Source organism: Cobetia sp. MC34 (assembly GCF_018340035.1).
Classification (GTDB): Bacteria; Pseudomonadota; Gammaproteobacteria; order Pseudomonadales; family Halomonadaceae; genus Cobetia; species Cobetia amphilecti.
Genome location: NZ_JADPPY010000002.1, coordinates 1 through 57,671 on the forward strand (window position 1 = coordinate 1; position 57,671 = coordinate 57,671).

At 63.5% G+C, this 57,671-nt stretch carries 44 protein-coding genes (1 of these 44 running past the window's edge); 30 read left to right on the forward strand and 14 right to left on the reverse strand.

Annotation, left to right across the window (positions count from 1 at the left end; all coding sequences use genetic code 11):
• Both IZU87_RS01375 and IZU87_RS01380 read right to left on the reverse strand, forming a co-directional pair.
• Nucleotides 1–191 (reverse strand): transposase (locus IZU87_RS01375; RefSeq protein WP_213113455.1); only part of this gene is annotated, 191 nt, incomplete at its 3' end.
• A complete protein-coding gene (locus tag IZU87_RS01380; protein WP_213113456.1) occupies nucleotides 169–714 on the reverse strand; it encodes a hypothetical protein in 546 nt (181 codons plus the stop codon). The genes IZU87_RS01375 and IZU87_RS01380, both read right to left, overlap by 23 nt.
• Nucleotides 715–1,110: 396 nt before the next feature.
• Here IZU87_RS01380 and IZU87_RS01385 point away from each other — a divergent pair, with 396 nt between their 5' ends.
• A complete protein-coding gene (locus IZU87_RS01385) occupies nucleotides 1,111–1,545 on the forward strand; it encodes a hypothetical protein (RefSeq protein WP_043333725.1) in 435 nt (144 codons plus the stop codon).
• A 342-nt stretch (nucleotides 1,546–1,887) separates the two neighbouring features.
• Here the strand turns inward: IZU87_RS01385 and IZU87_RS01390 are convergent, their stop codons facing one another.
• Entirely contained in the window at nucleotides 1,888–3,483 is a 1,596-nt protein-coding gene (locus tag IZU87_RS01390) for a hypothetical protein (protein ID WP_213113457.1), read from the reverse strand.
• 1,096 nt (nucleotides 3,484–4,579) lie between these two features.
• Here IZU87_RS01390 and dbpA point away from each other — a divergent pair.
• The 3 genes from dbpA to IZU87_RS01405 all read left to right on the forward strand — a co-directional run bounded on the left by dbpA (nucleotide 4,580) and on the right by IZU87_RS01405 (nucleotide 7,111).
• The gene (gene dbpA / locus IZU87_RS01395; RefSeq protein ID WP_043333726.1) at nucleotides 4,580–5,980 is read left to right on the forward strand and encodes an ATP-dependent RNA helicase DbpA; all 1,401 of its coding nucleotides are present in this window, start codon (nucleotides 4,580–4,582) and stop codon (nucleotides 5,978–5,980) included.
• A gap of 251 nt (nucleotides 5,981–6,231) precedes the next feature.
• The gene (locus tag IZU87_RS01400) at nucleotides 6,232–6,804 is read left to right on the forward strand and encodes a GNAT family N-acetyltransferase (protein WP_054555319.1); all 573 of its coding nucleotides are present in this window, start codon (nucleotides 6,232–6,234) and stop codon (nucleotides 6,802–6,804) included.
• A 139-nt stretch (nucleotides 6,805–6,943) separates the two neighbouring features.
• Nucleotides 6,944–7,111 (forward strand): hypothetical protein, encoded by a 168-nt coding sequence (locus IZU87_RS01405; RefSeq protein WP_166019763.1) that lies wholly within the window; start codon nucleotides 6,944–6,946, stop codon nucleotides 7,109–7,111.
• An 84-nt stretch (nucleotides 7,112–7,195) separates the two neighbouring features.
• Here IZU87_RS01405 and IZU87_RS01410 read toward each other — a convergent pair whose 3' ends face one another.
• Complete coding sequence (locus tag IZU87_RS01410) at nucleotides 7,196–8,554, reverse strand: NarK family nitrate/nitrite MFS transporter (protein ID WP_043333727.1); 1,359 nt, start codon at nucleotides 8,552–8,554, stop codon at nucleotides 7,196–7,198.
• A 562-nt stretch (nucleotides 8,555–9,116) separates the two neighbouring features.
• On the opposite strand from IZU87_RS01410, the gene IZU87_RS01415 reads away from it, so the two are divergent.
• The 3 genes from IZU87_RS01415 to IZU87_RS01425 all read left to right on the forward strand — a co-directional run bounded on the left by IZU87_RS01415 (nucleotide 9,117) and on the right by IZU87_RS01425 (nucleotide 11,742).
• Nucleotides 9,117–9,692, forward strand: a complete 576-nt coding sequence (locus IZU87_RS01415) for an ANTAR domain-containing response regulator (protein WP_054555320.1) — start codon at nucleotides 9,117–9,119, stop codon at nucleotides 9,690–9,692.
• Nucleotides 9,693–9,742: 50 nt separating this feature from the next.
• Nucleotides 9,743–10,951, forward strand: coding sequence for a CmpA/NrtA family ABC transporter substrate-binding protein (locus tag IZU87_RS01420; protein ID WP_166019765.1), 1,209 nt, complete (start codon nucleotides 9,743–9,745; stop codon nucleotides 10,949–10,951).
• 170 nt (nucleotides 10,952–11,121) lie between these two features.
• Nucleotides 11,122–11,742, forward strand: a complete 621-nt coding sequence (locus tag IZU87_RS01425) for a TetR/AcrR family transcriptional regulator (RefSeq protein ID WP_043333730.1) — start codon at nucleotides 11,122–11,124, stop codon at nucleotides 11,740–11,742.
• 160 nt (nucleotides 11,743–11,902) lie between these two features.
• On the opposite strand, the gene preA is transcribed toward IZU87_RS01425, so the two are convergent.
• The 4 genes from preA to IZU87_RS01445 all read right to left on the reverse strand — a co-directional run bounded on the left by preA (nucleotide 11,903) and on the right by IZU87_RS01445 (nucleotide 17,303).
• Nucleotides 11,903–13,267 carry an NAD-dependent dihydropyrimidine dehydrogenase subunit PreA gene (gene preA / locus IZU87_RS01430; protein WP_213113458.1) on the reverse strand — a complete coding sequence of 455 codons (1,365 nt, stop codon included), beginning with the start codon at nucleotides 13,265–13,267 and terminating at the stop codon, nucleotides 11,903–11,905.
• Nucleotides 13,267–14,667 carry an NAD(P)-dependent oxidoreductase gene (locus IZU87_RS01435; protein WP_213113459.1) on the reverse strand — a complete coding sequence of 467 codons (1,401 nt, stop codon included), beginning with the start codon at nucleotides 14,665–14,667 and terminating at the stop codon, nucleotides 13,267–13,269. The genes preA and IZU87_RS01435 overlap by 1 nt, the downstream gene beginning before the upstream one ends.
• 206 nt (nucleotides 14,668–14,873) lie before the next feature.
• A complete protein-coding gene (hydA, locus tag IZU87_RS01440; protein WP_213113460.1) occupies nucleotides 14,874–16,316 on the reverse strand; it encodes a dihydropyrimidinase in 1,443 nt (480 codons plus the stop codon).
• A gap of 84 nt (nucleotides 16,317–16,400) precedes the next feature.
• Nucleotides 16,401–17,303: a nitrilase-related carbon-nitrogen hydrolase gene (locus IZU87_RS01445; RefSeq protein ID WP_213113461.1), complete on the reverse strand. Its 903-nt coding sequence runs from the start codon at nucleotides 17,301–17,303 to the stop codon at nucleotides 16,401–16,403.
• A gap of 487 nt (nucleotides 17,304–17,790) precedes the next feature.
• Between IZU87_RS01445 and IZU87_RS01450 the strand changes: the two genes are divergently transcribed.
• Both IZU87_RS01450 and IZU87_RS01455 read left to right on the forward strand, forming a co-directional pair.
• Complete coding sequence (locus IZU87_RS01450) at nucleotides 17,791–18,186, forward strand: hypothetical protein (RefSeq protein WP_213113462.1); 396 nt, start codon at nucleotides 17,791–17,793, stop codon at nucleotides 18,184–18,186.
• Complete coding sequence (locus IZU87_RS01455; RefSeq protein WP_213113463.1) at nucleotides 18,143–19,669, forward strand: NCS1 family nucleobase:cation symporter-1; 1,527 nt, start codon at nucleotides 18,143–18,145, stop codon at nucleotides 19,667–19,669. The genes IZU87_RS01450 and IZU87_RS01455 overlap by 44 nt, the downstream gene beginning before the upstream one ends.
• Before the next feature lie 136 nt (nucleotides 19,670–19,805).
• On the opposite strand, the gene IZU87_RS01460 is transcribed toward IZU87_RS01455, so the two are convergent.
• The gene (locus tag IZU87_RS01460) at nucleotides 19,806–20,699 is read right to left on the reverse strand and encodes a LysR family transcriptional regulator (RefSeq protein WP_213113464.1); all 894 of its coding nucleotides are present in this window, start codon (nucleotides 20,697–20,699) and stop codon (nucleotides 19,806–19,808) included.
• A gap of 286 nt (nucleotides 20,700–20,985) precedes the next feature.
• Here IZU87_RS01460 and IZU87_RS01465 point away from each other — a divergent pair, with 286 nt between their 5' ends.
• The 10 genes from IZU87_RS01465 to IZU87_RS01510 all read left to right on the forward strand — a co-directional run bounded on the left by IZU87_RS01465 (nucleotide 20,986) and on the right by IZU87_RS01510 (nucleotide 35,000).
• Nucleotides 20,986–22,095 (forward strand): S-(hydroxymethyl)glutathione dehydrogenase/class III alcohol dehydrogenase, encoded by a 1,110-nt coding sequence (locus tag IZU87_RS01465; RefSeq protein WP_213113465.1) that lies wholly within the window; start codon nucleotides 20,986–20,988, stop codon nucleotides 22,093–22,095.
• Nucleotides 22,096–22,216: 121 nt separating this feature from the next.
• A complete protein-coding gene (gene fghA, locus IZU87_RS01470) occupies nucleotides 22,217–23,080 on the forward strand; it encodes an S-formylglutathione hydrolase (protein WP_131431246.1) in 864 nt (287 codons plus the stop codon).
• Between the two features lie 741 nt (nucleotides 23,081–23,821).
• Nucleotides 23,822–25,003: a choline metabolism transcriptional regulator GbdR gene (gbdR, locus tag IZU87_RS01475; RefSeq protein WP_249330391.1), complete on the forward strand. Its 1,182-nt coding sequence runs from the start codon at nucleotides 23,822–23,824 to the stop codon at nucleotides 25,001–25,003.
• A gap of 285 nt (nucleotides 25,004–25,288) precedes the next feature.
• A complete protein-coding gene (gene mtgA / locus IZU87_RS01480; RefSeq protein ID WP_502711601.1) occupies nucleotides 25,289–26,050 on the forward strand; it encodes a monofunctional biosynthetic peptidoglycan transglycosylase in 762 nt (253 codons plus the stop codon).
• Nucleotides 26,051–26,298: 248 nt separating this feature from the next.
• Nucleotides 26,299–27,309: a dipeptidase gene (locus IZU87_RS01485; RefSeq protein ID WP_107335565.1), complete on the forward strand. Its 1,011-nt coding sequence runs from the start codon at nucleotides 26,299–26,301 to the stop codon at nucleotides 27,307–27,309.
• A 113-nt stretch (nucleotides 27,310–27,422) separates the two neighbouring features.
• Entirely contained in the window at nucleotides 27,423–27,959 is a 537-nt protein-coding gene (locus tag IZU87_RS01490; RefSeq protein ID WP_107335564.1) for a DUF5943 domain-containing protein, read from the forward strand.
• Nucleotides 27,960–28,231: 272 nt separating this feature from the next.
• Nucleotides 28,232–30,310, forward strand: coding sequence for a dimethylglycine demethylation protein DgcA (gene dgcA, locus IZU87_RS01495; RefSeq protein ID WP_213113467.1), 2,079 nt, complete (start codon nucleotides 28,232–28,234; stop codon nucleotides 30,308–30,310).
• Nucleotides 30,311–30,399: 89 nt separating this feature from the next.
• Nucleotides 30,400–32,589, forward strand: coding sequence for a (Fe-S)-binding protein (locus IZU87_RS01500; RefSeq protein WP_213113468.1), 2,190 nt, complete (start codon nucleotides 30,400–30,402; stop codon nucleotides 32,587–32,589).
• Nucleotides 32,586–34,058, forward strand: a complete 1,473-nt coding sequence (locus tag IZU87_RS01505; RefSeq protein ID WP_213113469.1) for an electron transfer flavoprotein subunit alpha/FixB family protein — start codon at nucleotides 32,586–32,588, stop codon at nucleotides 34,056–34,058. Before IZU87_RS01500 ends, IZU87_RS01505 begins: the two co-directional genes overlap by 4 nt.
• Nucleotides 34,059–34,091: 33 nt before the next feature.
• The gene (locus IZU87_RS01510; RefSeq protein WP_213113470.1) at nucleotides 34,092–35,000 is read left to right on the forward strand and encodes an electron transfer flavoprotein subunit beta; all 909 of its coding nucleotides are present in this window, start codon (nucleotides 34,092–34,094) and stop codon (nucleotides 34,998–35,000) included.
• A gap of 103 nt (nucleotides 35,001–35,103) precedes the next feature.
• On the opposite strand, the gene IZU87_RS01515 is transcribed toward IZU87_RS01510, so the two are convergent.
• Nucleotides 35,104–35,739, reverse strand: coding sequence for a DUF4174 domain-containing protein (locus tag IZU87_RS01515; protein ID WP_213113471.1), 636 nt, complete (start codon nucleotides 35,737–35,739; stop codon nucleotides 35,104–35,106).
• Between the two features lie 713 nt (nucleotides 35,740–36,452).
• Here IZU87_RS01515 and IZU87_RS01520 point away from each other — a divergent pair.
• Complete coding sequence (locus tag IZU87_RS01520; RefSeq protein WP_043333741.1) at nucleotides 36,453–36,845, forward strand: DUF4168 domain-containing protein; 393 nt, start codon at nucleotides 36,453–36,455, stop codon at nucleotides 36,843–36,845.
• 168 nt (nucleotides 36,846–37,013) lie between these two features.
• Here the strand turns inward: IZU87_RS01520 and IZU87_RS01525 are convergent, their stop codons facing one another.
• Nucleotides 37,014–38,603 (reverse strand): BCCT family transporter, encoded by a 1,590-nt coding sequence (locus IZU87_RS01525; protein ID WP_131431252.1) that lies wholly within the window; start codon nucleotides 38,601–38,603, stop codon nucleotides 37,014–37,016.
• Between the two features lie 422 nt (nucleotides 38,604–39,025).
• Between IZU87_RS01525 and IZU87_RS01530 the strand changes: the two genes are divergently transcribed.
• From IZU87_RS01530 to IZU87_RS01540, 3 genes are all read left to right on the forward strand, one after another.
• A complete protein-coding gene (locus IZU87_RS01530) occupies nucleotides 39,026–40,789 on the forward strand; it encodes an NADH-ubiquinone oxidoreductase-F iron-sulfur binding region domain-containing protein (RefSeq protein WP_213113472.1) in 1,764 nt (587 codons plus the stop codon).
• Nucleotides 40,786–43,812: a molybdopterin-dependent oxidoreductase gene (locus tag IZU87_RS01535; RefSeq protein ID WP_213113473.1), complete on the forward strand. Its 3,027-nt coding sequence runs from the start codon at nucleotides 40,786–40,788 to the stop codon at nucleotides 43,810–43,812. The genes IZU87_RS01530 and IZU87_RS01535 overlap by 4 nt, the downstream gene beginning before the upstream one ends.
• 261 nt (nucleotides 43,813–44,073) lie before the next feature.
• Nucleotides 44,074–44,313 (forward strand): hypothetical protein, encoded by a 240-nt coding sequence (locus tag IZU87_RS01540; RefSeq protein ID WP_043333148.1) that lies wholly within the window; start codon nucleotides 44,074–44,076, stop codon nucleotides 44,311–44,313.
• Between the two features lie 127 nt (nucleotides 44,314–44,440).
• Here the strand turns inward: IZU87_RS01540 and IZU87_RS01545 are convergent, their stop codons facing one another.
• Nucleotides 44,441–46,021: a BCCT family transporter gene (locus IZU87_RS01545; protein ID WP_043333147.1), complete on the reverse strand. Its 1,581-nt coding sequence runs from the start codon at nucleotides 46,019–46,021 to the stop codon at nucleotides 44,441–44,443.
• Nucleotides 46,022–46,253: 232 nt separating this feature from the next.
• A complete protein-coding gene (locus IZU87_RS01550) occupies nucleotides 46,254–46,883 on the reverse strand; it encodes a flavin reductase family protein (protein WP_213113474.1) in 630 nt (209 codons plus the stop codon).
• A gap of 1,507 nt (nucleotides 46,884–48,390) precedes the next feature.
• Here IZU87_RS01550 and cyoA point away from each other — a divergent pair.
• The 5 genes from cyoA to cyoE are packed head-to-tail and all read left to right on the forward strand — an operon-like array spanning nucleotide 48,391 to nucleotide 53,195.
• Entirely contained in the window at nucleotides 48,391–49,359 is a 969-nt protein-coding gene (gene cyoA, locus IZU87_RS01555) for a ubiquinol oxidase subunit II (protein WP_082388205.1), read from the forward strand.
• Between the two features lie 3 nt (nucleotides 49,360–49,362).
• The gene (cyoB, locus tag IZU87_RS01560) at nucleotides 49,363–51,372 is read left to right on the forward strand and encodes a cytochrome o ubiquinol oxidase subunit I (protein ID WP_052384476.1); all 2,010 of its coding nucleotides are present in this window, start codon (nucleotides 49,363–49,365) and stop codon (nucleotides 51,370–51,372) included.
• 17 nt (nucleotides 51,373–51,389) lie between these two features.
• Nucleotides 51,390–52,001, forward strand: a complete 612-nt coding sequence (gene cyoC, locus IZU87_RS01565; RefSeq protein WP_378080002.1) for a cytochrome o ubiquinol oxidase subunit III — start codon at nucleotides 51,390–51,392, stop codon at nucleotides 51,999–52,001.
• Entirely contained in the window at nucleotides 51,998–52,327 is a 330-nt protein-coding gene (cyoD, locus tag IZU87_RS01570; protein WP_043333144.1) for a cytochrome o ubiquinol oxidase subunit IV, read from the forward strand. The genes cyoC and cyoD overlap by 4 nt, the downstream gene beginning before the upstream one ends.
• A 13-nt stretch (nucleotides 52,328–52,340) precedes the next feature.
• A complete protein-coding gene (cyoE, locus tag IZU87_RS01575) occupies nucleotides 52,341–53,195 on the forward strand; it encodes a heme o synthase (protein WP_043333143.1) in 855 nt (284 codons plus the stop codon).
• A 147-nt stretch (nucleotides 53,196–53,342) separates the two neighbouring features.
• Here the strand turns inward: cyoE and gbca are convergent, their stop codons facing one another.
• Nucleotides 53,343–54,626 carry a glycine betaine monooxygenase oxygenase subunit gene (gbca, locus tag IZU87_RS01580; protein ID WP_043333142.1) on the reverse strand — a complete coding sequence of 428 codons (1,284 nt, stop codon included), beginning with the start codon at nucleotides 54,624–54,626 and terminating at the stop codon, nucleotides 53,343–53,345.
• 619 nt (nucleotides 54,627–55,245) lie between these two features.
• Here gbca and gbcB point away from each other — a divergent pair.
• Both gbcB and nhaC read left to right on the forward strand, forming a co-directional pair.
• The gene (gene gbcB, locus IZU87_RS01585; protein WP_213113475.1) at nucleotides 55,246–56,355 is read left to right on the forward strand and encodes a glycine betaine monooxygenase reductase subunit; all 1,110 of its coding nucleotides are present in this window, start codon (nucleotides 55,246–55,248) and stop codon (nucleotides 56,353–56,355) included.
• A 198-nt stretch (nucleotides 56,356–56,553) separates the two neighbouring features.
• A protein-coding gene (gene nhaC, locus IZU87_RS01590) for a Na+/H+ antiporter NhaC (protein ID WP_249330374.1) crosses the window boundary here: on the forward strand, nucleotides 56,554–57,671 show its 5' portion. It continues 415 nt past the right edge of the window; 1,118 of the gene's 1,533 nt are visible here — the first part of the coding sequence; its start codon is at nucleotides 56,554–56,556; the stop codon falls past the right edge of the window.

Genomic DNA, 57,671 nt, shown 5'->3' on the forward strand with positions numbered 1-57,671 from the left:
TGGCTGGTCCACTGGTCGGGCTGGGTGGAACGTGATGGCAAAACTTGTCCTCGCTCTCTGGCCTGTTTCCGCCAATTGTAGAGGGTTGTTGCAGTGATGCCTTCCTGTTTGGCCAATTCCGGGATGGTCATGCTCATAGGCGGCGCCATCTTCTTGAGGATGGCTTCCTTACGCTCTGTGGAATAACGCACGTTGATCACCTCTCAATCCGTTTAGGTGACAACTACGCTGGCAGATAGGGTGTATCTGCAACAGCTGCTCCAGCGCCAGATGCAGCCAGTCGAAAGTATCAAGGGGCCTCACGACCCGCGCTGGCACGCCACTTTGTGCAGCGGTGGCGGGGCTGTCAGGCGGAGTGTGCTCACCCAGCAGCTCCGCCAGGCTCTCGATCTGGATGCCTTCGCGTAATGCGAATGTCTCAAGCTCGCCACTGGCCAGCCAGATCTCCTGAATCACCGTCGGCACCGCACTCATGGCACAGGCGTAGTCGAGAATCTCGCCGCGCTCGCGTTCTGCTGCAATGCGCGCGGCATGCGCCAGCAGTTGGGCGCTCAAGACCGGAAAGCGCGCCTTGGCAATGCGTGGCGGCAGGTGCGAGTGGCCAGGTCCGGGCGCTCGCCAGCGGCGCAGCGCAGGAGAGAGCTGGGTGGAAGAGCCCGGCATTGAAGCGTCTGACGACGCACAAGCAGACGGGTGATCAGTCTTGGAGGCCATGTGGATAAACTCCAGCGCGAAGGGCGAACCGGCAGGCCGGTCGAGGGTCTAGGGTCTAGGGTCTAGGGACAAAGGTCAGGGCGAGGCAGCAAAGGCGCTAGCCACTGATGGATCAGACAGCGAGAAAGGCAGAGTGTTGGATGGCGGGAGAGTCAGCGCCTCTTGCGCGGCAGTCACTGCTGCTGTTTTGCCCAACAATGGCAGCTTGAGGGCGCTAAAACCTTCGATGCGGCAGGCGTTTGCGCCAAGGGACGCGAGGTGGGATTACGCTGCCAAGTGATTAATTTTGCGAGAAAAATCATCAATCGATGCAACCAGGCGGCCACTTCGTGCGTACACAGCAGTACGTGCCTGCTGCGTTGCAGCGCTGGCCCATTCCCCCTGGAGAGAATTGACATGACGAAGTACGCCGATCGAATCCGCATTTCCCTGTTGCTGCTGCGCCTCGGGGTCTTCCTCGTGATCACGATGTGGACACTGGACAAGTTCTTCAATCCTGGCCACGCCGCCGCCATCTTCGAGAAGTTCTATGCCATCGGTGGCATGGGTGAGGGCATCGTCATCGCGATTGCCGTCATCGAGATGGTGCTGTTGCTGCTGTTCGTCACCGGCGTGAAGAAGACCCTCACCTACGGTCTGGTGCTGTTGCTGCACGCCGGGTCTACCTTCTCTGCCTTCAAGCAGTATCTGGACCCGTTCGATCACCTGCTGTTCTTCGCCGCCTGGCCGATGCTGGCCGCCTGTGTCGCGCTGTTCATGCTGCGCGAGATCGACACCTGCTTCACCCTCGGTGGCAAGCAGGCGCGTCTTGAGGAAGAAGCGGCACGCTAAGTGACCGCGGCCGAGCTGGCTGCAAGGTTCGGCCAAAGCTCTTGCTGAGATGACACACAAAAGCGCCGCTCGGGACATGCCCGGGCGGCGCTTTTGTGTGGGGAGGTATCGCCATCGTGCGTCTGCGTGTGGCCTTTCTTGCTTGCGCCGGGGAGAGTTGGGGCTCCAGCGTCGTTATGTGTTATTTCTTGTTGTTCTTATCCAAAAGGCAATGATTTGGATTATTTACAGGTGGTAAGGCCCATGATGGCTTCTTCTGTGCTCCATAACCGGCATTACGTAATCATCTGATGGCAAGGCCCACAGGCAGCACTGTGCTTGCTCAGGTCACGCCATGCCTTGCTACGCCATGCGGGATTTCTGCTGCAGGCCCAGTGAGTCACTCAGCACCTTGAGGGCGCTGGAGAACTCCTCGGCTTCGCTCGCCTGTGCGAGACTCTCCGCGCTGGCTTTCTCACTGACGACACTGTTTGCGATGGTCTTTTCGCTGGTCATTCCACTGCCGCTGACGCTGGCCATGCCGCGATCGCTGGCGATCACCTGATCGACGGAGTGAGCAGTGTCGCTGCCGAGTGCGTCGTCACTGGCGTTGCGCGCGATGATGGCGTGGAGGGCCGGCAGGCTGGCGTGATTGTGGAACTGCCAGACGCCGTAGATGCGGCCATCGAAGGAGGCTTCACTGCCCAGCGTCGGGTCGACGGCAAGACCGGCGCCCAGCCCGAACATGTAGAGGCCTGCAAGACGCTGGCCGTGGATGTCGCAGGGGTTGCCGTTGGCATCGGAATCCAGCCCGCCATTCACTTCACGCAACGTGATGGGCTGATGATGGGCGTCGCTGATGATGGGCAGAATCGGCTGATAGCCGTTGCACTGCACCACGATGGGCGCGTCGGCGAGCACTTCGCTGGCCAGTTCCAGGCGTTGGGCACTGCCGGGGCCGGTCTGTACCAGCTGGATGTCCATCGCGCACTCTTCGATGCGGCCGGTGGCCAGAATTTCCTGGCCGATGGCCAGTGCCCGGTAGCGCAGCCCGCCGGAACGGTTGATGCGACCGCTGATCGGGCACACATCGCGCTCGGTATCGTAGTGATAGCCTGCGGCGCGCGCTTCTTCGGCGTTCTCGAAGAACAGCCGAATCGGCGAGCGATGCAGCAGGGTGATCTCCTTGACGCGGGTATTGCGCAGCGCGTCGGCCAGCACGTCGAGCATCGAGAAGGCGCTGTGCGAGCCACCCACCACGCAGACGCGACCACCACGGCGCAGGCGCGGCAGCAGCAGGCTGCGCAGCTGTCCCGGCGGCATGCGCAACAGCTCGTCGCCGCTGTAGATGCGTGCGCGCCGCGACGGTGTCAGTCCCTGACGGTGGAGGCTCTGGGTCAATCGCTCCGGGCACTGCTGGCCGCCCAGATTGAGCACCAGATTCTCGGTGCGCAGTCGCGACGTGCGCTGGGCCACTTCCGGTTCATGTGAGAGGGTCAGAATGCTGGTGCCGTCGAGGTACTGCAGCGTGTCCAGGCTGGTGCCGCACCACATCTCGACGCCCGGCAGGGCGGTGATGTGCGCCAATACCAGGGCACTGGCGGCTTCCAGCAGCTCGCCGATCTCATCGAGTCGCGGGGAGGAGTAGGGATCGGCCCGGATTCGCTCCAGGCAGGGTTCGCCTTCGAGCGGGGCCAGCACGTCGGCGAGCGCCGGGTCGCGCAGGCAGTCGAGGAACACATCGCCGACCGAGTTGGCGGTGATGCGATATTCGCCCAGCCGACCTGCGCCAAGCTTGCCGCTGGCGTGGGTGCCGCCGGCATCGAGAATCAACAGTCCGTGGCGGGCCAGTGTCGTGATCTGGCCTGTCTTGAGGGCATTGAACAGAAATCCCATGCCTGCCGGGCCGACACCGGCCACGATACATCCGTAGCCCGTGATTCTTGAGAGGTCCTTCATGTCGTCTTGCTCCCTGGGTCGTAGTGACATCTTGTGGCTGTTTCGGTAGAGAGGTGTGACCCCCTCTGACAGCTGGCGGCTTGAAGACTGCGCCGCTCTATTGCTGCTCCCCTGTTGTCGGGGCAGCGGTGACCGTGGTGTTGCGGGTGGCAAAGATCGCCTGTCCGTGCGATATCATTTGCTCTTTGACGTGCTATTACAGCAACTTGCATGCGCGTTATGCCGTGCATTGCGGCAATGAAGCTGCCGGATTCACGTCAATGCTGTTTCCATGGTGTTGCCGGTTCTGAGTGCCGGTTCTGAGTGCCGGCGACCTGTGCCTTGCGCCGGGCTTGATGACCGTTTTCATGACCAGCGTGATGACCGGCTTCGCACGAGCTGTCAGTACGCTTGCAACGATCCAATTCGGGAGACCACCCCGAGATTGAAAACGCCTGTGCGGCACGGACAGCATTTCGCTATCTGCAAGTCATTGATATTCATGACATCGATTCAGATGGAGCCTCTGGGCGCGCAGCGGCACCGCTGCGGTAGCCGAGCGGTATCCAGCAGCACATCACTGATGAGAGGTGGCATTCCTCATACCCGGTATGGGGGTGGGCCCATCTCGGTATGCGCCAATCCTGGTGTGTCATTGGCACTGATAGTCTGAGGCAGATAACAAGAACGTCTTGATGATTATCCCGTCACGAATGTCGGCGCCATTTTCGTGAAGTGCGCTGCAGGAAATGCACGGCGTGAAATATGCAGCGACTCAGCCACCGACTGAAATTGGATTTCGTGACATGCCAACTGACCGTTGGCCATTTTGTTTAATTAACGATAATTAATAAATGATATTTGGCGGGAATCGAATCCTGTCGTGACGAAAATCATGCTTTGAGTTGAGTCACATTCGAGCTGGCTCATACGGTGTGCTGAGAGGTGAGTCTGGCGGGCAAGAGAGGGCGTTGCTCAAAAAGGCTATCTCGCCTGGGGAGCCGGTATCAGGTGCTGGCATCCGTGGCAGGCGTTAGTGGCCACGCTCTGCTATGCTCTGCGCCCGCGCGTAAGCCCGTTCGGCTCGTGCCTGTTCATCGATTGAAGGAATGTCCCCGTGACTGACGCCACCGCCACCCCTGCCTTTGCCTCTCTGGCGCTGGCGCCCGAGCTGCTCGACAACCTCGCCACGCTCGAATATCACACCATGACGCCGATTCAGGCGCAGAGCCTGCCGCCGATGCTGCAAGGCCGCGATGTCATCGCCCAGGGCCAGACCGGCTCCGGCAAGACCGCTGCCTTCGGCCTGGGGCTGCTGTCACGCCTCAAGGTCTCGCGCTTCCGTGTGCAGTCACTGGTGCTGTGCCCGACGCGTGAGCTGGCCGATCAGGTCGCCGGCGAGATCCGTCGTCTGGCGCGCGGCCTGCACAACGTCAAGGTGCTGACTCTGTGCGGCGGCGCGCCCTTCGGCCCGCAGCTGGGCTCGCTGGAACACGGCGCGCATATCATCGTCGGCACGCCGGGGCGCGTGGATGAGCACCTGCGCAAGGGCAGCCTGAGCCTGGTCGAGCTCAATACCCTGGTGCTGGATGAAGCCGACCGCATGCTCGACATGGGCTTCGCCGAGGTGCTGGATGCCATCGTCGCCGAGACCCCGGAAGAGCGTCAGACGCTGCTGTTCAGCGCGACCTTCGCCGATGGCGTGCGTCCGATCGCCGAGCGCATGCTGCGTGATCCGGTCAGCATCGAGGTGGCCTCCACCCACGATGACAGCAGCATCCGTCAGCTGTTTCACCGTGTCGCCGATGACGAGGCGCGCTTCGAGGCGCTGCGTATCCTGCTGCTCAAGTACCGCCCGGAATCCAGCGTGGTGTTCTGCAACACCAAGCGCCAGGCGCAGGAAGTCAGCGACGCGCTCAATGAGCACGGCTTCAGTGCCATGGCGCTGCACGGTGATCTCGAACAGCGCGAGCGCGACCAGACACTGGTGATGTTCGCCAACAAGAGCACCTCGATTCTGGTGGCCACTGACGTCGCGGCGCGCGGGCTGGATATCGAAGCGCTGGACGCGGTGTTCAACTACGAGATCGCGCGTGATCTCGACGCTCACGTGCACCGTGTCGGGCGTACCGGCCGTGCCGGCAGCTCCGGCATCGCCTGCACGCTGTACACCGAGAAGGAAGACTATCGTCTGACCAAGCTGGGTGAATTCCTCGAGCAGACGCTGGAAGCCGAGCCGCTGCCCTCGAAAAGCATGCTGACGCGCGAGCCGTTCCATGCGCGCATGGCGACGCTGCAGATCGACGGCGGCAAGAAGGACAAGCTGCGTCCCGGCGACATCCTCGGCGCTCTGACCGGTGACGGCGGCCTGGAAGGCAGCAAGATCGGCAAGATCAAGGTACTGGCGCGGACCACCTTCCTCGCCGTGGAGCGTGATGTCGCCAAGTCGGCACTCACCCAGCTGATGAACGGCAAGCTCAAGGGGCGCTCCTTCCGCGCGCGTCGTCTCAAGAGCTGAGGCGGGCAGCGTCGGCGCGATGCTCGAGCAGTGTCCGCGACGTGTCTGACCGGTATCGGCGAGAACCCTGAGAGGGACTGAACCAGGGTTTTCATCTGCCATGCGACCTTGATATCACCCCAAGCGATGCCCGCCACCACGGCGGGCATCGTGCTTTTTGAGCAGCAGATTGACGCTCGCAGCCGCTGCGGGCGGTGGCTAAGCTTGAGGTAACGTCCCTGACCATCAGGGCGCTGATCCGGTACCTCGTGATGACTGCCAACGCCGTCGATAATCTTCGCATTCGTGAAGAACGTCTCATTGATCATGAGCGCATCTACCGCATTCATGAATCCGTCTTTGCCGGCCATCGTGAAGCGCGCCTGGGTGACAGATTGCGTCGAGGCAATCTGGCGCAGATCTCGCTGGTGGCCGAGCGTGTCACCGACCCGGAGACCGGCCGCCATCTCAGTGAAGGCGAGGGCGGCCTGCTGGGGCATGTGATGGTGTCGCGCGTGGAGCTTTCCGGCTACCCGGACCGCGTGCTGATGGCGCTGGCGCCGCTGGCGGTGCTGCCCCAGCATCAGCGTCACGGCATCGGCAAGCGACTGGTGATCTCGGCGGTCAAGCGCTGTCGGCTGCTCGGGGCGGGGGCCGTGGTGGCGGCAGGCCATGCGGATTTCTATACCCATCTGGGCTTTCATCCGGCGTGTCATTACGGGCTCTACTGCCATCATGACGACGTGCCGGGTTCCTTCGTCGCCTTCGAGCTGCTGCCGGACTATCTGGAGGGGCTGGGCGGTGAAGTGCAGTTTCCCGATACCTTCTCTGAGCTTGGTATTTGATCAGCAACAGGCAACTCGGCGTTGCGTGACCCTTGAAACGACAAGGCTCCCGCTCCATGTCATGGGTAACACCACGTGGCAGCCTGAGTGTGATGGCAGCTGTCGCGTCATTCCGACCGATGATTCAAGGAGAGACATCATGAAGCTCAAGACTCTGGGTAGTTCGCTGATGATTGCCATGCTCGGTCTCGGTGGCCTGTCGCTCGCCGGTTGCGAGGACGAAGGTCCGATGGAGAAGGCCGGTGAGAAGATGGACAACGCCGTCGAGGAAGCCGGTGATAGCGTCGAGAACGCCACCGATAGCTGAGGCTCGGCTGCCAGCGCTGCGATGAGTCGCCGCTGACCTGAGCTGTCGCCAGACACAAGAAGGCTAGGGGAGAAGGAAGTCCGCTTATGCCGAGGCAGGCTGTTGCTCGCTCTGCTGCTTGCGGTCCGCGACGGCGGCGTCGTAGGCGCGGCTTTCCTCGGCTTCGGTGGCGGCGCTGAAACGCACCAGCAGCGCGAACAGCGAGATCACGATCACGCCCATGCCCAGGTACATCAGGCCTTCCTGGTAGGTCAGCTCCTCACTGCGGAACAGGAAGCCCGCGGCGACCGCGCCTGCGTTGCCGCCCGCACCGACGATACCGGCGACCGCGCCGAGTGCCTTGCGATTGACGAAGGGCACGATACCGAAGGTCGCGCCTTCCGCCATCTGCACGAAGAGGCTGAAGACCAGCATGATGCCGATGGCCACCGCGAGGGTTTCCATCTGGGCGAAGCCGACCAGCGCCACGCCTTCACACAGCAGCGCGATGAACAGCCAGCGCACGCGGCCCTTGAGGCCGGACTGGCGGGCGAACAGGTCGGAGAACACGCCGCCCAGGGTGCGGGCGAACAGGTTCATCAGGCCGAACAGGCCCGCGATGAGACCGGCGGTGGCAAGATCGAGATCGAAGTGATCGAAGAAGTAGATGGCGGCGACGTTGTTGATGGTCAGCTCGACCCCGAAGCAGGCGCCATAGACGAGGAACAGGGCCCAGACACGGATGTCGCGTGCCGCCGCGCCGAAGGTGGCGCGCATGCTGTATTCCTTCTCGGCCTTGGGCAGCTCACCACGCTCACGCAGCTCGCTGAAGTTGCCGTCCGGCGCATCCTGGGTGAAGAAGTAGTAGGCGATACCGGTCAGGAACAGCACGATGCCCGGCACGACCATCGCCAGACGCCAGCCCAGGGTCTGCTCGACGCCCAGCATCAGCAGGCCGGCCATCACCAGCGGCATCAGCATCTGGGTGGTGCCGCCGCCCAGGTTGCCCCAGCCCGCGGTGGTGGCGTTGGCGGTGCCGACCACGTTGGGGCCGAACATCACGGAGGTGTGGTACTGGGTGATGACGAAGGAGGCGCCGATGGCACCGATGGCCAGGCGGGCCAGGAAGAAGGATTCGAAGCTGTCGGCGAAGCCGATGCACATCACCGGCAGCGAGCCGAGGCACAGCAGCCAGGTGTAGGCCTTGCGTGGCCCGATGCGATCACACAGCACGCCGATGGCGAGACGCACGATCACCGTGATGGCGACGGAGGCGATGATGGTGTTGCCGATCTGGGTCTTGGTCAGGCCGAGGTCGTCACGCACCACGGCCATCAGCGGCGCGATGCCGAACCAGCCGAAGAAGCAGACGTGGAAGGCGAACCACGACATGTGGAAGGCGCGCATTTGCGGGGTGTTGAAGCTGAACAGCCGGATGCGGCTGGCCTTGTTGCGGATATCCATGAGTGGGCTCCTGATTCAGCGTCGGTGCCGGGCACGAGGTCAGGTGTGCTCGGCGAGTGGTCGAACGGCTGTGAATGAACGACAGCAAGGGCGCCTCGTCATTGAGGGGCCTGGTTCGACGCACTCGTACTCCGAAGAGCCTGGTCCACGTCATGGATAGCGATGGCAGCAGTCGGTGATGCCATGGTTGCCGGCAGCAGAGCGTCTGTGCGGCAAGTGACAGGAACAAAGCAAGTAGCGCGCCAGTTGCGGGGGTGTGGGCGGGACAAGTCCCAGAAGATCAATGGCTTGGCGAGGGCGGTGGGTTGGCACGCGCAGGCCGTGTCCCAGGCTGGACGCGCGCTCGATGCGCGCTGGCGGTGCGTCAGCAAGGCGCGAGGTACCAGTCTGGCGCACGCAGATGGCGCTGGGAGGGTCGGCAAGGCGCGTGCCTCATTGCAGTGCAGCGACGCTTTCGGCTCGGCCGCTCTGAAGGCCTTTGGCCGCAGGGTTGCACCAGATTGCGGCACGAATCCTGCTTGGGTGTACGGCAAGTCTCATGCCCGACCCAAGGAAACCTGACATGCCCGTGACCGTGCTGATCGTCGATGTCCGCAGTGAGCGCTCCGCCGCGCTGGAGCAGGCGCTATTGAGCGCCGGCTTCGAGGTGGCGCTGCGCGTTGACGAGCACGAGGACCTGCACGCGCTGGTCGAGCAGCATCAACCCGATGCGGTGATCATCGACGCCGACCTGCCCAGCCGCGACACCCTGGAGCATCTCGGCCAGCTGGGGCGACGCTATCCCAAGCCGATGATCATGCTGGCCAGTGAAGATGCCCCGGACCTCGTGCGTGAGGCGGCCGGCGCCGGTGTCTCGGCCTATGTGGTGGACCACGTCATGCCAGCGATGGTGCGCAGCATGGTCGAGGTCGCCATCACCAGCTTCGAGGCGCACCGTGCGCTCAAGGGGGAGCTCAACCGTACCCAGACCACATTGGTGCAGCGGCGCAGCGTCGATCGCGCCAAGGCCGTGGTGATGGAGACGCGCGGGCTCAGTGAAGATGCCGCCTATCAATACCTGCGCAAGACCGCCATGAACCGGCGCCTGGCCCTGCATGAGCTGGCCGATGAGCTGCTCAAGGCCGCGCGTCGGCGCTGAGCCGGTCGCCGTACTGTCCTTCTCTCTCGATCGTTCAAGAGGTGTGCGTGATGCCCACAGATGTACCCCTGAATGGCCATCAGCTGACGCTGGGCCTGATGCCACTCAATGATGCCGCGCCCTTCGTGGTCGCTGAGCAGTTGGGGCTTTTCCGCGAGGAGGGGCTGGCGGTGACACTCAAGTGGCAACCCTCGTGGGCGGCGTTGCGTGATGACCTGCAGACCGGTGTGCTGCAGGGGGCGCAGATGCTGGCGCTGATGCCGCTGACCTCGACCCTGGGCCTGGATGGCCGCGCCACGCCGGTGATCAGTGCCATGACGCTCAACCTGGGCGGCAACTCCATCACGCTGTCGCGCGCGCTGATGGCCACCCTCGGCGAGGACGGCCACGACCTCTCCAGTCCGTTGCAGGTCGCGAAGGCGCTGGCGGCGCATGTGCGCGAGCGCAAGCAGCGTGGCGAGCCACTGCTCAAGCTGGCCAGCGTGCACCCGTTCTCCTCGCATCGTTATCTGTTGCGCTACTGGCTGGCGGCGGGCGGCATCAATCCGGACCGCGACGTCGAGATGCGCGCCGTGGCGCCGCCGCTGATGGCGGCGCAGCTGGCCAGCGGTGCGCTGGATGGCTTCTGTGTCGGTGAGCCCTGGAACAGCCTGGCGGCGGCGCAGGGCATGGGGCAGGTGGTGGCGGGCAGTCACGATATCTGGCGCTTCGGGCAGGAAAAGGTGCTGGGCGTGCGCGAGGACTGGGCGGAGCAGCATCCGCTGGCGCATCAGGCGCTGATTCGCGCGCTGCTCAATGCCTGCGCCTGGCTGGACCGCCCCGGCAATCGGGCGAAAGCCGCCGAGTGGCTGCACGACGAGGGCATGCCGGAGGTGCCGATGAGCGTGGTGACACGCGGGCTGGAGGATGTCGATGTCGAGCAGTCGGTGGAGGAGTTTCAGCAGCACAACCCCGGCTGGACCATCTTCCATCGCTACGCAGCCAACTTCCCGTGGCGTTCCCAGACGCGCTGGTACATCGCCCAGATGCAGCGCTGGGGGCATCTGCAGGGCTTCAATGACGAGGATCTCGAGGCGACGCTGACACGTTGTGTGCGCCCGGACCTCTACCGCACGGCGGCCCGCAAGCTGGGCATGGTGGTGCCGGTGGCGGATGAGCGCAGCGAAGGCACGCACCCGGCGCCCTGGTGGCTGAGCGGCGAGGCGGGCCAGGTGCCGATGCCGGCGGATGGCTTCATCGATGGCGCGGTCTTCGAGTGACGTCGCGGGCGCGGTCCTTGCCGGTCCGCGCTGGCGCGGGATTGCACGGCACTTGCAGAGAAGTCGCCATCTCCTTTGCCGGATGACAGGGCAAACCTGACGGCTCAGACATGTTGGCAGTGCGGTTGTGATATTCTCATCGCACTGCCAGCACCGCGTCAGGGGATCGCATGACCACTCGCAAGTCTCAGATTCGCAAGGATAATGTCGGCCGCATCCTGCTCGCCGCCGAAAAGATCTTCGCTCTCAAGGGCTATGTCGGCGCCAGCATGGTCGATATTGCCGCCGAGGTAGAGCTGCCCAAGTCCAATCTGCATTACTACTTCAGCACCAAGGAAGCGCTGTATCGCGCGGTGCTCGATGGCCTGCTGGCGCTGTGGAAGGAAGATGCGCTGTGCTTCGAGGCCTACGACGACCCGCAGCTGGTGCTCTCCACCTACATTCGCGCCAAGATGATGCACTCGCGCCAGCGCCCCTATGGCTCCAAGGTGTGGGCCAGCGAGATCATGCAGGGTGCGCCGGTGCTGGGCGAAGAGCTGACGGTGTGGCTCGACGAGTGGGCCGAGATGAAGAAGTCACGCCTGCGCCAGTGGATCGGCGAGGGCCGCATCGACAACGTCGATGCCTCCGCCTACCTGTACATGATCTGGGCCAGCACCCAGCACTACGCCGACTTCGATCATCAGATCGCGGTGCTCAATCAGGGCAAGGCGCTGAGTGATCGGGAATTCGAACAGGCGGTGCAGAACGTCACGCGGGTGCTGCTGAAGGGCGTCGGTTTGTCCGCCTGAGCCAGCAGGTGACTTCATGGTTTTGTTATCATGAAGCTAATCATGGTCATCATTGGTGGGTCATCAGGCCAATGAGGAAGGGGCTGCCATTGCTGGCAGCCCCTTTTTTGGTTCCCATCTATTGCTACCTGCGCCCCGCGATCAAAGGAGCACCAGACGATCAGGCCGCGCGATGCGGATTGCGTGGGTCCTCCATCCAGTTCATGTATGGCTTGCCGGTGTCCTGCACTTCCATGGTGATGCAGTCCTCGACCGGGCAGGTGATCTCGCACAGGTTGCAGCCCACGCAGTCGGCGTCCTTTACCTCATAGCGGGCGGTGCCGTTGTCCTTGGCCAGATGCATGATGGCCTGGTGCGAGGTGTCCTCGCAGGCGATGTAACAGCGTCCGCAGCCGATGCACTTGTCCTGGTCGATGCGGGCGATCACCTGATAGTTCATGTCCAGCTGCTTCCAGTCGGTGGTGTTGGGCACCGCCGCGCGCGAGAATTCATCGATACGCTGATAGCCCTTGCTGTCCATCCAACGCCCCAGGCCATCCTTCATCTCCTCGACGATACGGAAGCCGTGCAGCATCGCCGCCGTGCACACCTGCACGCTGCCCGCGCCGAGGGCGATGAATTCCGCGGCATCTTCCCAGTTGGAGATGCCGCCGATGCCGGAGATCGGCAGATTGGCGGTTTCCGGCGTGCGCGCTATCTCGGCCACCATGTTCAGCGCGATGGGCTTCACGGCGCTGCCGCAATAGCCGCCGTGGGTGCTGCGGTCACCGACGATGGGATGCGCGACCATGCGGTCGAGATCCAGATGGGTGATGGAGTTGATGGTGTTGATCAGCGAGACGGCATCGGCGCCACCCCGCCAGGCGGCCTTGGCTGGTTCACGCACGTCGGTGATGTTGGGGGTCAGTTTGACGATCACCGGCAGCGAGCTGTAGGTCTTGCACCAGCGCGTGACCTGCTCGACATACTCCGGCACCTGGCCCACCGCCGCGCCCATGCCGCGTTCCGGCATGCCGTGGGGGCAGCCGAAGTTGAGTTCGATGCCGTCACAGCCGGTGGCCTCGACCTGCGGCAGGATTGTCTTCCAGGCCTCCTCCTCACACGGCACCATCAGCGAGACGATCAGCGCGCGGTCCGGCCAGTCCTTCTTGACCTGGGTGATCTCGCGCAGGTTGATCTCCAGCGAGCGGTCGGTGATCAGTTCGATGTTGTTGAAACCGCTGACCTCGCCGTTCGGGCCATAGTGCGCCGAGTAGCGGGAGGAGACGTTCACCGCGGCCGGGTCTTCGCCGAGGGTCTTCCAGACCACGCCACCCCAGCCGGCCTCGAAGGCGCGTACCACGTTGTAGGCCTTGTCGGTGGGCGGGGCGCTGGCCAGCCAGAAGGGGTTGGGGGCGCGGATGCCGGCGAAGTTGACCGACAGATCGGCCTTGTAGCTGGCGACGTGATCGCCAGCCGCTGAAGAACTTGAACCAGCACCTGCCGGGCGGGCGTTGTCATCATTGAGCGGGGTATGAATGGTCATCAGGCGGCCTCCACCTTGAGCATCAGATCGTGATGGATGGCCTCGGCGGCCAGCTTGCCGTGGGCGACGGCTTGAACGGTCAGGTCCTGCCCGCGGGCGATGCAGTCACCGCCGGCATAGACGCCGGGCAGACTGGTGCGCAGCATCTCGTCCACCTCTATCCTGGCCCCCTCGCGGGCCAGCCCTGCGGCATGGACGTCGCTCAGGCTCGCGTCATCGAAGCCCTGACCGATGGCGGTGAAGACCCCATCGCAGGCCAGCGTGAAGGTCTCGCCGGTATCGACGAGGCGGCCATCCTCGACCCGCGTGCGCGCGAACTGCATCGCGCTGAGCGCGGCGTCATCACCTTCTTCGCTTCTACCACTATCGTTTGCCACATCGATCGCCAGCGGGCGCGCCCAGGTGTGGATCATCACGCCATTGGCGCGCGCGATTTCCTGCTCGTGATGGGTAGCGGACATCTGCTCCTCGCCACGCCGATAGACCAGGTCCACCGTCTGCGCGCCGAGGCGCTTGGCCTGCACCGCGATATCGATGGCGGTGTTGCCGGCACCGATCACCACGGCGTGTCTGGGCACCGCGAGGGCGTTCAATTCGCCACTCTGACGCAGCACCTTGATGAAGTCGGTGGCCGCCATCAGGCCGCTGGTATCCTCGCCGGTCAGGCCGAGGGCATGGCTGGTACCAAGCCCGAGGCCCAGGAAGACGCTGTCGAATTCGCGTGTCAGGGAGGCCAGTGCCAGGTTGTCGCCGAGGCGCTGACCGTGGCGGATCTCGATGCCGCCGATCTCGAGCAGGAATTCGACTTCGCGGGCGGCGAAGTCATCGGTCAGCTTGTAGCGGGCGATGCCGTATTCGTTGAGGCCGCCGGCCTTTTCCTCGGCCTCGAAGATCACCACGTCGTGGCCGAAACGTGCCAGGCGATGGGCGCAGGAAAGCCCAGCAGGCCCGGCGCCGACCACCGCGATACGCCGGCCGGTGGTGGCGCCACGCGTGAACGGATGGGCTTCGAACTGGGCGTTGTCCAGCGCATGTCGCTGCAGCAGGCCGATCAGCACCGGCTGGCACTCATCGCCCTGATTGCGCACGCAGGACTGCTCGCAGAGGATCTCGGTGGGGCAGACGCGGGCGCAGCTGCCACCGAGGATATTGGCATCGAGAATCTCGCTGGCGGCGCCTTCGAGATTGTCATCGTGGATACGGCGAATGAAGGTCGGGATGTCGATGCTGGTCGGGCAGGCCTTGATGCAGGGTGCATCGTAGCAGTACAGACAGCGCGAGCTCTCGATGAAGGCCTGGCGCTTGCTGAGCGCCGGATGCAGGTCTGTGAAACGCGCACTCAGCGCCTCTTCCGCGAGCCCGCTCGGGGCCCAGTGGGAAGGAGTGGAGGATGTGGTCACGGTGTGGCTCCTGCCCGCGCTCAGGCGCGGGGTCGTTGTTGTTGGTCTTGCAGGCGAGTCGGGTTGCGCTTCTTGGTTGGCAGCGGCTTGTTTGGCAGTGCCAAGGGACCGGCAGCGCGTCAGGTGCGCCGCCAGGCCGTCGTTCAGTCGTGCCGTACTGGTCTCAGCCGTGTCGTACTGGTCTCGGGTGGGCTGTTCGCCGACCGTCAGCTGCGATCCACGGCGCTGACGACGTTGCTCTCGGCGCGGGCCTTTAGCTGGTCGAACACGCTGGGGTAGGCCGGACGCTCGACATACTGGCCGTGGCCGCGCTTGGCATGCAGTTCGCCATCGCGCCATGCCCAGTCGCCGCGGCTGATGGTGTGGCGCGGAATGCCCTTGACGGTGCGGCCTTCGAAGATGTTGAAGTCGATGTTCTGGTGGTGGGTCTTGGCCGAGATGGTGCGTTTGGCATTGGGGTCCCAGACCACGATATCGGCGTCGCTGCCGACGCGGATCGCACCCTTGCGCGGATAGAGATTGAAGATCTTGGCGGCGTTGGTGGAGGTTAGGCCGACGAAGTCCTCGGCGGAGAAGCGCCCGGTATTGACGCCTTCGTGCCACAGCATCGCCATGCGGTCCTCGACCCCGGCGGTGCCGTTGGGAATCTTCGAGAAGTCGTCCTTGCCCATCTCCTTCTGCTCGGCGCAGAAGCAGCAGTGATCGGTGGCGGTGGTCTGCAGGTCTCCGGACTGGATGCCGCCCCACAGTGCCTGACGATGCTCCAGCGAACGGAACGGCGGGCTCATCACGTGGCCGGCCGCGAATTCCCAGCTCTTGTTCTGATAGACCTCTTCATCGATCAGCAGATGGCCTGCCAGCACCTCGCCGTAGACCGGCTGACCGTGCTCGCGGGCGTAGCGGATCTCCTCCAGCGCATCGGCGGTGGAGACGTGGACCAGATACACCGGCGTGCCCAGGGTGCCGGCGATGCGGATGGCGCGGCTGGCGGCCTCGCCCTCGACCTGCGGCGGGCGTGACAGCGGATGCGCCTCCGGGCCGGTGATGCCGTCGGCGAGCAGTTTCTGCTGCAGGTGGTAGACCAGCTCGCCGTTCTCGGCATGCACGGTGGGAATCGCGCCCAGTTCCAGACAGCGCGCGAAGCTCGAGACGAGGGTGTCGTCCGGCGCCATGATGGCGTTCTTGTAGGCCATGAAGTGCTTGAAGCTGTTGACGCCGTAATCGGCGACCAGCGTCGCCATGTCCTGACTGACACTCTCGTCCCACCAGGTGACGGCGACGTGGAAGCTGTAGTCGCAGCACGACTTCTCGGCCCATTCGCGCCAGGTGTGATAGGCCTCCATCAGCGGCTGCTGCGGGGAGGGAATCACGAAATCGATGATCATGGTGGTGCCGCCGGCCAGCGCCGCGGCGGTGCCGGTCTGGAAGTCCTCGCTGGCCACGGTGCCCATGAAGGGCAGCTGCATGTGGGTGTGCGGGTCGATGCCGCCGGGCATCACCAGACAGCCGCTGGCGTCGATCACCTCGCAGTCGTCCGGGACGTCCAGGTCGGTGCCGATGGCGGTGATGGTCTCGCCGTCACACAGCACATCGGCGGTGTAGCGCTCTTCGTGGGTCTGGATGCTGCCGCCCTTGATCAGGATTGCCATGAATCTCTCCCGGCCGCATCGCGCGGCCTTGTCCGGCATTGAGTGTCAGGTCGTCTTGTTGTTGTCGTGCTGGTTGTCTGTCCGTCACTCGCCGTCGGTGAGGCGGGTATAGGCGTCCGGGCGACGGTCGCGGAAGAACTGCCAGTTGTTGCGCACCTCGCGCACCATCGCCATGTCGAGGTCGTGGATCAGCAGCTCATCCTCGGTGGCGCTGGCCTGGGCTTCGATCTGGCCGCGTGGATTCACGAAGTAGGAGGAGCCGTAGAACTCGCCGATATCCCAGGGCTGTTCATGGCCGACGCGGTTGATGGCGGCGATGTAGCAGCCATTGGCGGCGGCGGAGGCGGGCTGCTCCAGCTCCCACAGGTATTGGGAGAGGCCCGCGACGGTGGCGGAGGGATTGAAGATGATCTCGGCGCCGTTGAGCGCCAATGCGCGCCAGCCTTCCGGGAAGTGGCGGTCGTAGCAGATGTAGACGCCGATGCGCCCGTAGGCGGTGTCGAAGACCGGCCAGTAGGATTTGCCCGGCTTGAAGAAGAATTTCTCCCAGAAGCCCGCCACCTGCGGGATGTGGGTCTTGTGATACTTGCCCAGATAGCTGCCGTCGGCATCGATGACGGCGGCGGTGTTGTAGTACACCCCTGGCTGCACTTCCTCGTAGATGGGCACGATGATCACCATCTGATGCTTCTTCGCGTACTGCTGCATCAGGGTGACGGTGGGGCCGTCGGGCACGCGCTCGGCGGCGGCATACCACTTGGCATCCTGGCTCGGGCAGAAATAGGGCTGATTGAAGACTTCCTGGAAGCACAGGATCTTGACGCCTGCCTCACCGGCCTGGTCGATCAGCGGCAGGTGGGCCTCGTTCATGGCATCGCGGATCTGCGCGGGCTCGAGGTCGGTGGAGACGTTGAGTCCCATCTGGATGACGGCGCAGCGCAGCTTGCCGGCATCCTCGGTATAGGAGATGCGGGAATCGTTCGACATGTCTTCCTCATCGGGCGCTTGGCGCCGGTTGTTGTTGTCTTCAATGAGTGCTGGTGGACTGAACGGGTGGGCAGGGATAGCGCGAAATGGCCCCAGGAAAAACACGCCGCCTGCCTGGCAAGTCTGCATGTCGCTGGCAGGCATCGTGGGTCAGGAAAGGTCCGATTTAAATCCTGTCTCACCAGTCAGCTTAATGAACATTAGACAGTGTTCCCGCGTTCGGCAAGATGAAGTGTCAAATAAAGTCTTTTGGATTTATCTTGTTGTTATCAAAGAGTTTTTATTCAATAAAAGGCCATGTTTCACCATTGTGGTGCCTGCAGAATCAGCGTGGTTCACGTGATTTTCAAGGGAAAAGACGATGCACAACAGTGGCTTGTGATCGTTTGCGGGGGCATTGCGCAAGACCGCCTTGCACCAGCTTGGAACCTGACCATACTGACAGTTGGCGCGAACACAGCTTGTCGCCACCTGACAGGCGTCATGCATGAAAATACGCGCCATTGCATCTCAAGTTGTCTTGCAAGACAGGTTTGATTTGTCGGCAATAATCCGGCCGGCGGCATGCGATTTGCCACAGGGTTTTGCACACGAACTGCGCAAGGTGTTTCTTCTACACGGCCTGCCACAGATTCGTCTGCCGCAGAATCTTCTGCATCAGAATCTTCTGCATGCAGTGCCGAATGAAGTGTGCCTGATGAAGTGTGCCGAACGGGGAGGAGCGAAGAGGAGTCAGGAAAGCGACGGAGAAGGTGAGGAAGACAGGAAACGACAAGTGACACAAGGCAAGCGCAGTGCATCACCCTCAACAATAACAACAGCTGAACAGGTGAGGACTCATGGCCCCGACACAGACGCGCTCGCACATGGTGCGCAGCAATGAGGAAATGATCGAGCTGGTGGTGGCACAGGATGTCGCCCGCAGCCCGCGTTACAACGAGGATATCGCGCCGACCAGGAGTGCCGAGCGCACCTGGTCGCGCTGGAACATCGCCGCACTGTGGGTCGGCATGTCGATCTGCGTGCCGACCTACACCCTGGGTGGCGTCCTGACCGCCTACTTCGGCCTGAGCGTCGGCGAGGCGCTGTTCACGATTCTGGTCGCCAACCTGGTGGTGCTGATTCCGCTGACCCTCAACGCTTTCCCCGGCACGCGCTTCGGGATTCCCTTCCCGGTGGTGCTGCGCTCCTCCTTCGGCATCATCGGCTCCAACGTGCCATGCATGATTCGCGCGGTGGTCGCCTGTGGCTGGTTCGGTATCCAGACGATGTTCGGCGGGCTGGCGATCCACCTGCTGCTGTCGAGCCTCTCGGCCGACTGGAAGGCGCTGGGTGGGGTAGGCGAGGTCATCGGCTTCTTCGTGTTCTGGGCGCTCAACCTGTTCGTGGTGATTCGCGGCGCGGAATCCATCAAGTGGCTGGAGACACTCTCCGCGCCCTTGCTGCTGGCGGTGGGTGTCGGCCTGATGGTGTGGGCGCTGCCGCATACCTCGATCAGCGAGCTGTTGGCCCAGCCGCCGAATCGTCCCGAAGGCGATGGCGTGGCCAGCTACTTCATGGCGGGCCTGACCGCGATGGTCGGTTTCTGGGCGACGCTGTCGCTGAACATTCCTGACTTCAGCCGTTACGCGAAGAGCCAGAAGGACCAGATCGTCGGTCAGATCATCGGTCTGCCGCTGACGATGTTCTTCTTCGCGGCGCTCGGCGTGGTGTTGACCGCGGCGTCCAGCTCGCTGGTGGGCGAAACCATCTCTGACCCGGTCAACCTGATCGGGCGCATCGACAGCCCCGGCTGGGTCGCCATCGCCATGGTGCTGATCATCATCGCGACGCTCTCCACCAACACTGCGGCCAACATCGTCTCGCCGACCAACGACTTCCAGAACATCGCGCCGAAGTTCATCAACCAGACCCGCGGGGTGTTGCTGACCGGGCTGGTCGGGGTGCTGCTGATGGGCTTCGAGCTGATCAAGAAGATGGGCTGGATCGTCTCGGACGTCAGTCTCGAGAGTCTTTACTCCAACTGGCTGCTGGGCTATTCGAGTCTGCTGGGGCCGATCGCGGGGATCATGATCGTCGACTACTTCGTGATCCGTCGTCAGTCCTTTGATCTGCCGGCACTCTATCTGGATGGCAGCACCTATCCGGCCTTCAATCCGGCGGGCTTCATCGCCTTCTTCGTGCCGGTGGGGCTGACGGTGATCAGCTTCTCGCAGCCCGGGCTTTCCTGGTTCTACGACTACGGCTGGTTCACCGGCTCGCTGCTGGGGGCGCTGGTCTACTTCGTGGCCAGCAAGTTGCTGGTCAAGGCGCCGCCGGTGCATCTGCCCGAGGCAGTACCAGGCAGCGGGGCGCAGCGCGCCTGATGCCGCTGATGAGCATGGTGAGTGCAATGACAGACGGGCTGCCGATTGGCAGCCCGTCTGTCATTCGTCGGCTCATCAACTCATCCGCTCATCAACTCATCCGCTCATCAATCGGCAGCTCATCCGCGGCGGCGCGTCATGCGTCAAGGCCGGGGATGCCATCTTCGAAGCGCTCGACCATGAAGTCGACGAACTGGCGCACCTTGGGCGAGAGGTGGCGGTGGCGGGGATAGACGATCCACACCCCGGTATCGCGCACCTGGTACTCATCCAGCACCGAGATCAGCTTGCCGCTGGCCAGATGGGGCGCGACGTAATAGTCGGGAATCTGGGCAAGGCCGAGGCCCTTGAGCGTGGCGTCCAATAGCGCCGGGCCAGAGTTGGCCTGCCAGCTGCCGGTGATGCGCACCTCACGGCGCTGGCCCTCGACCTCGAACAGCCACTCGCGCTTGGAACCGGCCAGACAGCGGTGGCTGGAGAGCTCGGCCAGGGTGTGCGGGCGCGGTGCCTGCTGGAAGTAGTCATGCGAGGCGACGACGAATTCGCGGCGGTCCACCAGCCGCCTTGCGATCAGCGAGGAATCCTTGAGCACGCCCATGCGGATGGCGACGTCGAAGCCCTCGTCGATCAGTTCCACCGGGCGGTTGGTGAAGTGCATCTGCACTTCCAGTTGCGGGTGCAGCAGCTGAAAGTCGTTGACCAGCGGCGCGACGTAGCGCTCGCCGAAGGTGGTGGCGCTGGTCAGCTTGAGCACGCCGCTGGGGCGAGCGTGGAAGTCGCCGATGGCCTGTTCGGCGGCGCGGAAGCCATCGAAGAGGTGATGGCAGTGCTCGAAATACACCTGTCCGGCATCGGTGAGACGCGTCTGACGGGTGGTGCGGTAGAGCAATTGGGTATCGAGCTGGGCTTCCAACTGGCTGATCAGACGACTGACATGTGAGCTGGACACCCCGAGATGACGGGCGGCACCGGAAAATGAGCCGATCCTGACGACTTCCACGAAGGCTTCGATACGGTCCCAGCGCTGCATGCTGGCTCCTCTTTCATTGTTGTTGAGTGGCAATAATCATCTGAGTGCCGACGGCTTAATCCCACCCGCATGACTGCGTAGACTGTGCTCCATGCCAAGCCCGCAAGGATGAACCGCAAGGACGAGCCCAGTGCCTGTCGCGTGGGGAGTCCCTCGGGCGACTCATCCATGCAACCTGTCAGGTGCTGCTACCTTTCAGGGTGGCCTCCGTGGTGATCGTCACCACACCAGGGGGCATGAGATTGGCAGCCAGTTTACCGCTATTGATGCTCACTAGGAGAGATTCATGAAATCACGTGCTGCGATTGCGCTGGAAGCCGGCAAGCCGCTGGAACTGGTCGAGATCGATGTCGAAGGGCCGAAGGCCGGTGAGGTGCTGGTACGCATCGTCAATACCGCCGTCTGTCACACCGATGCGTTCACCCTGTCCGGCGCAGACCCGGAAGGCCTGTTCCCGTCCGTGCTGGGCCACGAAGGCGCCGGTATCGTCGAGGAAGTGGGCGAAGGCGTGACTGGCCTGGTGCCGGGCGACCACGTCATTCCGCTCTACACCGCCGAATGCGGCAAGTGCAAGTTCTGCCTCTCCGGCAAGACCAATCTGTGCAGCGCCGTGCGTGCCACCCAGGGTCGCGGCCTGATGCCGGACGGCACCTCGCGCTTCTCTCTCGATGGCAAGATGCTGCACCACTACATGGGCACCTCTACCTTCTCCGAATACACCGTGGTGCCGGAAGTCTCGCTGGCCAAGGTGTCCAAGGAAGCCCCGCTGGACAAGATCTGCCTGCTGGGCTGTGGCGTCACCACCGGTATCGGCGCGGTGATGAACACCGCCAAGGTCGAGCCGGGCTCTACCGTCGCCATCTTCGGCCTCGGTGCCATCGGTCTGGCCGCCATCCAGGGTGCGGTGATGGCCAAGGCGTCGCGCATCATCGTCATCGACATCAATGAAGACAAGTTCGACCTGGCTCGCAAGTTCGGCGCCACTGACTTCGTCAACCCGAGCAAGCTGTCCGTGCCGGTCCAGGAAGCCATCGTCGACATGACCGACGGCGGCGTCGACTACTCCTTCGAGTGCATCGGCAACGTCAACGTCATGCGTGCGGCGCTCGAGTGCGCGCACAAGGGCTGGGGCGAATCCATCATCATCGGCGTCGCCGGTGCCGGTGAAGAGATCTCCACCCGTCCGTTCCAGCTGGTGACCGGGCGCGTCTGGAAAGGCTCCGCCTTCGGTGGCGTCAAGGGCCGTACCGAACTGCCGGGCTACGTCGAGCGTTACATGGACGGCGCGATCAATCTGGACGACTTCATCACTCACCAGATGCCGTTCGAGAAGATCAACGAATCCTTCGATCTGCTGCACGAAGGCAAGTCGATCCGTACCGTGCTGAGCTTCTGATCCGGGGCTGAACTGCCGCCGGGCAACACGGAAACACCTGTTGCCCGGTGAGGTCTGGAACGCGAAACGGCGTCGGCTTGCCGACGCCGTTTTCATGGGCGATATCACAAGGGAGAGCATGATGACCGCGACCGAACAACTCGAGCTGGTCAGCGCCAACAAGGTGCATGGCGGCTGGCTCAAGCGTTACCGTCACCGCAGCGGCAGCCTGGATTGCGACATGGTGTTCGCCATCTATCTGCCACCCCAGGCCGAACAGGGCCCGGTGCCGATGCTGTGGTGGCTGTCGGGGCTGACCTGCACCGACGAGAACTTCATGCAGAAGGCCGGCGCGCAGAAGAAGGCGGCGGAGCTGGGCATCGCCCTGATCTGCCCGGACACCAGTCCGCGCGGCGTCAATCTGGATGGCGAAGACGACAGCTACGACTTCGGCAGTGGCGCAGGCTTCTACGTCAATGCCACCCGCGAGCCGTGGGCGCGTCATTACCGCATGTATGACTACGTCACCGAGGAGCTGCCGGCGCTCGTCAAGCGGCACTTCCCGGTGGATGGCGAGCGTGAGTCGATCTCCGGTCACTCCATGGGTGGCCACGGCGCGCTGATCTGCGCGCTGAAGAATCCTGGCCGCTATCGTTCGGTCTCGGCCTTCGCGCCGATCGTCAATCCGATGGCCTGCCCGTGGGGCGAGAAAGCCTTCAGCGGCTATCTCGGTGATGACCGCACCCAGTGGGCGCAGTGGGACACCTGCGAACTGGTCAAGCAGGCGAGCAAGAGCGGCGCCGCGCGTCAGGAGCTGTTCGTCGAGCAGGGCGAGAGTGATCAGTTCCTCGAGGAGCAGCTCAAGCCGGAGCGCCTGGAGGCGGTCTGCGCCGAGCTGGATCACCCGCTGGTCCTGCGTCGTCAGCCCGGCTACGACCACAGCTACTTCTTCATGGCCAGCTTCATCGATGAGCATTTGACCTACCACGCGAAACACCTCCTTTGAGGTGTGAGTGTGGTAGCTGGTAGAGATGAATAGACACGCGAAACACCTCCTTTGAGGTGTGAGTGTGGTCGCCGGTAGAAATGAAAAGCATGCGAAGCACCTGCTTTGAGGTGAGCCTCAGGCGTTGAGGTATGACAGTGCCAATCGCAGCTGATCGCTCGCCGAGCAGAGACACTGCGTGAAAGACAGAAACGACAGTCCCGCTATCGATTGATGGATAGCGGGTCTGTCGTTTTTTCGTCATGAAAAGCGGCGTTTTTCAGAACCTTCAGGCATGAAGGCCCGTTCTGGTGGCGTTTGCTTATGCTGCGTCAGTGGTAGCCAACTCGGGCGTTATTCTGTGCCGTACGGCAACGATGATTTGCTGCACAGCGGCGATAAAGTCACTGCGCCAGGCAGGCGCGATGGTTTACTGTCGAGAGGTGGACAACGCACGACGTCCAGGCAGTGAATCACGACATCCCTGACGCTATCGGAATTGCAGAGGTCGCTTATTGACCTCCCCCTGATGGGGCCGATCGCCGATGTCGTCGCTGCTGGAGCCGACCCTCCGGGTTCGCTCCCTGCTGAGACCCAATAACGATAATACTGCGGACCCCCGCCGGCCTCATCAGGCCACGGGAGAGGGCACCACGAGGCCCCGGTCTGCCACTCAAGCAGATATAGAGAAGGACTCCCCTCATGGCATTGACCAGTGGCCGTTTCGCCCGCCCGTACGAAGCTCACTCATCCGCTGCAGGAATGGCCGGCGAGACGCGCCAGCCGCAGACCATCGGCTTCCTGCTGCTCGACAGCTTCACGCTCATCTCGCTGGCCTCGGCGGTGGAACCGCTGCGCATGGCCAATCAGCTGGCCGGACGCGAGCTGTACCGCTGGTATACCGTGACGCTGGAAGGCGCCCCCGTGCGTGCCAGCGATGGCCTGCAGGTCACGCCCGATACCTCCACCGAGGCCTGCCCGCCGCTGGATATCGTCATCGTGTGCGGTGGCGTCGGCATCCAGCGCTCCGTGCATCGCCCGCATGTCAGCTGGCTGCAGGCGCAGGCGCGTGCCGGCCGCAAGCTGGGTGCCGTCTGCACCGGCAGCTGGGCGCTGGCCCAGGCAGGGCTGCTCGAAGGCCATGAGACCAGCATCCACTGGGAGTGTCTGGCCGCGATGCAGGAAGCCTTCCCGCGCGTGCCGTTGACCACACGACTGTTCTCCATCGATCAGGACCGCGCCACGGCCTCCGGCGGTACCGCGCCGATGGACATGATGCTGACCATGATCGGTCGCGAGCATGGCCGCGAGCTGGCGGCGGGCATCTCCGAGATGTTCATCTGCGATCGCGTACGTGGCGAGCAGGACCAGCAGCGCGTGCCGCTCAAGCATGTGCTGGGCACCACCCAGCCCAAGCTTCTGGAAATCGTCGCGCTGATGGAGGCCAATCTGGAAGAGCCCATCGGCCTGGACGAGCTGGCGCACTATGTCGATGTCTCGCGCCGTCAGCTGGAGCGGCTGTTCCAGCGGTATCTGCACTGCTCGCCGTCGCGCCACTACCTCAAGCTGCGCCTGACCCGCGCGCGTCAGCTGCTCAAGCAGACGGCGCTGTCGATCATCGAGGTGGCCTCGGCCTGCGGCTTCGTGTCCACGCCGCACTTCTCCAAGTGCTACCGCGAGTACTTCGGCATGCCGCCGCGTGACGAGCGCATCGGTGGCGAGCGCAGTGTCAGCGTGCTGGAGGTGCCGTGTCGCGCCGATGGCGATCATCAGCTGACCGGTGTCGCCAGTCTGGAAGGGCTGCTGCACCAGTCGATCGGCCAGAGCATGGTCGGCAATGCGCCCCTGCAACCGGCCAGCGAGTCCCCCGTCTCCTCGGCGATTCTGGCACTGGCCAATGCGCGCGGTGAGCCGACCTACGCCAGCGTGCGCCTGCAGGGCTGACGCCTGCCGACTGACGCCAGCTTCCCGCAATGTCCAACGCCTCTGCCTCTCCGGCAGGGGCGTTGTCGTTTTCACAGGAGCCACCGGCACGCTCTGGTACACTCGAAGGCACCAGGAAGCAGTGGCTGACACGACAATGGCTCGGCGGCGAGCCACGACACGCACGACAGGGGACGGCAAGGGATGGCACGAGGACAGCAACGCAGGCAGGCAGGCACGGAGCGTGTGGCGGGTGTTCGGCGCGGGGCGACACGCCGCCCGGCGCCGCGTGCCGGCATGCGCCCGATGGAGCGCCTGCGCTGGCTGGCGGTGTGGGCATTCAAGGTCGTCGCCTGCTGGATGGTGGCCTGCATCGGCCTGGTGGTATTGCTGCGCTTCGTGCCGTTGCCGGTGTCGATGGTGATGCTGGAGAAGTGGGGCTATGGCCTGGTCACCGGCGAGCCGATGGCGCTGCAGCATGATTGGGTGCCGATGGAGCAGATTTCCGACAATGCCCGTCTGGCGGTGATCGCCTCGGAAGACCAGAAATTCCCCGATCACTACGGCTTCGATGTCGATCAGATCGTCAAGGCCATTGATGCACGGCTGGCCGGTGAGCGTCTGCGTGGCGCCAGTACCATCAGCCAGCAGACCGCCAAGAATGTCTTCCTGTGGAACGGGCGCAGCTGGGTGCGCAAGGGGCTGGAGGTCTGGTTCACCATCCTGATCGAGATGATCTGGCCCAAGGAGCGCATTCTCGAGGTCTACCTGAATGTCGCCGAATGGGGGCCGGGGGTCTTCGGCGTCGAGGCAGCGGCCGAGCATCACTTCAATACCGATGCCGCCAGCCTTTCCGCCTACCAGGCCAGTCTGCTGGCGGCGGTATTGCCCAACCCGATCCGCTTCAATGCCGGCAAGCCCTCGGCCTATATCCAGCGCCGCGCCAGCTGGACGCGCCGTCAGATGAACAATCTCGGCATGGGCTACTTGAAGCGTCTGGAGCAGCCGCGTGGCTGGCTGAGCTGGGACCTGCTGCCTTCGCTGAAAGAGCTGTCACCCGCGCATTGACCGGCTTGTCGCTACACCATCGGCTGTCCCGCGACGCCCCGGCTCTCTCGAGTCGGGGCGTCGTCGTTTCAGAAACGACAGCCCTGACGCGATTCGATAGCCACGGGTCGCATCTGGCGTCAGAGGGGAAAGAGGGCAGGACTATGCTGGCACAGCCTGCTGGAGATCGTGTTCCGGCAGGCCCTGTCCGCCGGGTACGGGCAGTGACCTGACTTCCAGAGCCGCCTGCCCAGCGCCGGAGCGACATGATGTCCGAATTCTCCTCCTCCTTCGGTGGGTCCGATGCGGCCCGCGCCCTGCACGATGACAGCATCGTCATCGATGGTCTGGTGATCGCCAAGTGGCAGCGCGAGCTGTTCGAGGACATGCGCAAGGGCGGTCTGACCGCTGCCAACTGCACTGTCTCGGTCTGGGAAGGCTTCCAGGCGACCGTCAACAACATCGTCAAGAGCAACCAGCTGATCGCCGAGAGCAGTGATCTGGTCTGCGTGGCGCGCACGGCCGCCGACATCCGCGCCGCCAAGGCCGCCGGCAAGACCGGCATCATCTACGGCTTCCAGAATGCCAACGCCTATGAAGACCAGATCGGCTATGTCGATGTCTTCAAGCAGCTCGGCGTGGGCATCGTGCAGATGTGCTACAACACCCAGAATCTGGTCGGCACCGGCTGCTACGAGCGCGACGGCGGCCTGTCCGGTTTCGGCCGCGAGATGGTCGCCGAGATGAACCGCGTCGGCGTGATGTGTGATCTCTCCCACGTCGGCTCGAAGACCTCCGAGGAAGTCATCCTCGAATCCAGGGTACCTGTCTGCTATTCCCACTGCGCGCCGGCCGGTCTCAAGGACCACCCGCGCAACAAGTCCGATGCCGAGCTGCGCTTCATCGCCGAACACGGCGGTTTCGTCGGCGTCACCATGTTCACCCCCTTCCTCAAGGCCGGCGTCAACGCCACCGTCGACGACTACGTCGAGGCCATCGAATACGTGATGAACCTGGTCGGCGAGGATGCCATCGGCATCGGCACCGACTTCACCCAGGGCCACGGCCAGGACTTCTTCGAGTGGCTGACCCACGACAAGGGCTACGCCCGTCGTCTCACCAACTTCGGCAAGATCGTCAATCCGGAAGGCATCCGCACCATCGGCGAGTTCCCCAATCTGACCGAGGCGCTGCTGCGTCGCGGCATGAGCGAGCATCAGGTGCGCAAGATCATGGGCGAGAACTGGCTGCGCACGCTGGAAAATGTCTGGGGCGGCTGAGTCTGGCTGCCTGTGCCTTTTATTGATCGCTCTTACTTGACCGCACTTTCCTGATCCTTCTTTCCTGATCTCTCTTTTGCAATTCCCTCAAGCCCCCTTTGGAGGACACCGACATGAGCAAGATGGCCCCTGAACTGCCGATCGAAGTGGATAGCGAGACTGGCGTCTGGACGTCCGATGCGCTGCCGATGCTGTACGTGCCGCGCCACTTCTTCATCAACAACCATGTCGCGGTGGAAGAGGCGCTGGGCGTGGAGAAATACGCCGAGATTCTCTATCACGCCGGCTACAAGAGCGCCTGGCACTGGTGTGAGAAGGAAGCCGAGCTGCATGGCCTGGTCGGCGTGGAAGTCTTCGAGCACTACATGAAGCGCCTGTCGCAGCGCGGCTGGGGTCTGTTCATCACCGAGGAGATCGATCTGGAGCGCGGTACCTGCAAGGTGCGCCTGGAACACTCCTGCTTCGTCTATCAGCAGGGCAAGACCGGCACCAGGCTCGAGTACATGTTCACCGGCTGGTTCGCCGGCGCGATGGACCAGATTCTGGCTGCGCGTGGCAGCGAGCTGCGCACCGTCGCCGTGCAGACCCAGAGCGGCGGTGAGGAAGGCTGTGACGTGGGATATTTCGAGGTCGCTCCCGGAACAGTGTGACGTTTTCGGATCCGCCACTCTCTATTCCATGGCTCGGGTCAAGGCCCAGACCCGGCCCAGGCAAAAGGCAACAGCACAAGCCGGCTGCCCGTTCATCTCTCTGTCACGACACTCACCACCCACAACAACGACAACGCAACGCCTGAGCGCCGCCTTTCCTGACATGCAAGACGCCTGACGCCGACCCCGCCGCCACCAGCAACGACTCGTGGCGGCGGGCAGGCCAGGCCAGCGTGACGAGGCGGCGCTCTCCCCGGCGAGGAGCTCTCACCATGGCATTCGACGCACTCTTCCAGCCGATCGAGATCGGCAAGCTGACCATCCGCAACCGCGTCGTCAGTACCGCCCACGCCGAGGTGTATGCCACCGATGGCGGCATGACCACCGAGCGCTACGTGCGCTACTACGAAGAGAAGGCCAAGGGCGGGTGTGGCCTGTGCATCTGTGGTGGCTCCTCGGTGGTCTCCATCGACAGCCCGCAGGGCTGGTGGAGCTCCGTCAATCTGTCGACCGACCGCATCATTCCGCATTTCCAGAATCTGGCCGATGCCGTGCACAAGCATGGCGGCAAGATCATGATCCAGATTACCCACATGGGCCGTCGCTCGCGCTGGGACGGCTTCGACTGGACCTCGCTGATGTCGCCGTCCGGCATCCGCGAGCCGGTGCACCGCTCCACCTGCAAGACCATCGAGGTGGAGGAGATCCAGCGCATCATCGCCGATTTCGCCCAGGCGGCGCGGCGTGCCAAGGAAGGCGGCCTGGACGGCGTCGAGCTGTCCGCCGTGCACCAGCACCTGATCGACCAGTTCTGGAGCCCGCGCGTCAACAAGCGCACCGATGAGTGGGGCGGCAGCTTCGAGGGCCGCATGAAGTTCGGTCTCGAGGTGCTCAAGGCGGTGCGCGCCGAAGTCGGCGACGACTTCGTGGTCGGCATGCGCATCTGTGGCGATGAATTCCATCCCGATGGCCTGTCCCACGACGACATGAAGCAGATCGCGGCCTATTACGACGCCACCGGCCTGCTCGACTTCTTCGGCGTGATCGGCTCCGGCTGTGATACCCACAACAGCCTCGCCAATGTCATTCCCAACATGTCCTACCCGCCGGAACCCTTCCTGCACCTGGCCTCCGGCATCAAGGAAGTCGTCTCGATTCCGGTGATCCACGCCCAGAACATCAAGGACCCCAACCAGGCCGAGCGTATCCTGGAAGGCGGCTATGTCGACATGGTCGGCATGACCCGCGCCCACATCGCCGATCCGCACATCATCGCCAAGATCAAGATGGGCCAGCTCGACCAGATCAAGCAGTGCGTCGGCGCCAACTACTGCATCGACCGCCAGTATCAGGGCCTCGACGTGCTGTGCATCCAGAATGCCGCCACCTCGCGCGAATACATGGGCCTGCCGCATCAGATCGAGAAGACCAGCGGCCCGGTGCGCAAGGTTGTCATCGTCGGGGGCGGTCCGGCCGGCATGGAGGCAGCCCGCGTGTGCGCCGAACGCGGCCACGACGTGACGCTGTTCGAGGCCCGTGACGAGCTGGGCGGTCAGATCACCATCGCGGCCAAGGCGCCGCAGCGCGATCAGATCGCCGGCATCACGCGCTGGTATCAGCTGGAACTGGCGCGCCTGAAGGTTGACCTGCGCCTGGGCACGCGGGCCGATGAGGGCACCATCCGTGACCTGCGCGGCGATGTGGTGATCCTCGCGGTGGGCGGTCGTCCGTTCATGGACCAGTTCGCGTCCTGGGGCTACGACGAAGACCCGGCCAAGAGCCTGATCGTCTCTTCATGGGACGTGCTGGACGGGCGCGTCGCGCCGGGCAGCAACGTGCTGATCTACGACAGCATCTGCGAGTTCTCCGGGGTCTCGGTGGCCGACTATCTGGCCGACAAGGGCGCCAGGGTCGAGATCGTCACCGACGACATCAAGCCGGGTGCGGCGGTCGGCGGCACCACCTTCCCGACCTACTACCGCAGCCTGTATGCCAAGGAAGTCGTGATGACCTCCGACATGGTGCTGCATGAGGTCTACCGCGAGGGTGAGGGCCTGGTGGCGGTGCTCGAGAACGAATACACCGGCACGCTGGAAGAGCGCGTCGTCGATCAGATCGTGGTCGAGAACGGCGTGCGCCCGGATGAGGCGCTCTACTACGCCTTCAAGGACGGCTCGCTCAACAAGGGCCAGATCGACGTCGAGTCGCTCTACGCCATCAAGCCGCAGCCGTGCCTGAGCCAGGCCACCGAAGGCAATGATTACCTGCTGTTCCGCCTCGGTGACTGCAACGCACCGCGCAACACCCACGCCGCCATCTATGACGCCCTGCGTCTGTGCAAGGACTTCTGATGACGTGATCTGCCGAGCCGGCCGCACCTATGCCGCCGGCTCGGCAGTCGTCCGGTCGACAGCGGGCTTGAAGAAAGAGGGTGAGCAGCATGAATGACACGATCTTGTCGGTATTGATCTTCACCGCGCTGGCGCTGGCTGCCATCGGCGCGGTCAAGCGCATCGGCCTGTGGCGCCAGGGGCGGGCGGATGCCACGTCCATGAGTGTGGGAGAGCTGATCGCGAGCCTTGCCAAGGTACCGCGCCGCTACGGGGTGGACCTGCACCACGTGGTCGCGCGGGACCGCTACATGGCCAACACCCACGTCGCCACCGGGGGCGGCTTCGTGGCCGCGGCGCTGCTGATGGTGGTGGTCTACGGCTTCGGCATCGACTCCGCCTGGCTGGGCGTCTTGCTGCTGCTGGCCAGTGGCGCGATGTTCGGTGGCGCGCTGTTCGTGCGTCGTCGTCGCCTCGACCCGCCGGCACGTCTGTCGCGTGGCCCGTGGATGCGTCTGCCCAAGAGCCTGCTGGTGTTCTCCGCCAGCCTGTTCGTGATGAGTCTGTCACTGGTGCTGCCGGAAGGCGTCGGCGGCATGATCTCCGGCGGTATCCTCGGGCTGGTGCTGGTAGTGGGCATCGGCTGGGGGCTGCTCGAGATGATCGTCGGCATGACCGGCGGCGGCTCGCGCATCACCGGGCCGATGAAGCATGCCTTCGCCGGTGCGCTGCATCTGGCCTTCCATCGGCGTCCGGCACGTTTCAGCACCCGCGATAGTGCGGGCATCCGCGACAGCGCATTGCTGCCGCTGGACCTGACCAACCCCGAGGCACCGCTGGGCGTCGGCAAGCCGTCCGATTTCAACTGGCGTCAGCTGCTGGGCTTCGATGCCTGCGTGCAGTGCGGGCGCTGTGAAGCGGTGTGTCCGGCGTTCGCGGCCGGTCAGCCGCTCAATCCCAAGAAACTGATCCAGGACATAGTGGTCGGCATGGCCGGTGGCAGCGATGCCGCCTACGCCGGTTCGCCCTATCCGGGCGATGAGCCCAGGCGCGCGCCCGGCCAGCATGGCGGCGGCCCGCAGCAGACCATCGTCGGGGCCTCTCCGCATGCTCGCCCGGCAGCTCAGGCAGCGTCATCCGGGCCGATCCAGATCAAGGCGGCACCGGGCGCTGCGGGTGAGGCGACAGATGGCGACAAGCTGATCCACGAGTTCAAGGTACTGGTCGAGCCGGAAACCCTGTGGGCCTGCACCACCTGTCGCGCCTGCGTCGAGGAGTGCCCGATGATGATCGAGCACGTCGATGCCATCGTCGACATGCGCCGTCACATGACGCTGGAGCAGGGCGCGACGCCGGGCAAGGGCGTCGAGGTGCTCGACAACCTGATCGCCACCGACAACCCGGGCGGCTTCGCGCTCGAAGCGCGCCTGCATTGGGCGGCGGACCTCGACCTGCCGCGCATCGCCGAGCTGCAGGCTGCCCGCGAGGCGGCGCGTGATCCGCGTCCGGTGGAAGCGCTGCTGTGGCTGGGCGATGGCGCCTTCGACATGCGCAACCAGCGCACGCTGCGCGCCTTCGTGCAGGTACTGCGCGCCGCCCGGGTGGATTTCGCCATCCTCGGTGCGGAAGAACGTGACAGTGGTGATGTGGCGCGCCGTCTGGGGGATGAGGCGACCTTCCAGTCGCTGGCCACCCGCAATATCGCCACCCTGTCGAAGTATCGCTTCGCGCGCATCATCACCTGCGATCCGCACAGCTTCCATGTGCTGGGACGTGAATATGCCGCCTTCGGTGGCGACTACCTCGTCAACCACCACACCAGCTACATGAACGAGCTGCTGGCGGCCGGTCGCCTGAGCCTCGATGCCACCAGACTGGCGACGCTCGGCGCGGTCACCTGGCACGACCCCTGCTATCTGGGGCGCTACAACGGTGAATTCGAGGCGCCGCGTAGCTTGCTGGCGGCGCTGGGGCTGGAAGTGCGCGAGATGCAGCGCTCCGGTTTCCGCTCACGCTGCTGTGGCGGCGGTGGTGGCGCGCCGGTGACGGACATCCCCGGCAAGCAGCGTATCCCCGACATGCGCATGGGCGATGTGCGCGAGACCGGCGCCGAGGTCGTGGCGGTCGGCTGCCCGCAGTGCACCGCGATGCTGGAAGGCGTGGTGGCTCCGGCCGGTGAAGCCGAACCCCAGGTGCTGGATCTGGCGGAACTGATGGCGCGGGCGCTGGTACTGGAAGCGTCCACGCAAGGCTTGGCGGCGTCGACCACGCAGCCCACTGACGCGGAGGTGGCGGCATGACGATTCCCGTCGATCCACAAGCAACCGAGCGCCCACCGGTATCCCATCGAGAGGCGTTGCCACGCCGTGACCCGCGTCTGGAGCAGCAGGCACGCAATCGCCTGCACCCGCAGCACCTCATCGCGCTGCAGGCGCTGGGCCGCGGCGCGGCAGCCCCTCAGGAACGCTGGATGGGCCCGCAGGGCGTGATGCGTCGCGACCCGCATGTCGGCCACTTCATCGCCGCCAATGGCCGCAAACGTATCGACCGCAGTGGCCGCTCCGGGCCTGCCGCGGCGGGTGCTGGCCAGCCTGCGGTCGTGGCCAAGGCGCGCGTGCTGCCGCTGGTCGAGATCGCATCACCCGCCTTCCTGATCGCGGTGGTGCCGGACATGACCGGTGGGCGACTCTCGAGTCACGACCGAGATGTGCTGGGGCTGGCGCGTCAGATCGCCGATGCCGACCCCGCCCATCAGGGCGCGGTGCTGGCCGTCACCTTCGGCACCTTGCGTGAGGATGGTGACGCCGCCGACAGTGTCGGGCTCGGCGCGGCGGGTGCCGATCGCTGGCTGCACTTTGCCGATACTCTCCACGACGGCTACGCGCCGCTGGCCCAGCTGGCGGAGCTTGAGGCCATCGATGGCAAGCTGGCACCACGGCTGTGGTTGCTGCCGGAATCCCGCACTGGCGGCGGCGAACGCGGCCGACGTCTCGGCGCGCGCCTGCTGTGCCAGGGCGATGCGCTGGCGCGGCCCAGCGGTAATGCCTATCAGCTCGACGGCGAGCTTGCCGCCATCGGGCGTGGCGAGATTGCCGAGGTGAGCGTCACCGGGCGCAGCGGCAATGGTCAGCAGGACCTGACTCGCCCGCTGACCCGTATCGTGCTGTGCGAGGCGGAATGCGCCGAGCCGGTGGAAGATGTGCGCCACGCCGCGCTGCCGCTCGAGTGGGAGGCGGCCAGTGCCGCGCACGCCGTGCCAGACGTGATCGAAGATCTTGGCCCGGTGGCCGTCGACCCCTCCGCGATCGCGCTGGGCGAGGCCGAATTCATTCTCTCGGCGGGCAACGGCATCCACGATTGGGATGGCTTCCACCGCGCCGCCAGCCTGCTGGGGGCCACCGAAGGCGCCTCGCGGGTGGCGGTGGATGACGGCTTCATGCCTCGTGCCCGCCAGGTCGGTGCCACCGGTACCTGGGTGACGGCGCGGGTCTATGTCGCGGTGGGCATCTCGGGGGCCATCCAGCATCTGCAGGGCATCCAGCGCTGCGACAAGGTGGTGGCCATCAACACCGATGGCGGCTGTGACATGGTCAAGCGTGCCGATCTTTCGGTGATCGGCGACGCCGGGGCGATTCTCGCCAGTCTCTGTCAGCAGCTCGAGGCCGAACGCAGTGCCGGCGGTGATACCTCGGCGGCGGGTCAGGTGCCTGCCGCGGCCTCGGCGTCATCCAGTACGTCATCCGCCACGCTTGCCGCCGACGCGGCCTGAACTCGCGCCTGCGACAGGTGAAAGGAGAAGGATATGAAGGTAGATCGTTCGTCCGTTGCGCAGCAGGCCTCGGCGCCGCTTGAGGTCGTGAGTCTGGTGTCGCTGGGGCAGCACCCGGTTTCGGGGCGTCTGCGGCGCGCCGAGCAGGACGCCCGCGCTCTGGAGTTGTGTCTGGCGCTGGAGCGTCAGTCGGCACCCGGTTCCGTAAGCCTCAGCGCCTGGCATGCCAGTGGCAGTGAGATCGCGCCCGGCAGCGAGCAGGACCAGGCACTGCGCGGCTATCTGGGCATGGGGCTGGAGTCGTTGACGCTGGTGACGCCGAATGCTCCTGGCGCTGACCCGCTCAAGGCTGTTGACCCGCAGGCGGCTGCTATTGATCAACCGGTCATCGATGTCTGGCCGCTGCTGGTCACGCGCCTCAAGCAGGCGGCCCCGCAGTTGGTGGTGTGTGGCGGCCAGGGCGAGACCGGTGAGGGCAGTGGCCTGCTGCCGCATCTGCTGGCGGAGAGCCTCGGCTGGCCGCTGGTGGAGGGTATCGTCGCGATCGAGAGCTGCGATGGCTTGCATCTCACCGCCTTGCAGGCGCTGCCACGTGGCCAGCGGCGACGGTTGCGCGTGAAGCTGCCGGCGCTTGTTAGTGTCGATTCCGCGGCGCCGGCGGCGCGTCAGTCGGCCTTCGCGCAGGCGCGGCGTGGTGAACTGTCCACACTGGCCAGTGGCGAGCTTGTCCATGATGCGCAGGCCGAGGCCTTCGGCGTGGCCCCGGCTCGCAAGCGTCCCAAGCGCTTGAAGCGCATCAAGGCGACCAGCGCGCGGGACCGCTTCAAGGCTGCGGCCGCCAAGGCCGAAGGGGGCGGTGGCAAGCGTCTGGAAGGCGTGAGCGCCGAGGAGGGCGCGGCGGAAATCCTCAAGCTGCTGCGTGAGGAAGGCGTACTGCGCTGAAGCCGCGCAGACGGTAAAAAGCCCCTGTCAGCCGAGCTGACAGGGGCTTTTTCATGCATCACAGAAGGTCGTTTCTCACAGAAGGTCGCTCCTTACAGAAAGGTCACTCCTCCCACTGCCAGTCCTCATCGTTCAAGGGGGCGGGCGAGGTGTGTTCGTCGGTGCCCTGGGGGGGCTTGCGCGCTGCCTGACTGGCTTCGCGCTGGCGCATCGGCATGTTGTCGATCACCTGATAGATCTGGTCGGGGGAGACGAAGCCTTCCTGCTGCATCTTCTTGCCGCCGTCCTTGCCCATCAGGATGACGGTGAAGGGCGCGCCCTCGCGCAGTTGCATGGCATCACGCAGGGCACGCACCTCCTCGAAGCTCATCGGCACGCCATCGTGGATGCCGCGCGTGCCCATCAGCGTATAGAGCGTCATGTCGCGTTGCTGCATCTCGCCACGGGTGGCGCGCAGTTCCTCGCGCTGACGCTCGAGGTCCCGGTCCTGCTCATCCGGCGCGATCAGCACCAGCGAGCGTCGGTTCCAGGTCTCGCCCAGCAGCGGGTTGGCGGCGGGGTCGACATTGGCGGCGGTCATGGTGGTCTCCGCGGTGTCCGGCGAGGTCGGGGGCGGTGGTGCGCCCGTGGATGTCTCGGCGGGCGCGTTCAGGTCGGCGTCCGAATCCAGCAGGCTGATGGCATGCACCGGCGAGCTCAGCAGCAGGACCGGCAGCAGGGCCAGCAACAAGAGGTTCATCAGGCCCTGCGTCAGCCTGTGGTGCGAGAGCCGTCGAGGCAGCGCGGGCAGTATCTGTGTGGACAGTACGTGCGAGGACAGTCTCTGCTTGGACAGTACGTGCGAGGACAGTCTCTGCTTGGACAGTACGTGCGAGGACAGTCTCTGCTTGGACAGTATGTGCGTGGACATGGCAGTCCTCCGGCAACGAATGTTATGAGCTGGGCTAGCCAGCCTGGGCTGCAGAAGCAGGTTGCACAGGAGAATGGCACACCCGGATGACAGCCTCTCCTCCAAGACTAAGACAGTCGCCGAGAGTTTGCTGCCCGTTGGCGCGCGATTTATGTGGTACTTCACGACATGCCGCCCTCATTCAGGCTATGAAAAGGCCAATGGCGACATACCGATAGCGGCGGCAGCAGGTGACATGCCTTGCTAGAGCGCGTAGCGAGCGCAGAGGCATGTCTGTATCGAGGGCGGGTCGAGTGCATGGCGGGCAGACTTCACGCGGCTTGCTGCAGATATTTTCACAATCGTGGTGCAAGCTGTATGCGTGTCCAGCCGTCATGACGCCCGCCATGCGCGGCCCCGCGGTTTTTACGTTGCTGATCTGCGACTCATGTAACTCTGGCGATACAGAATGTTTTCAAAGAGTTGCATGAAAAAATGAACATCCTGTCGTCAGGCCCGTCTGAGTTAAGGCAAACACTTATTGATCACTGCTGGAGGCTGCAATGAAACGGATGACTGCATACATGACGGCTGCCCTGATTTCCGCGGGCATGATGTCGGCACCGGCGTTCGCTGCTGACGCACCGGCCCAGGGTCAGTCTACTGCCCAGGCGGCACAGGCTCAGGCTGGCGATTTCACTGACGCTCAGCTGGAACAGTTCGCTGCGGCCTCTCAGGACATCGCACGCATCTCTCAGGAATTCGCCGGCAAGCTGCAGAAAGCCGACGACGAGACTGCCAAGCAGAGCGTGCGTCAGGAAGCCAACGACGAGATGGTCAGCGCTGTCGAAGACTCCGGTCTGGAAGTCGCCACCTTCAACTCCATCGGTCAAGCGGTCCAGAACGACCCGGACCTGATGAAGAAGGTGCAGAAGCTGGCTCAGGAAAACTCCTGATCTCGCCTGGATGACGTTCGGGTCATCCAATGAAAACGCCGCCCCCGGTTGCCGGGGGCGGCGTTTTTTTGTGCCCATGTCCTGCGGCCTGTCAGTCAGTACCGCCTTGGTCAGTACCGCCTTGGTCAGTAAAGCTTTGGTCAGTAAAGCTATGGTCAGCGCCGCATGTCAGGCGCCGGCGACCGGGCGAATGAGCATGTCCTGTGCCTTCTTTTCCTGCATCAGGCCACGGAACAGCGAATAGCACATCACCAGCAATACCAGCGTGAACGGCAGCCCCGTGGCGATGGCGCCCGCCTGCAGCGAGCCCAGCGCAGCGCTTCCGCCGCCATAGAGCAGGGCACCGGCGATCAGGCCTTCCATCGCTGCCCAGAACATGCGCTGGCTGATCGGTGCGTCGATCTTGCCGCCGGCGGTGATCGAATCGATCACCAGCGAACCGGAATCCGAGGAGGTCACGAAGAACACCAGTACCAGCACGATGGCGATGAAGGACGCCACACCGGACAGCGGCAGGTTGTCGAGCATCTGGAACATGGCCAGCGACACGGAATCGATGCCATTGGCCAGCGCGCCTACGCCATTGATGGCCTGTTCCAGTGCAGTGCCGCCGAAGACGGACATCCACACGATGGTGACCAGGGTCGGCACCAGCAGCACGGCGGTGACGAATTCGCGTACGGTGCGGCCGCGCGAGACTCGCGCGATGAACATGCCGACGAAAGGTGACCAGGAGATCCACCACGCCCAGTAGAAGACGGTCCAACCGTGGAACCAGCTTTCATCGGGGCGGCCGATCCAGTTGGACAGCGGCAGCAGATATTCCACATAGCTGAGGGTGGTGGTGCCCAGGCCCATGAGAATGGCGAGTGTCGGCCCGAAGATGAGGATGAAGATGATCAGGACAGCGGCGATGATCATGTTGATGTTGGAAAGCAGCTTCACGCCGCCATCCAGGCCGCGACTGACCGAGTAGATGGCCACCAGCGTCACCAGGATGATGATCGCGATCTGGGTCGGCAGGCCATCGCCGACGCCGAACAGGTAGTCCAGCCCCGATGCTGCCTGAGCGGAGCCCAGCCCCAGTGATGTCGCCAGACCGAAGATGGTCGCCAGCACGGCGAGGATATCGACGATATGCCCCATCCAGCCCCAAGTGCGCTCACCGAGTAGCGGGTAGAACGCCGAGCGGATGGTCAGCGGCAGGCCCTTGTTGTAGGTGAAGAAGGCCAGCGACAGCCCGACCACGGCGTAGATGGCCCAGGGATGCAGACCCCAGTGATACATGGTGGCGCCCAGCGCGGCGCGTGCTCCTTCCGGCGTCCCGGCGGGTGCGTTCAGTGGCGTGCCGTACCAGTCGGTGTAGTAGGCCACCGGTTCGGCGACGCTCCAGAACATCAGGCCGATGCCCATGCCGGCGGCGAACAGCATCGCGAACCAGGAGCGTGTCGAGAACTCGGGCTTTGCCTTCTGGCCGCCCAGGCGCAGCTTGCCCACCGGGTGCACGATCAGCAGCAGGCAGAACAGCACGAAGAGGTTGCCGGCCAGCATGAACAGCCAGTCGCCATGTGCGATGGACCAGGCCTTGGCGCCGCCCAGGGCACTTTCCGCGCCCGCTGGGAAGAGGATGGCAAACAGGATGAAGCTGACGATCAGCACGGCGCTGATCGCGAAGACGGGGTTGTGAACATCGAGACCCATGACCTGGACATTGTCCTGGCCGATCTCGTAGTCCGTGTCATACGGATTCGATGACATGTGGTGACCTCATGTTGTTATTGGTGTCGCCTGCCGGGCAGGGCAGCTGGCGTGAAGCGAGGTGTTGTCGTGGGTGTCTCCCGGGGCTGCGATGTGGGAAGGGGGGTGGGATGGCAATCCGGAGCGCGGTGGCGAGTCTGACTGCGGGGCAGGTCGCCACCGGACCTCGGTGATTGTGTGAGGGCTGGGCGAGAGCGAGTTAGCTGGATATGACGCCGGCATATGCGTGACTGACACAGGGGGCGATTCAGCGCTCAGAGCGGTTGTCGCAGGTGTGCCCGCTTTGTAGATTGCGATCTACAGTGAAGGAAAGTGGTGCGTGCTCCCTGACCGCGCACCACTTTCGCGCCCGAGACTTCACTCCTCGCGCGATACGCCAGTACTTGCCTGCTCCTGCCCAATAACAACACCGTGGTGCCGCCATGACGCCTGAGACCCTGACCGAGCCGACACCTGTCGCTCGCCGCCGTTCGCGCAGCCAGTTGCGCGGCCGTCCGCTGGATGCCGAGGCCTGGGCCGAGGTACAGCGCCTGCTGGGCGATGCCCCGGCGCAGCGTGACCTTCTGCTCGAATATCTGCACGTGCTCAATGATGAGGTCGGCTACCTGACGCTGGCCCATCTGCGCGCGCTGGCCGAGTGGATGCGCCTGCCGATGGCCGAGGTCTACGAGACAGCCACCTTCTATGCCCATTTCACCGTGGTTCGCGATGGCGAGACGCCGCCCGCGGCGCTGACCGTGCGCGTCTGTGATTCGCTGTCCTGTCAGCTGGCCGGCTCCGAAGCCTTGCGTGCCGGTCTCGCCTCGGGGCTGGACCCCGAACAGGTGCGCGTGCTGCGTGCGCCCTGCATGGGGCGCTGCGACAGTGCGCCGGTGGCGGAGGTCGGGCATTACCATCTCGGCCACGCCAGCGTGGAAGGCGTCACGGCGGCGATTGCCGAAGGCCATGTGCATGCCGCGCCGGCAGCGAGTCTCGACTATCCGCGGCTGGCGGAATATCGCGCCAGTGGCGGCTATGGGCTGCTCGCCGCGCTCGATGGCGGTGAGGTCAGCATCGAGGACCTGGCGCAGATGATCGAGCAGGCCGGACTGCGTGGCCTGGGTGGGGCGGGTTTCCCGACGTTTCGCAAGTGGGGCTTCGTGCGCGCCGAGGCGGGGCCGCGCTATTGCGTGATCAACGCCGATGAAGGCGAACCCGGCACCTTCAAGGACCGCTGCTATCTGGAGCGTGAGCCGCACACCTTCCTCGAGGGCGCGCTGGCCAGTGCGCATGCCATCGAGGCCGAGGCGCTCTACCTCTATCTGCGCGACGAGTACCCGACCCTGAATGAGTTGCTGCGCGACTGCATCGCGGAGCTGGAAGCCGCAGGCCTCGTCGCGCCGGGCTACATCCAGCTGCGGCGTGGCGCCGGCGCCTATATCTGTGGCGAGGAATCGGCGCTGATCGAGTCGCTGGAAGGCAAGCCCGGCAAGCCGCGTCAGCGGCCGCCCTTCGTGGCCCAGCGCGGGCTGTTCGGTCGCCCGACCCTGGTCAACAACGTCGAGACGGTCTATTGGATCGCGCGGCTCCATCGCGAAGGCCATGACCACTACGTCGCGGCCGGGCGTCAGGGGCGTCAGGGGCTGCGCAGCTTCTCGCTCTCCGGGCGTGTCAGACGCCCGGGCATGTATCTGGCACCGGCTGGCATCACGCTCAGCGAACTGGTCGAGGAATATGGCGGCGGCATGGCCGACGGCCATCGTCTGCGTGCCTATCTGCCCGGCGGGGCCTCCGGCGGCATTCTGCCGGCCAGCAAGGCGGACCTGCCGCTGGATTTTGACACCCTGCAGGCCCACGGCTGCTTCATCGGCTCGGCCGCGGTGGTGGTGCTGTCGGATAAGGACGACCTGGCGGCGGTGGCGCGCAATCTGATGAGCTTCTTCATGGACGAGTCCTGCGGCCAGTGCACGCCGTGTCGCGTCGGCACGCGCCAGATGCTGGCGGCGCTCAGCGGCGATGAGTGGGATGAGACGCTGCTGACGCGCTTGTCGCAGGTGATGATGGACGCCTCGATCTGCGGGCTCGGCCAGGCCGCGCCCAATCCGGTGCTCGGCCTGCTCAAGGACTTCCGGGAGGCCCTCGCCAGCAGTGGGGTGCGCTTGATCGCCACGAGCCATGCGGCTGACGCCACGGGAGGTGAGGCATGAATGCGCTGACAGGATTGGACAACTCATCCTCGGATGATCAGCCGCTGCGCGAGGATGGCTTCACCATCACGCTGGATGGTGCCGAGGTGACGGCCTATCCCGGCGAGACGCTGTGGAAGATCGCCAAGCGTGCCGGCGAGACGATTCCCCACCTCTGCTACAGCGAAGCGCCGGATTATCGCGGCGATGGCAACTGTCGCGCCTGCATGGTCGAGATCGATGGCGAGCGCACCCTTGCTGCCAGCTGCATCCGCGAGGCGCGGGCGGGCATGGTGGTGCGCAGTGCCAGTTCACGGCGTGCCGGCGAGGCGCGTGCAATGGTGGTGGAGCTGCTCGCCGCCGACATGCCCGCCGAGGCGCACAATCCCGATGTCAGCAGTCACTTCATGGCGATGGCCGAGCTGCTGGCGGTGGATGTCGGGCACGCTCGCGAGACCCTGGGCGGCGCCCGCGAGACGGTCCGCGAGTGGCTGGGGGAGACCGTGGAGGAGTGGTTGCCGGCGCAGGCCAGCGCTCTCGATCACTCCCATACCGCGATGGCGGTCAATCATGACGCCTGCATCAGCTGCGGCCTGTGCGTGCGCGCCTGTCGCGAGGTGCAGGTCAATGACGTGATCGGGCTGGCGGGGCGCGGCAGCAATACGCGCATCGTGTTCGATCTCGAGGACCCGATGGGCGACAGCACCTGCGTCGCCTGTGGCGAGTGCGTGCAGGCCTGCCCGACCGGCGCCCTGATGCCCGCCGCCCAGGTGGATGAGCAGGGCTTCGGCGACAGCGCCGCCGTCGATGAGCGCGTCGCCTCCATCTGCCCGTACTGCGGCGTGGGCTGTCAGCTGGAGTATCAGGTCAGCCGTGGCAGCGGCGAGGCATTGAGTGTCGAGGGGCAACCGGTCGCGACCCTGGCGGATGCCCAGCAGGGCATGGCGGACGGCGGCTCCCATAAGACTGATAAGCGCCGACAGCGCGTCGCGGATACGCGGCTGGACAACATCATCGCGGTCAGTGGCCGCGATGGGCCCTCCAACCACGGTCGGTTATGCGTGAAGGGGCGCTTCGGCTTCGATTATCCGCGCCATCCGGAGCGTCTGATCCGCCCCCTGATCCGCCGTGACGGTGTAGCCAAGGGGCTGGATGCTAACTTTGACCCCGCCCATCCGCTGACCCACTTCCGTGAGGCCAGCTGGGACGAGGCCCTTGAGGTCGCGGCCGAGGGGCTCATGCGCCTCAAGCGCGCGCATGGCCCCGACAGCCTGGCGGGCTTCGGCAGCGCCAAGTGCACCAACGAGGAGGCGTGGCTGTTCCAGAAGCTGGTGCGCACCGGTTTCGGCTCCAACCATGTCGATCACTGCACGCGGCTGTGTCATGCAAGCTCGGTGGCGGCGCTGATGGAAGGCGTCGGCTCGGGCGGCGTGAGCGCCTCCTTCATGCAGGCCGAGCAGTCCGATCTGATCGTGCTGACCGGCTGCAACCCGGGCGTCAATCACCCGGTGGCGGCGACCTTCTTCAAGCGCGCCGCCAAGCGTGGCACACGCATCGTGGTGATCGACCCGCGTGCGCTGGCGCTGCGTCGTCAGGCGCATCGCTCGATCCAGTTCACGCCCGGGGCGGACGTGGCACTGTTCAATGCCATGCTCAACGTCATCATCACCGAGGGGCTAGCCAATCAGGCCTATATCGAGGCACGCACCGAGGACTTCGCCGCGCTGGCGGAGCATGTCGCGGCGCTGACACCGGAGGCGATGTCGCCGCTGTGTGGAGTGGCGGCAGAAGAGATTCGCGCCGTGGCCCGCGAGTACGCGACCGCCAGGCGCGCGATGATCTTCTGGGGCATGGGCATCTCGCAGCACACCCACGGCACCGACAACGCGCGCTGTCTGATCGCGCTGGCGCTGGTGTGTGGTCATGTCGGGCGTGAAGGCACCGGCCTGCACCCGCTGCGCGGGCAGAACAACGTTCAGGGCGCCTCGGATGCCGGGATGATTCCGATGGTGTTCCCCGACTATCAGCCGGTGGGCGACACGGCGGCGCGCGAGCGGCTGGAAGCGCTGTGGCAGACCCCGCTCTCGGCGACGCCGGGCCTGACGGTGGTGGAGATCATGCACGCCATCCACGCCGATCAGATCCGCGGCATGTACATTCTCGGCGAGAATCCGGCGATGTCGGACCCGGATCTCGAACATGCGCGCAGCGCGCTGGCGCATCTGGAACACCTGGTGGTGCAGGACATCTTCGTCACCGAGACGGCGCAGTTCGCCGATGTGGTGCTGCCTTCGTACGCCTGGCCGGAGAAGGACGGCAGCGTCACCAATACCAACCGGCAGGTGCAGCGTGGGCGGGCGGCACTGCGCGCCCCGGGCGAGGCCAAGCCGGACTGGTGGATCACCCAGCAGCTGGCGCGGCGCATGGGGCTTGGCTGGGATTACGCCGGGCCGGAGGAGATCTACGCCGAGATGCAAAAGGGCATGGATTCCCTCGACAACATCGACTGGGCGCGGCTGTCCGAGGAGAACTCGGTGACCTATCCGTGCCTGACGCCGGGGGGCGAGGGCGAGGATGTGGTATTCGGCGAGGGCTTCCCGCGCGCCAGCGGCCGTGCCCGCTTCGTGCCGACCTGGCCTACGCCGCCGGATGAGACGCTGGATGACGACTATCCGACGGTGTTGACCACCGGTCGTCAGCTGGAGCACTGGCATACCGGCTCGATGACGCGCCGCGCGGCGGTGCTCGACAATCTCGAGCCGGCCGCCGTGGCCACGCTCAATCCGGTGGAGCTGGAGCGCCTGGGCATCACGCCGGGCGAGCCACTCTCGATCACCACGCGACGTGGCCAGATCACTCTTGCCACCCGCGCCGATCCGCTGACGCCGGCCGGCATGGTCTTCGTGCCCTTCTGCTACGCCGAAGCCGCCGCCAACCTGTTGACCAATCCGGCGCTCGACCCGGTGGGCAAGATTCCCGAGTTCAAGTACGCCGCCTGTCGTCTGGCCAGAGCCGAACCCGCCTCGGCGGGTGTGGAGAGCTGAAGCGGACATGTGAGGTGGACATGGCAAGCGGGCTGGACCGAGCGGATAGATCGAGGCAATAGACCGCAACCGAGCCAGACGCGCCTGACGCAAATGCCTACGCCAGTGGCGTGGGCAGGCACGCAGAGGGCGCCCCGGTCTGACCAGAATGTCGGAGACAGCCCGTCGTGCATTTCGGCTATCCTCACAAGGGCTATGCTCAGAACAGAGTGGGTCAATACCAATGACAATGCCCGCCGTCAGCGAGCAAGGAGAATGACGATGATGATCGTGGAGCTGATTGATCACGAAGATTTTCGTGAGCGGCTGGTGGCGCTGGGCGTGCAGATTTCCGAGCATGCCTGCGCGGACACCTGCGCGCGCATGGCACTCAGAAAGCATGCCGAGGTGGGCGTGCCGGGCCTGCAGGAACTGGTGCGCGAGCTGGTGATGCACTCCGATATCCTGCTGCCGTCGGTGCGCCAGGCGCTGGACAAGTATCTGCTGCCGGGGCTGCGCTAGGCGCGGCACTCCTGAAAGATTGCGCGCCGCGCACTGACACTGATTGCCAGATGAACAAAAGGGCCTGTCGACTGACAGGCCCTTTTACGTGGGTGCTCACTCGCCTCTTTTCACTGCACGCAGTGTTTCAGGTCGCTGCGTTGGCGCGGTCGTACTCGCGTTTTTCCCAGCGCAGACCGCGGAACAGCGAGAAGCACATCACCAGCAGCACCACCGTGAAGGGCAGTCCCGTGGAGATGGCGCCCGCCTGCAGCGCACTCAGTGCGGTGCTGCCGCCGCCATACAGCAGGGCACAGGCGATCAGGCCGCCGGCCGCTGCCCAGAAGATGCGCTGGCGCGTCGGGGCATCCTGCTTGCCACCGGCGGTGATGGAATCGATCACCAGCGAGCCGGAGTCGGAGGAGGTCACGAAGAACACCAGCACCAGCACGATGGCGACGCAGGAGGTGATGGAGGACAGCGGCAGGCTGTCGAACATCTGGAACATGGCCATCGAGGGAGTGTCGATGCCCTGGGCCAGCTCGCTGCCGGCGGCTCGTGCCTCTTCCAGTGCGGTGCCGCCGAAGACGGTCATCCACACGATGGTGACCAGGGTCGGTACCACCAACACGGCGGTGACGAATTCGCGCACGCTGCGTCCGCGCGAGATACGCGCGATGAACATGCCGACGAACGGCGACCAGGAAATCCACCAGGCCCAGTAGAAGATGGTCCAGCTATGGAACCAGCCTTCGTCGGGGCGATCGATCCAGTTGGAGAGCGGCAGCAGATATTCCAGATAGCCGACGCTGGTGGTGCCGAGTCCGGTAATGATGTCCATGGTCGGGCCGACGATGAACAGGAACACCACCAGCAGCGCGGCCAGCATCATGTTGAGATTGGAGAGGCGTTTGACGCCGCCATCCAGACCGCGACTCACCGAGTAGATGGCCGCGAGCGTGACGGCCACGATCACGCCGATCTGACTGACCAGCCCATCGCCGATGCCGAACAGATGGTCCAGCCCCGAGGCCGCCTGGGCCGCGCCCAGCCCCAGAGAGGTGGCAAGGCCGAACAGGGTGGCGAGCACCGCGACGATATCGATGATATGGCCGCTCCAGCCCCATACACGCTCACCCAGCAAGGGGTAGAACACCGAGCGCAGCGTCAGCGGCAGGCCCTTGTTGTAGGCGAAGAAGGCCAGCGACAGGCCGATCACGGCATACATGGCCCAGGGGTGAAGCCCGTAGTGGAAGACGGTGGCCGAGAGTGCCGCCGTTGCGCCTTCCGGCGTGCGCGGTGGTGCATTCAGTGGCGTGCCTGACCAGTCGGTGTAGTACGCCACTGGCTCGGCGACCCCCCAGAACATCAGGCCGGTGCCCATGCCGGCCGCGAACAGCATCGCGAACCAAGCCATCCGGCTGAATTCCGGCTTGGCGTCGCGTCCGCCCAGACGCAGGCGGCTGACCGGGTGCAGGACCAGCAGCAGGCAGAACAGGATGAAGAAGTTGCTGGAGAGCATGAACAGCCAATCACCATGGGTGATGGACCATGCCTTGGCGCCGCCCAGTGCCGACTCGGCCGACTCGGGCATCAGCAGCGTGAACAGGATGAAGCCTACGATCAGCAGCGCACTGATGGTGAAGACCGGCTTGTGGACATCCAGCCCGAGTCGCTGAACATTGTCCTGACCGATCTGGTAATCCGTCACATACGGATTCGATGACATGGAGTTACCTCGTATGTTTTCTTTCGATAGCCGCTCCTGTGGGCATCTCGAGTCAGAATGAGGGACCTTGTCCCGCCTGGTGGAAGCGTTCAGACCTTGGTCTGAAGCCTTGTGCAACATGCGCCTTTCTGCCAGTTGCAGATGACGGCGTCAAACCTTGAGTCATCCTTGTCGTGCGCTGAAAGGCATTGATTGTATTAAGGTTTATGGATTTCTCTTCATTGCCGGAAAGTCATTCGGGGCGCTGTAGGCTGAACAGGCTATCCGTGCGTGCATAGTCACTGCCGGCCATGCGCCCGATGGCACGCAGCACCTCATTGTCGACATGCCGCCCATCCCAGACCGCTTCGTCGGCATGCATCACCACCACCTCGGCCAGCACCAGTGAACCGGCCAGCGGTTGATCACCGAACGAGATGATGTCGCGCAGTCGACAGCCGAAGGCGATCGGAGCGCCTTCCACGCGCGGAACCGCCAGCGGCGGCATGGCCACCTTGTTCAGACCCGCGTGGGTGAACTCATCCTCGTCGGCGGCGAGACTGGCGCTGGTGAGATTGAGCGCCTCGCTCATCGCCTCGCCACCGATGTGAATGACGCACTCCGCCACCTGCCCGAGGTTGTTGAGGGTATCCTTGGTCTTGCCTTCGCCATTGCGCAGCGGGCTGAAGGCGAGCACCGGTGGATTGATGCTGGCGATGGTGAAGAACGAGAAGGGCGCGAGGTTGGTGTTGCCTGCCGCGTCGATGGTCGAGACCCAGGCGATCGGCCGGGGCGCGATGCTGCCCGAGAACAGGCGATAGAGGATGCCTGCGGGAAGCTGGTCGGCGGCGATGAGGGAATGCGTGGTCGAGGAGGCAGTCATGGTGAGGGTCTCATTGCAGGGCTCTGGTTGTAGGGCTGTTGTTGTAGAGCTGTCATCGCAGGGCTGTTGTTGTAGAGCTGTCATCTTAGAGCTGTCATCGCAGAGCGGGCGTTGCAGGGCATGGCTCTCGACCCGCTCAGCCAGCATGTCGTACGGCCCTGACATTGGAGAGAGTGAGAGCCCGCCAGGCCCAGAGCCCGATAAGCCAAGAGACCCGGCAAGCCAAGAGACCCGGCAAGCCAAGAGCCCGCTAGACCGAGAGCTCGAGAATCTGTTCGTCGCGGCGAGTGGCGGCCGAGAATCATCGCTGATGGGGAACGCGAATCGCGCCTGACCACAGACCGGTGGTGTTGATGAAGAGTGGCCTGTCTGGCCGCTGGGTGTGGAAAAGGTATCGGGAAATTCTCCCAGATCATTGTCCCTATTTTTGGTGTGGTCAATTGTCGCAGGTCTTGACCTTTTTCGAGGATGTTGTTCCTGACGCCGCGGTCGAGTTCATTCCTTGTCTGACTCAAGTCACACAATGGGGGCGGGAAACCGGATTTTTGTGCAAAATTGGTAACCAGATGGTTTCTGCAGTGTGTTTATTTGTGTATTTTTTATGATGGCGGGCCGGGCGTCATCTGGCAGAAAGGTGGTGAGTCCGCGTAAATGAATGGCGGAAAATGACACTCATCAGGCCATTTGGTTCGGCGTTGATCATGAGAATGGCATGCCAAGGTTGCGAAAAAGTGTCCCCTGTTGATCGGGAATGCCAGCATCATGTGAGACGCATCATGGTGCATTTACCTGTCAGGTCATGATCGATAATGATGCATGTTTTCTCGTCAATGAACGGCCAGGTCACACAAGCATCAAGCCGGGAAAATGCCTCTCTCGACCGGGTTGGGGGAGTACTTCAGCAACTTTTGAAAGGCTCATTGGCACAATTTTTGGCATTTTATTTCAATTGGTGGTCATTTATTGGGTTTTTGTTGCTCGGTATCGTGTGGCGGTAGTGGTTGCTTCGACGCCTCCTGGTGCGCCGATGGCGAGGACATCTGCGGGGATGCACTGAATTGTGGCGCGACAAGGTCGTGATTCTCACGGGCATCATCAAGCAGGGCAGGGGGGCTGGCATCGAGGAGAAGGCCGGTGAATGACGAGCTGTCTGGCCCTGCAAGGCATGCACTGTCGCGACATCATTGCCGTGAGTGTCGGCTTCGCCACCCGATCCCGCTGCCTTAACCTTCCTCGAGCGTGAGAGAACTCATGCCGCTCAAGGCATGATTGGCGCGCACCGGATGGCCGAAGTCATCCGCATGTGGCCCCTGGTGCGTCATCCTGCCCCGTAGTCAGCCCCCCTGTCTTTTCTCTATCCTGTGCCCGCCTGCGGGAAATCTTCTGATTTCGTTCGAAAGATCGACGGCTTCCTGTTGGTCATTTCTTCGAACGCTGTGTTCCACATGTGGGCTCGTCATGACGCCATGGCGTGTTCCAACGAGGTCGTGAGATGAGAAAAAGCCTAATGCGGGGGGCTCTGCGGGGACTCCCTATCCTCGCGGGATTATTGATGCTGTCCGGCTGTGACGCCGTACTCTTCGATCCCAAGGGGCCTATCGGTGAATCCGAAAAGTCGCTGATCCTGACTGCTACCTACCTGATGCTCGTGGTTGTTATCCCGGTCATCTTCATGACGCTGTGGTTCGCCTGGCGCTATCGCGATACCAAGCAGAGCAAGGCGACCTACACGCCCAACTGGGCGCATTCCACCAAGATCGAGATCGTGGTCTGGGGCATTCCGTGCCTGATCATCCTCGCTCTGGGCATCCTGACCTGGAAGAGCACGCACGAGCTGGACCCGCGTGCCGAGATCGTCGACGGCGGTGAGCCGATCGAGGTGCAGGTCGTGTCCATGGACTGGAAGTGGTTGTTCATCTATCCGGAGCAGGGGATCGCGACGGTCAATGAACTGGCCATGCCGGTGGATCGTCAGGTTCGCTTCCACATCACATCCGACACGGTGATGAACTCGTTCTTCGTCCCGCAGCTCGGTAGCCAGATCTATGCAATGGCGGGGATGGAAAACCGTCTGCACCTGATCGGCAGTGAAGTGGGTACCTACGACGGTATCTCTGCCAGCTATAGCGGCGCCGGCTTCGCGGACATGCACTTCAAGGCGCATGTCATGAGCGAAGGCGACTTCGACGCCTGGATCGAGAAGGCACGCGGCAGCAGCAAGGTGCTGGATGACGCTGGTCTTGCCGCTCTCAAGGAGCCGAGCGAGGACGTCGCCCCGACCTTCTATGGTCAGGTCAAGCCGAACCTGTATGAGCAGATCATGGCGCCCTACATGGACGGCATGGAGCTGGGCATGAGCGATGATCAGATGCGCCACATGAAGAAGGGTGGAATGCATCACGACAGCGCCGAACACGGCATGTCCGATCATGACGCTTCTGGTCACGCTGAATCTGCGATGGCAACCGAGGAATAAGCAATGCTTGGAAAACTCACATTAGAGGCGATTCCGTATCACGAGCCGATCATCATGATCGTGCTTGCGGCGGTAATCCTCGGTGGTGCAGCCCTTGTCGGCTTCATCACGGTAAAGAAAAAGTGGGCCTACCTGTGGAATGAGTGGTTCACCTCTGTCGATCACAAGAAGATCGGCATGATGTACATCATCGTCGCGTTGGTGATGCTGATCCGTGGTTTCTCCGATGCGATCATGATGCGTTCCCAGCAGATGCTGGCGTCCAGTGGTGGTCAGGGCTATCTGCCCCCGGATCACTACGACCAGATCTTCACTGCCCACGGCGTGATCATGATCTTCTTCGTGGCGATGCCGCTGGTCATCGGTCTGATCAACGTTGTCGTGCCGCTGCAGATCGGCGCACGTGACGTGGCCTTCCCGTTCCTGAACTCGCTCAGCTTCTGGCTGTTCGTGGTCGGCGCGCTGCTGGTCAACATCTCTCTGGGTCTGGGTGAGTTCGCCAAGACTGGCTGGCTGGCCTATCCGCCGTTGTCGGGGGCCAATTACAGCCCCGGGGTCGGGGTGGATTACTGGATCTGGTCATTGCAGATCTCCGGTGTCGGTACCCTGCTGACAGGTGTCAACTTCATCGCCACCATCCTCAAGATGCGTGCGCCGGGCATGTCCCTGATGAAGATGCCGGTCTTCACCTGGACCGCACTGTGCGCCAACGTCCTGATCGTCGCGGCCTTCCCGATTCTGACCGCTACCATCGCGATGCTGACGCTCGATCGCTACCTCGACTTCCACTTCTTCACCAATGACCTTGGTGGAAACATGATGATGTACGTCAACCTCATCTGGGCCTGGGGCCATCCTGAGGTGTACATCCTGGTGCTGCCGGTCTTCGGTGTGTTCTCCGAAGTCATCGCCACCTTCTCCAAGAAGAAGCTGTTCGGTTACACCTCGCTGGTGTGGGCGACTCTCGTCATCACCGTCCTGTCGTTCATCGTCTGGCTGCACCACTACTTCACCATGGGTGCCGGCGCTGACGTGAACGCCTTCTTCGGTATCGCGACGATGATCATCTCGATCCCGACAGGTGTGAAGATCTTCAACTGGCTGTTCACCATGTACCGCGGTCGCGTCGAAATGACCTCTCCGGTACTGTGGACCCTGGGCTTCATCGTCACCTTCACCATCGGTGGCATGACCGGCGTTCTGCTGGCCGTTCCGGGCGCCAACTACGTACTGCACAACTCGCTGTTCCTGATCGCCCACTTCCACAACGTCATCATCGGCGGCGTGGTCTTCGGTGCGATGGCCGGTATCACCTACTGGTTCCCGAAAGCGACCGGCTTCATGCTGTGCGAGAAGTGGGGCAAGCGTTCCTTCTGGTTCTGGATCACTGGCTTCTACCTCGCCTTCATGCCGCTGTACATCCTCGGCTTCATGGGCATGACCCGTCGTCTGCAGCACGTCGACAACCCGCTGTGGGTGCCGTACCTGGTCGTCGCCTTCATCGGTGCTGTCCTGATCCTGATCGGTATCGCGTGCACCGTGATCCAGATCGCGGTCAGCATCAAGAACCGCAAGCAGCTGCAGGACACCACTGGCGATATCTGGGGCGGTCGTACCCTGGAGTGGAGCACCACTTCACCGGCACCGTTCTACAACTTCGCTCACGAGCCGCAGGTTTCCGAGCTCGACGAGTTCTGGGAAATGAAGGAACGTGGCATCGAGCAGGAGGCCAAGAAGCCTTATGCGCCGATCCACATGCCGCGCAACGCCGCTGCTGGCGTCATCATCTCCGCCTTCAGCCTGGTGTTCGGTTTCGCACTGATCTGGCACATCTGGTGGATGGCCGTGGTCGGGCTGGTCGGCATGATCGCTACCTTCATCGTGCGCTCCTTCAACTACGACATCGACTACTACGTGTCCGTCGAGGAAGTGGAGCGTGTCGAGCGTGAGGGTCGCGAGCGTCGCGCCCTGCCCAGCGCCCGCACACCTAACGACACAGTGGTTCAGGGGTAATCATGGCGAATAATGCAATGACATCTCACGATGGGGCGCATGACGCCCATGACGATCACGAGCATCACGATACCAACGGCCTGAAGGTCTTCGGTTTCTGGCTCTATCTGCTGAGCGACTGCATCCTGTTCGCGATGCTGTTCGCGGTCTACGTGGTACTGAGCCAGGCGTATGCCGGTGGCCCGACGGGCGCCGAGATCTTCGAGCTGAACTTCGTGCTGGTCGAGACCGCGCTGCTGCTGGCCTCGAGCTTCACCTACGGCCTGGCGATGCTGGGCATGAACCGCGGAGACAGCTCCGCGGTGATCAAGTGGCTGATGATCACCTTCGCCTGTGGCGCAGGCTTCATCGCGATGGAAATCTATGAGTTCTACCACCTGATCGTGAACGGCCAGGGTCCGGACAAGTCCGCGTTCCTGTCTGCCTTCTTCACCCTGGTCGGCACCCACGGTCTGCACGTGACCGTCGGTCTGATCTGGATGGCGCTGCTGATCTTCCAGGTCAAGAAGAAAGGTCTGACGGAAGTGCATCGCGGTCGTCTGATGATGCTCAGCCTGTTCTGGCACTTCCTGGACGTCATCTGGATCTGCGTCTTCACCGTCGTCTATCTCACAGGAGTGATGCTATGAGCCATTCCAACAACGACCACAACGACAATCACGGCAGCGTCAAGCAGTACGTGACCGGTCTGATTCTCTCCATCATCCTGACCATCATCCCGTTCGGGATGGTGATGATGATGGATGATCCGGGTGTCGGCGTGATCTGGGCCATCTACGGTTTCGCCATCGCTCAGGTCTTCGTGCAGCTGTACTTCTTCCTGCACCTGGACGGCTCCAAGGAGCAGAGCTGGAATGTCATGGCCATGCTGTTCACCGTGGTGATCGTGGCAATCGTCGTTGGTGGTTCCATATGGATCATGATCGAGCTGAATCAGAACATGATGCCCATCTGATAGCGTGAGCCTGATGATCAAGGACTACCTGCGTACCACCAAGCCGGGCATTATCTTCGGCAACCTGATCACCGTCAGCGGCGGCTTCTTTCTCGCTTCCGGTGGTGAGGTGGATTGGGCGCTGTTCATCGCCACCCTGGTCGGGGTGGCGTTGATCGTGGCCTCAGGCTGTGTGTTCAACAACTGCATCGATCGCGATATCGACCGCCACATGGCGCGTACCCAGGGCCGTGCTCTGGTGCAGGGCGACATCTCGCTGAAGGGGGCTTTCGTCTTCGGCAGCGTGCTGGGCCTTGCAGGCTTCTGGCTTCTGGCCGCGATGACCAATCTCATGGCGATGATCGCCGTGGGGCTGGGCTTCGTGATCTACGTCGGGGCCTACAGCATGTGGCTCAAGCGTGGCTCGGTGTATGGCACCCTCATCGGCTCACTGTCCGGCGCTGCGCCGCCAGTGGTCGGCTACCTGGCCGTTACCGGTCAGGCGGACATGGGGGCGCTGCTGCTGTTGATCATCTTCAGCATGTGGCAGATGCCGCATTCCTATGCGATTGCCATGTTTCGTGTCGATGACTATCGGGCCGCCAATATTCCGGTACTCCCGGTAGCGCGAGGCATGGAGCATGCCAAGCGTGTAGTGACGGGGTACATTGCCGGCTTCATCCCGGTGTCGCTGTTGCTGACACTGTGGGGATATACCGGCATCTGGTATCTGGTAGTCGCGACCGTCACGGGTGGCTGGTGGCTGTATCTGGCCGCCTGGCGCCTCAAGGATCAGCCTGATGCCTCCTGGGCACGCAAGCTGTTCGGCTTCTCCATCATCATCGTCATGGCGCTCAGCCTGATGATGAGCCTGGACACGCAGCTGTAATCCAGCCGTAGTACCTCTCGGGTGACCCGCCATCGGCGTGTTGCCCGGGTGAAAGCCAAAAAAACCCGCCACCGGCTTGCCGGTGGCGGGTTTTTTCTTGCCTGTCTTTCAGAGTCTCAGGTTTCGAGGACTCAAGGACTCAAGCCCTCAGGCCAGCTGCAGATGCGGCTCCTGCTGTCCCTTGAGCGCTTCCTGCATGCGCTCGGCATACCAGTCGACGAAGTCGACGACACCGAACTCGAAGGTCGCCGAATAGGGGCCGGGCTGATAGGCGCTGGAGTTGACGCCGCGCTGGTTCTCTTCCACCAGCTGACGGTCCTGATCATTGGTGGCATCCCACACCTTGCGCAGCTTCGCCAGGTCGTAGTCGACACCTTCCACCGCGTCCTTGTGCACCAGCCATTTGGTGGTCACGCGGGTCTTGAGGGGGCCGATCGGGTCGACCTGGAAGACCACGGCATGATCGCCCATGAAGTGGTTCCAGGAGTTGGGCAGGTTGAGGATGCGCAGCGAGCCCATGTCGGGGCTTTGCAGGCGTCCCAACAGCTTCTTGCACGCCGGGGTGCCGTCCGTGGTCATCGAGACGGTGCCTTCCAGCAGCGGCGTGCGCGTCATGCGATTGCGGCGACCGAAGCGCACCAGCTGATAGGGCACCTTCTCGGCATCCCAGTCGGCCTGCTTCTTCGCGACCAGCGCCTTGTAGGCCTCGGTGGCACGCGGGTCATCGGTGTCATCGAATTCCTGCAGGGTGTTGAGCAGCTCCGGGTGGGAGCCATCGCAGTGATAGCACTCGCGATTGTTCTCGATCACCAGCTTCCAGTTGCCTTCCTCGATGATGGAGGAGCTGGCCGCGACCTTGACGTTCTCCATGTCGTAGGGCTTGAGGTAGAACTCCAGCGTCTTGAAGAACGGCTCGCAGTTCTCGGGCTGCTCGGCGAGGTTGATGAACAGCATGCCGCCGGCTGAGCGCACGTGGACGGGATGCAGGCCGTATTCACTGGTATCGAAGGTGGTTCCCATGTCGGAACCGGCGAACAGCAGGCGGCCATCCAGCTCATAGGTCCACTTGTGATAGCCGCACACCAGCTTGGCGACCTTGCCGCGCTCGGTGCTGCACAGGCGGGACCCGCGATGGCGACAGACGTTATGGAAGGCATGGATGGCCCCGTTGTCACCGCGCACGATGATGATCGGACTGTTGCCCACGTCCATGGTCATGAAGTTGCCCTTGAGCGGGATCTCGCTGCTGAGACCGGCAAACAGCCACTCGCGCTCGAAGATCTCCTTCATGTCGAGATCGAACAGGCGCTGATCATTGTAGAAGGGCTGGGGCAGGGTGTAGCCGGGACTGCGGGCCTCTAGAAGCCGCGCGGCGGCCTCGCGTACAGCCTGACGCTGCTGATCCTGAGCGTGTTCCAGTAAGTCGCTCATCGCGGTGTCCTCGCACGGTCGGTAGGCGCCGGGAGCAGGGTCGCCTTGGGTTGAGTGAGTGTGCTGATCATTGTTGTTGTGAAGCCGGGACAGAGGGAACGAGTGAACAGACCATTGCCGGGCAGCACCGCGGGGCGGCATCGGGGCCCCATGAGGGGTTGCCGATGCATCGCGCGGTGCGTCATCCCGTCCTGGTCGGTTCGGGTGTCGAGGGCGGCGCTGGCAGAGTGCCGCTCGCTCGACAGGATAGTCAGCGTGGAAGTTCAGGCAGCCCGCATGACGTCTGAGTGGCATTGCCACGCATGGATCGCAGTGTGGCTGAGGTCAAGACGCGACTTATGTCTGATGGCGACGCTCAATGATGTATTTCCGACGCCGGTCGTCTGCGCAGGGGCTTTGAGGCACAGGCAGGCGTAGCGATGAGGCGGGGGCAGGGCGCTGCGGGGGCGGGATTGGAGTGATCGGGCATGTTTCTGTCGTGCACGGATAAATGCTTGCCGGGCGCTGACTCGACAATCCTGAGCATGTCCCACCGTTGGCCGCGCACGCAGCGCAGGGTGGCCTGACACTGTCTCTTCAAGAACATGTCTCCAAGAACAACATGCCCAGCGAGGCCTTCATGAGCACCACTCTCAGCAACTTCAATCCGGTTACGACACAGACCTGGACCAACGGTCGACATAGCGTGCGCTGCGTGAAGGTCATTCAGGAAACCTGGGACGTCCGCACCTTCTGTTTCATGGCCGAACAGCCGGTGATGTTCTTCTTCAAGCCGGGGCAGTTCGTGACCCTGGAGCTCGAGATCGATGCCCAGCAGATCATGCGCTCCTACACCATCTCCAGCTCACCGTCGGTGCCCTACAGCTTCTCGATCACCGTCAAGCGCGTGCCGGGCGGGCTGGTCTCCAACTGGCTGCACGACAACCTCAATGAAGGCGATGTGCTGGCGGTGCACGGCCCGGTCGGCAACTTCAACTGCATCGACTACCCGGCGGAGCGCATTCTGATGCTGTCCGGTGGCGTGGGCATCACGCCCTTGATGTCGATGGCGCGCTGGTACTTCGATACCAATGCCAATGTGGACATCTCCTTCGTGCACAGTGCGCGCAGCCCGCGCGACATCATCTTCTGGCGTCAGCTCGAATTCATGGATTCCCGCGTGCCGGAGTTCAACATGCACGTCATCTGCGAGCGCTTCGAGACCGGTCAGACCTGGTCCGGCTATCGCGGCTATCTCACCGACGCGATGCTCGAGATGATCGCGCCGGACTTCATGGAGCGCGAGATCTTCTGCTGTGGCCCCACGCCCTACATGAATGCGGTCAAGCATCTGCTGCGCAGCCACGGCTTCGACATGAGCCGCTATCACGAGGAATCCTTCGGTGCCACGCCGGTCGATGTCGAGGAAGAGGCCATCGAGCAGGCCGAACAGGCCGAGGTGCTGGCCGATGAGCTGGACCGCTCCGATCTCACGCGGGTCGAGTTCTCCACCACCGGCAAGTCGGTGCAGATCGCCCCGGGCGAGACCGTCCACGCCGCCGCCGCCAAGCTCGGCCTGCATATTCCCAAGGCCTGCGGCATGGGAATATGCGGCACCTGCCGGGTGCAGAAGGTCTCGGGCGAGGTCGAGATGGAACACAACGGCGGCATCACCGATGAAGACGTCGCCGAAGGCTTCATCCTGTCCTGCTGCAGTGTGCCCAATGGCGATGTGGTGATCGATTACTGATCCACGGCCTGGCCTCCCGCCCTGCTGGCTTTTGCGAGCGATATTCACGGGCGGGCGCAGGCGCTGGATAAATACGCTGGATAAATGAGAGGACATGTCGCATTCGCGCGGTTGGATGACGCAGTCAGTCAGCCGCGACTCCCCGGGTCCCATTAGCGTTAGGGGTACAAAAAGTACAACTAACTAATGGAGCAAGACATGACTCGGGACGTGAAGACCCCACTACGGCCATCGCTCAAGATGGCCTGCCTGCCTATCGTGGCCACCCTGGCCGTTCTTGCATTGCAACTGTTCGTGTTCGGCGAGTTCACTCCGCATGTGCCGCTGGTATGCGGTGTCGCCATCACGGCGCTGATCGGCTGGAAGCTGGGCCACGGCTGGTCGGCGATGGAAGAGGGCATGATGCGCATCGTGCGTGTCGGCCTGCCTTCCATCGCGATCCTGATTCTGGTCGGCATGACGGTCGGGGTGTGGATCGCCTCCGGCAGCGTACCGATGATCATCTACTACGGGCTCAAGCTGGTCTCGCCGGAATACTTCCTGGCGGCGGCCATGCTGCTGTGCGCGGTGGTCTCGGTGGCGCTGGGTACCAGCTGGGGCACCGTGGGCACGGTGGGGCTTGCGCTGATGGGCATCGGGGCCGGCTTCGGCATTCCGCCGTGGTGGACCGCCGGTGCGGTGGTGTCCGGCGCCTTCTTCGGTGACAAGGTCTCGCCGCTGTCGGATACCACCAATCTGGCGCCTGCGGTGACGGGCGTGAATCTGTTCGCGCACATCCGCAACATGATGCCGACCACCATTCCCGCCATGCTGATCGCGCTGGTGATCTACCTGATCGCCGGCAACCTGCTCGCCGCCGGTCAGGTGCTGGATCTCGAGCGCATCACCGCCATCACCGAAGGGCTTTCCGGACACTTCACCTTCAATCTGTGGGTGCTGATGCCGCCGCTGCTGGTGATGACGCTGGCCGTTGCGCGCATGCCGGCACTCCCGGCGCTGTTCGTCGGGGTGCTGGCCGGGGCGGTCGTGGCATTCGGCGTACAGGGCGAGGCGGTCAAGGCGCTGTTCGGCTATATGCAGGGCGGCTACGCCCTGAGCACCGGCGTGAGCGAGATCGACAGCCTGCTCAATCGCGGCGGCATCATGTCGATGGCCTGGGTCATCCTGCTGGTGATGATCGCACTGGCCTTCGGGGGCTTGCTGGAAATCATCGGCTGTCTGGAGGCGCTGTGTGCCGCAGTGCTGGTCAAGGTGCGCGGTATCTTCGGGCTGCAGGTCGCGGCCAGTTCCACGGCGGCGCTGACCAATGTCATCGC

Bases quoted from the DNA above. Each gene is read 5' to 3' on its own strand.
- IZU87_RS01490 (WP_107335564.1), top strand. From the start codon at position 27,423: ATGAGCAAGATGGCCCCTGAACTGCCGATCGAAGTGGATAGCGAGACT.
- cyoE (WP_043333143.1), top strand. From the start codon at position 52,341: ATGATCAAGGACTACCTGCGTACCACCAAGCCGGGCATTATCTTCGGC.
- hydA (WP_213113460.1), bottom strand. From the start codon at position 16,316: ATGGCAATCCTGATCAAGGGCGGCAGCATCCAGACCCACGAAGAGCGC.
- IZU87_RS01400 (WP_054555319.1), top strand. From the start codon at position 6,232: ATGACTGCCAACGCCGTCGATAATCTTCGCATTCGTGAAGAACGTCTC.
- IZU87_RS01500 (WP_213113468.1), top strand. From the start codon at position 30,400: ATGAATGACACGATCTTGTCGGTATTGATCTTCACCGCGCTGGCGCTG.
- IZU87_RS01455 (WP_213113463.1), top strand. From the start codon at position 18,143: ATGGCCCCGACACAGACGCGCTCGCACATGGTGCGCAGCAATGAGGAA.
- IZU87_RS01450 (WP_213113462.1), top strand. From the start codon at position 17,791: ATGAAAATACGCGCCATTGCATCTCAAGTTGTCTTGCAAGACAGGTTT.
- mtgA (WP_502711601.1), top strand. From the start codon at position 25,289: ATGGAGCGCCTGCGCTGGCTGGCGGTGTGGGCATTCAAGGTCGTCGCC.
- IZU87_RS01535 (WP_213113473.1), top strand. From the start codon at position 40,786: ATGAATGCGCTGACAGGATTGGACAACTCATCCTCGGATGATCAGCCG.
- gbdR (WP_249330391.1), top strand. From the start codon at position 23,822: ATGGCCGGCGAGACGCGCCAGCCGCAGACCATCGGCTTCCTGCTGCTC.
- IZU87_RS01465 (WP_213113465.1), top strand. From the start codon at position 20,986: ATGAAATCACGTGCTGCGATTGCGCTGGAAGCCGGCAAGCCGCTGGAA.
- IZU87_RS01515 (WP_213113471.1), bottom strand. From the start codon at position 35,739: ATGAACCTCTTGTTGCTGGCCCTGCTGCCGGTCCTGCTGCTGAGCTCG.
- IZU87_RS01425 (WP_043333730.1), top strand. From the start codon at position 11,122: ATGACCACTCGCAAGTCTCAGATTCGCAAGGATAATGTCGGCCGCATC.
- IZU87_RS01520 (WP_043333741.1), top strand. From the start codon at position 36,453: ATGAAACGGATGACTGCATACATGACGGCTGCCCTGATTTCCGCGGGC.
- IZU87_RS01405 (WP_166019763.1), top strand. From the start codon at position 6,944: ATGAAGCTCAAGACTCTGGGTAGTTCGCTGATGATTGCCATGCTCGGT.
- IZU87_RS01420 (WP_166019765.1), top strand. From the start codon at position 9,743: ATGCCCACAGATGTACCCCTGAATGGCCATCAGCTGACGCTGGGCCTG.
- IZU87_RS01510 (WP_213113470.1), top strand. From the start codon at position 34,092: ATGAAGGTAGATCGTTCGTCCGTTGCGCAGCAGGCCTCGGCGCCGCTT.
- IZU87_RS01385 (WP_043333725.1), top strand. From the start codon at position 1,111: ATGACGAAGTACGCCGATCGAATCCGCATTTCCCTGTTGCTGCTGCGC.
- cyoB (WP_052384476.1), top strand. From the start codon at position 49,363: ATGCTTGGAAAACTCACATTAGAGGCGATTCCGTATCACGAGCCGATC.
- IZU87_RS01460 (WP_213113464.1), bottom strand. From the start codon at position 20,699: ATGCAGCGCTGGGACCGTATCGAAGCCTTCGTGGAAGTCGTCAGGATC.
- IZU87_RS01525 (WP_131431252.1), bottom strand. From the start codon at position 38,603: ATGTCATCGAATCCGTATGACACGGACTACGAGATCGGCCAGGACAAT.
- IZU87_RS01415 (WP_054555320.1), top strand. From the start codon at position 9,117: ATGCCCGTGACCGTGCTGATCGTCGATGTCCGCAGTGAGCGCTCCGCC.
- IZU87_RS01410 (WP_043333727.1), bottom strand. From the start codon at position 8,554: ATGGATATCCGCAACAAGGCCAGCCGCATCCGGCTGTTCAGCTTCAAC.
- gbca (WP_043333142.1), bottom strand. From the start codon at position 54,626: ATGAGCGACTTACTGGAACACGCTCAGGATCAGCAGCGTCAGGCTGTA.
- IZU87_RS01445 (WP_213113461.1), bottom strand. From the start codon at position 17,303: ATGTCGAACGATTCCCGCATCTCCTATACCGAGGATGCCGGCAAGCTG.
- IZU87_RS01540 (WP_043333148.1), top strand. From the start codon at position 44,074: ATGATGATCGTGGAGCTGATTGATCACGAAGATTTTCGTGAGCGGCTG.
- cyoD (WP_043333144.1), top strand. From the start codon at position 51,998: ATGAGCCATTCCAACAACGACCACAACGACAATCACGGCAGCGTCAAG.
- cyoC (WP_378080002.1), top strand. From the start codon at position 51,390: ATGACATCTCACGATGGGGCGCATGACGCCCATGACGATCACGAGCAT.
- IZU87_RS01545 (WP_043333147.1), bottom strand. From the start codon at position 46,021: ATGTCATCGAATCCGTATGTGACGGATTACCAGATCGGTCAGGACAAT.
- gbcB (WP_213113475.1), top strand. From the start codon at position 55,246: ATGAGCACCACTCTCAGCAACTTCAATCCGGTTACGACACAGACCTGG.
- dgcA (WP_213113467.1), top strand. From the start codon at position 28,232: ATGGCATTCGACGCACTCTTCCAGCCGATCGAGATCGGCAAGCTGACC.
- IZU87_RS01390 (WP_213113457.1), bottom strand. From the start codon at position 3,483: ATGAAGGACCTCTCAAGAATCACGGGCTACGGATGTATCGTGGCCGGT.
- cyoA (WP_082388205.1), top strand. From the start codon at position 48,391: ATGCGGGGGGCTCTGCGGGGACTCCCTATCCTCGCGGGATTATTGATG.
- IZU87_RS01530 (WP_213113472.1), top strand. From the start codon at position 39,026: ATGACGCCTGAGACCCTGACCGAGCCGACACCTGTCGCTCGCCGCCGT.
- preA (WP_213113458.1), bottom strand. From the start codon at position 13,267: ATGACCATTCATACCCCGCTCAATGATGACAACGCCCGCCCGGCAGGT.
- IZU87_RS01380 (WP_213113456.1), bottom strand. From the start codon at position 714: ATGGCCTCCAAGACTGATCACCCGTCTGCTTGTGCGTCGTCAGACGCT.
- IZU87_RS01550 (WP_213113474.1), bottom strand. From the start codon at position 46,883: ATGACTGCCTCCTCGACCACGCATTCCCTCATCGCCGCCGACCAGCTT.
- IZU87_RS01485 (WP_107335565.1), top strand. From the start codon at position 26,299: ATGTCCGAATTCTCCTCCTCCTTCGGTGGGTCCGATGCGGCCCGCGCC.
- fghA (WP_131431246.1), top strand. From the start codon at position 22,217: ATGACCGCGACCGAACAACTCGAGCTGGTCAGCGCCAACAAGGTGCAT.
- IZU87_RS01505 (WP_213113469.1), top strand. From the start codon at position 32,586: ATGACGATTCCCGTCGATCCACAAGCAACCGAGCGCCCACCGGTATCC.